Here is a 55,881-nt window from a genome sequence, read left to right as displayed (position 1 = left end):
CTCGGGCCGGGCGAGAGGTAGACGGCGCAGTCGGAGAGCATCGCGATCGGCAGCATCGCGTCCTCGCCGAGGACAAGGCTGCCGGAAGGTGCCGGGGCGCTCTGCGTGGCGAGCGCCGTGGCGAGCACCTTGCGGTGCATGTTGACCCGGGCGGCGGCGATGACGGCTGCCCGGATGTCCGGCCTCCACGTGGGGCGCTCCAGCGCCGGCCACCGTTCGCCGTACCGGTACCCGGCGCCCTGGGGGCGTTCCCTGAGCTTGCCGATTCCGCCCTTGACCGTGGACTTGATCGCCGACAGCACCGCGGCCGTGGCGGGGTCGGCCTCCTTGTGCTTCTCCATCGCGGCCAGGAAGTCGGGGGCGCTCATCCCGGTGACGACGCCGAGGTCGGCCATGGTGGCCTTGTACGCGTCTGCGAGGTGTTTGTACCAGGGGTCGAGGTAGGGCCCGGACTCAGTGCGGAGCCAGGCCTCGACGGGCGTGACCGGGCAGTCCAACCCGTACCGGTCGACGAGTTCCCGCGCGTAGGCGACGGTCGGCGTGGCGTACCAGGCGGGGCCGGTCGGCGGTTCGCCGTGGGGGGTGAAGGGGCTGGGCAGGCGGGGGTCCAGCGTGATCCCGGAGAGGTCCACCAGCCACGAGCCGGGAGTCTTCTTGTCGAACTCCGGCCGGCGGACGTGGGTGGGCGGGCCCAGGCCGACGACGAGCCGGTTGGCTGCGGCGAGGAAGGCGGTGTTGACGTCGATGCCGACCGCGTAGGAGCGCGCGCACTCGGCGTCGGTGAGCAGTTGCGGGTCCCGGATCCAGTCGTACGCCTCCTCGTCCAGCATCTCGGCCGGGGTCCGCTGGTGGCTGCGCGGGTAGCTCGCCACGACCAGCGGATGCTCGGCGGGTGCCTCCACAGGCGCGGGGTCCACCGCCTCGGTGAGCGAGCCGGGAACCGGTCCTGACACCCACCGGCCGGTCGCCGTGTCACGCACCGCCCTGGTCGGCGGGCGCAGCGCCGTCATCGCCTCCAGCCCGGAGACGGCGGTGGAACCTCGCGGGGTGAGCACGCGGCGCGCGTAGGTGCCGAGCACATGGGCGAGTTGGGCCGGGGGCAGGCGGTCGGCGGCACTCCACGAGCGGGCGTCGAGCGCGCCCCACGGCAGCACGGCGAACTGCACGCACTGGCGACGGCCGTGCTGCGCCGGACGGTGGACGCGGGCCCAGGGACCGAATCCGCGTCGGGTCAACTGCCACTCTCCCTCTACGAGTTGCTGGATGACCTGGTGGTCCGGTGGTAGGCGCAGCTCGCGGCGGTCCTCCAGGCGGTCAGGCAGCCCGAGCCGTTCGGCGGCCTCAGCGGTGAGTACGACCAACGGGTCGGCGTCCCAGCCGGACGGGTGCAGGCGGTGTGCGCCGAGTCGGGCTTCCGCAAGCGTCCACGCGGCCAGCGCGGCGACGGTGACGGCCGGGCATTCCAGGAGCAGACCGTCCACGCAGTGCAGCAGGCCCTCCCCGTCGAGCACGCCGAGCGGCCCGTGGGCGAACTCCGCGTCGGGGCTGTGGTCGGCGGTCGACTCGGCGCGCTGCGGTGTCGGCCGTGTGACTCGACGCTTCTTCGCCGCGCCATCGAAGGGGGCGGGTGGGGGCGGGGCCCCGTCGGTGGCGCCAGAGCCGTGACGTGTCGGGCCCACCGGCTCGGCTGCGAGGGGCGGGTCGACGGCTGGGGGGCGTTCGGCGCCCGAGACGGGCTCGGCGCTACGGGCGGGCTCGGTGGCAGCGGGAGGAGGGTGCACGGGGGCCGGGGCCGGAGCTGGAGTGGAGGCAAAGGCGCGGGCGGCGTCGGCGTCGTCCAGCGGGTAGCGCTTGGCCAGTTCCGTCAGTAGATGGGCGTAGGCGTCCCGTTGCGGAGGTCGGGGGTCGGTCCGTCCGGCCTCCCAGTTCACCAGCGTGGCTCGGCGTACTCCGAGGGCTTCGGCGACCTGGTCCTGGGTGAGCCCGTGCGCCCTGCGCAGCCGTTCCCGCTCCGCGGGCGGCGGCAGCACGGGCCGACTGGCGATCAGTGCGTTGATCGCCTCGATGCGCTCGGACATGATCCACCTCCGAGCGCATCTTAAGGGCTGTCCCGCACTCCCTGGTGGATGAGCGCACGGCGTCAGGTGCGGTGCATCGCGAGGCGGAGGGACATCCGCATACTGGTCGTACATGGATGTTCCGACAACACGGTGAGGTGCCGTAGCTGTCGTCGTGCGCCCGCCGGGGAGCGCGGGGCAGCCCTTCGCCACCGATCTGACATTTCCCGCACTTCCCGCGTGCCTCGCGTGGGTGCCGCCCCGGCGGGCGGCGGTCCGCGCGAGGCGGTGCGGACCGTGGGCTCAGCCCTGCCGGGCAGGCACGGGCAGGGCGTCCAAGGTGAGCCGGACGCGGCGCAGGTCGAGAGTCCGGTGGATCTCGGAACCGGGCGCGATGCACCGGCACAGGCCGCAGAGGACCTTGCCCGGGCCGACCTCCACGAACCGGCCGACGCCGTCCGCGGCCATCCGGCTCGCGCCGGACATCAGCTCGCCGCGCAGCCGGACCAGGCGGAGGGCGTCGACCAGTCGAGCACACCGGCGGCGACGAGCGCGGTGTACTCCCCCAGGCTGTGTCCGGCCACGACGTCCGGGCGGGCGCCGTGGCGGCGGAGCACGTCCCAGGTGGCGAGGCTGGTGAGTGAGACGGCGGGCTGGGTCACCGCGGTGTCCAGCAGGGCGGCCTTCGGTCGCTCCCAGCACAGCTGCGAGAGCGGCAGACCCAGCACCTCGTCGGCCGGCCGGTAGTAGGTGGTGAGCAGGTCCGGGTACTCCTGGACCAGGTCGTGTCCCATGCCCACCAGCTGTGAACCCTGTCCGGGGTCGAGACCCGGTCGAGGCGGTCGACCACCGACGGCGGAAGACCGGCACGCATGGAGACCGCTCAGGCGGCTGAGGCCGTCGGGCGGTCCCGGAGGGTCTGCGCGCTGCGGACGGGGCGGGCATCGAGCCTCAGGGGCGTGGCGGCGGCGCCACGGATCCGGACGATTGCCCCGTCCTTCTTCGGAAGCGGAGGCGGGCGCAGGGGCCGCCGTGCCCGTTCCGGACCGTGGAACGTCAAGTTCTCGCAGGCGGGTCAGCGGAAGGTCACGGCTGCGTCAGGGCGCGTCGAAGCGCCGTGACGACTCGGCCGGGATGCACGGGCGAGCCGGTGGCTCAGGCGTGTGCCTTCTCGCCCGGGAACGAGTGGCGGCGGAACACCTGGTCGAGCCCGACGATGCGCAGGACCCGGGCGGTGTTCGGCGGGACGCCGGCCAGAGCGACCTCGGCCCGGGCGGCCTCGGCCGCGTTGCGGGCGACGAGGAAGGCGGTGATGCCGCTGGAGTCGCAGAAGTCCAGCCCGGTCAGGTCCAGCACGAGCAGGTCCCCGGGTTGCAGCGTGAGGTCGTCCAGCAGCTCGCGGAACCGGGGCGCGGTGTGGAAGTCGAGATGGCCGACGACGTCCAGTACGGGTCCGGTGTCGGTGTGCCTGAGTTCGAGTCGCAGGGAGTTCATACGGTTCGGTTCGCAGTCGCGGTCTTCTTCGGGGACGGGGCGGGAACGCTCAGAGCGAGCAGCGCGGTGTCGTCGTCGAGGCCGTCGCCGAAACCCCCGAGCAGGTCGGCGAGCGCCTTGACCAGGTGCGGTGCGCTGGCGGGGGCGAGCTCCTCGGTGAGCGCGAGCAGCGCCTCGTCGCCGAACCGGCCGGCGGGGGTGCGGGCCTCGGTCAGGCCGTCGGTGTACAGCAGCAGGGTGTCGCCGGGGCCCAGGACCGTCCGCGCGGCCGTGAACCCCGCGTCGGGGAAGATGCCGACGAGCACACCGCCGGGAGTGGGCAGGTACTCGGCCGCGCCCGTTCCCCGGGTGACGATGGCCGGCGGGTGGCCGCCGCTGGCGACGGTCACCTCGAACCGGTCGCCGCCGGGTTCGAGTGCCTGGAGCACTCCGAACACGGTGGTGCAGTAGCGGGGGTCTCCTCCCGAGTAGCGCTCGCTCAGCACCGTGTTCAGAGTGCTGAGCACCACCACGGGGTCCCCGTCGTGCACCGCTGCGGCCCGCAGCGTGTAGCGGGCGAGCGAGGTGACGGCTGCCGCCTCGGGTCCCTTGCCGCACACGTCGCCGAGGAAGAACCCGAACCGGCCGTCGCCGAGGGAGAAGAGGTCGTAGAAGTCGCCGCCCAGGTGGTCGGCGGAGGCAATGTGGTACTGCGCGGCCACCTCCAGGCCGGGGACCTCCGGAAGGACGGGCGGCAGCAGGCTCTGCTGGAGCGTGGCAAGGACGCTCTTCAGGTGTGCGCGGTCCTGCTCGGCCCGTTGCTGCGCCTCCTCGGCCTTCCGGCGGCCCCGCAGCAGTTCCTCCTCGTAGGCCCGGCGTTCGCGCGCGTCGCTGATGGTCGTCCGGATCAGCATGGGTGCGCCGTCTTCGCTGCGCTTGACGGTGGAGGTGACCAGGACGGGGAGCCGGGAGCCGTCCGCGGTCCGCAGCTCCAGGGCGATGCCGCGCACCTCGCCCTGCATGCTGAGCAGAGGCGCGAAGTGCGTCTCGTGGTACAGCTTGCCGCCGACGGTGAGCAGGTCGGCGAACCTCATCCGGCCCACGACGTCCTCACGGCGGTATCCGAGCCAGGTGAGCAGAGTGGCGTTGACCTTGGCGATCGTGCCGTCCAGGAGCGTCGACAGATGGCCGCAGGGTGCGTTCTCGTAGAGGTCCACGACACTGTCCTCCAGCAGGGCGGTGAACACCGTGTCCGAGGTACGGCCGTCGTCACCGGCCTGCGGTGTGTGCGGTTCCCGGCCCGCGCCGCACATCACGCCGTCCCCCGCACGAAGGAGAGCACCGCGTCGGCCGTGGCCTCGGGCGCGCTCAGCTGCGGGCAGTGGCCGGTCGCGTCGAGGGTGACCATTCTGCTCCCCAGGATGGCAGCGTGCACGTGGGCGCCCACGCCCTGGGGGGCGATCGCGTCGCGGGCGCACTCCACGACGAGGGTGGGCACGCGCACTCCCGGCAGATCACCGCGGCTGTCAGTGAGGAACGTGGTCCGGGCGAAGACCCTCGCGATGTCGGGGTCGGTGCGGCAGAAGCTGTTGGTTAGCTCCTCGCCCAGTTCAGGGCGGTCGTCGTTGCCCATGATGACGGGTGCCATCGCCGTCGACCAGCCCAGGTAGTTCGCTTCCAGCGACCCGAGCAGCTCGTCGATGTCGGCGGCGCTGAACCCGCCCGGGTAGTCGCCGTCGTCGAGGTAGCAGGGCGAGGGGGTGAGCAGCACGAGCGAGGTGAAGCGCTCGGGTGCACGGGCGGCGGCGAGCACCGCGATCATGGCACTCACCGAGTGCCCGACGAGCACGACCTCCTTGAGGTCCAGTTCCTCGCAGACGTCCAGGACGTCCTGGGCGTAGCCCTCCAGTGAGGAGTAGCGCTGCTCGTCCCAGGCGGACAGGTCGGACTCGCCCGATCCGACGTAGTCGAACAGCACCGTGCGGTACTCGGCGGCGAAGGCGGGTGCGACGAGCCGCCACATGTTCTGGTCGCAGCCGAAGCCGTGCGCCAGGAGCAGCACCGGCCCGCTGCCGCTGCCGCACTCGGTGACGTTGTTCCTCCTGCGTACGTCCATGCCCGCCATCCTGCCACCGCGCCGGGCAGAGCCGGAACCGTCTCCTCAGAGCGGGCTCCGGCGGGCCCGGCCGAGCCGCGCCCGCCGGAGCCCGCAGAACCGGGATGTGTCAGGGCCGCTGCACTGCGGGTCCGCGGAAGGCCCGGCGGTAGGCGTGCGGGCTGGTACCCACGACCCGTCGGAAGCGTTCCCGGAACACCGTGGGCGAGCCGAATCCGGCTTGCGCGGCGATGCGCTCGACGGAGTAGGCGGTGGTTTCGAGTAGGTGCTGGGCGCGGCGCACGCGTGCCCGGTGCAGCCACTTCAGCGGGGTGGTGCCGGTCTGCTCCCGGAAGCGCCGGTTGAGCGTGCGGGGGCTCGTCCCGGCCCGGGCGGCCAGTTCCTCCAGCGGGAGTTCGCGGTGCGCGTTCTGCTCCATCCAGGCGAGCAGGGGCTCCAGTACCGCCCAGGCCGGGGCGGGAGGTGTCGGATGGACGATGAACTGCGCCTGGCCGCCCTCCCGTTCCAGTGGCATCACCGACAGGCGGGCGGCATCCGCCGCGACGGCGGAACCGTGATCAGTGCGGATCATGTGCAGGCACAGGTCGAGGGCGGCGACGGCTCCCGCGGAGGTGAGAACGCCACCGTTGTCGACGTACAGCACGTCGGCGTCGACGTCGACCGCCGGATACCGGGCGGCGAGCAGCGGCGCGGCAGCCCAGTGGGTGGTGGCACGGCCGCTGTCCAGGAGCCCGGTGGCGGCGAGCACGAACGCCCCGCTGCAGACGGACGCGATCCGGGTGCCGTTCGCAGCGGCGGAACGCAGGGCGGAGAGGACCTCGTCCGCCACCGGTACGTCCGGGTCCGAGGTGCCGGGCACCATGATCGTGTCGGCCCCGGCCGTCGTCGAGGCGGCGTCCCCGGGTCGGCATGGGACAGGCGGAGAACAGGTCGCGCCTGTCCTCCGCCTGTCCCATGCTCTGCGGGTCCCGGGTCCCGGGTCCCGGGTCAGCGCCTGCGGCCTCCCGGTGAGAAACCGCTGCCGATTCCGGCCACGTGCAGTGCGAGCAGCATCAGTCCGATCAACATGATGTTGACGGACGAGAAGATGTCGTTCGTCGCGATGTCCGCGGCGTTGATGAGAAACGCGATGAAGAACAGCACTGCCGCTGCGATGCCGAGCATGTGAATCTCCCCTCGTATAGGTGAGGCCCTTATGCCCAGCGTCCGCCGGAGGAGTCCTGTGCGACCGCATCCCGTGAACTCGGTTGCGCGGACCGGCTCAGAGACGGTGGATGCGGCGCAGCACGGCGGCGACCTCGGGCCGTTGGGCGGCGATCCGCGGCGAGTGGATGGTGGGCCGCTCGGTGCGCGGCGCGGGCACGGGCGTGGCCACCGGCTCCGAGGCGGAGAGGGAGGGGTCCTGGTGGGAGGTGTGGTTACTCACGGGAAGGGCCTTTCGGTCGGCGATGTGCGTGACGACGGTCTAACGGGCGGCGCAGACGCGGGAGTCGGGTTAGGCCTGGGCCAGTCGGAGCAGCGCGTGAGGCACGGCGTCCGGCCCTGCTGCGCGCCGGGGGCGGCGCGGGAGCGTGCCACGTTTGCGGCCGGTCGTACGGATCCACTGCGGGCGCCTCCCTCACCAACGGCGTCGGTCCCCGCGGGTACGGGGGCCATTCGATCAGAGGTGCTGGTCCGCTTACCCCGTACCGAGACCGAGTCGACACCGAATGTGTGAGCGCACTCGCCTGTGCGGGCGGCGCGAGGAAAGTCGTGCGCCGCCGGGAAGCTCCCGCACGCCCGCCGGGTGACGGGTGTCCGGGGCACCGCGGCATCGAGCGGCTGTCCGTCGGGGTGCGGACGGTGGCGGCCCTGGCGACGGGACGCAGCACGAAGCACACCCCCGCCGCGTCCGGTCGCCGGTCCGGAGCATGGCGGGGGTGTGCGATCGGGGAGGAGTACCGCCGGGAACGGTGGTCGGCCGGTCCCGGCGGCGAACGGGCGGAGCGGCACGGGCACCGGCGGGCAGAGCTGTCAGATCACCGCTCGTGCGTGGGGATCAGGCGGACTGCCGGGCCCGTCGCCGGACCCCGCCGCGTGGTGCTCCGGTGCTGCGGCGAGGCCTCGGCTCGTGCTTCGGTGCCCTCGGTTCAGCCCAGCGGGGGGTGGGCGTTCCGCATCAGCTCCTGGAACTGCGCGGAGAACCAGTGACCCGAGACCGGCGCGTTCGGCAGGGCGCCGGAGGGACTGCTCTGGTTGCGCGGGTTGCCCTGGTAGGTGGGATCGCACATCCGGTCGAAGCCCTTGCCCTCGTCGTTGGGGATCTCGCTGCTGGAACCGTCGGACTCACCCGGCGGCTTCATCCAGACGTAGGCGTCGATGCCCGGCTCGGGTGAGGCCTTGGGCCGCTCCCCCAACCCGGCGCCGGACTGGTTGCACCAGTTGCCGAGGTGGATGCGCCGGTCGAAGCGTCCGCCGTCGACGTACGCGTCCGCGCTCGTCGTCGGGCCGGGGCCGGCCGGCCGGGCGGCCCCACCCCAGCCGTTGCGGGACGTGTCGATCAGCATGCCGATGTCGCTCTTGAAGCCCGCGGTGACCGCCTGTCGGCGGAAGGCCTGGGCGAACGACAGCTCGTCGGCGTAGTTGTTCCAGTCGATCCACTTGGATGCCTCACGGACCGGGCGGCCCGCGACGACGTCGGTGATGCGGAAGTTCTCCTCCTTCAGCGCGCTGTAGTTGGCCGTGTTGGCGATGAAGCCGTGCACGTCCGCCACCGTGGCGCCTTCGGCGTTCGCAGCCTGGAACATCAGCTGCGCCGACGGGGCGAAGTTGTCCTCCCATCCGATCCAGCCGTGATGGCCGGCGTCGATGTAGTTGTAGACGTTGCCGACGTCCCCGAGCTTGCCCAGGGCGTACCCGACACCCTTGACGTAGTTCCCGTTGGCCTTCATCACGTCGCACTGCGGGGTGGCGGTCGGCCGCGGTGCCACGTTGGTGATGAGGTTGGGCAGGGAGTCGATCTCGATGGTCGTGACGATGCGCAGACTCGCGTACTTGGGGTCGGCGAAGATGGCGGCGATCGGGTCGATGTACTGGGTCTTGTACTTGTCGAGCTCCGTCGGGCCCAGTTCGCCGTTGGAGGCGAGAGCCGCGCAGTCGCGTCCGGGGAGGTTGTAGATGACGACCTGGACGACGAAGGGGTCTCCGCCGGTACCGGCCTGTCGCAGCGCCTCGTCGAGGTGGTCGCGCAGGCCCATGGTGCCGCCGACTCCGGCGATCGCCGCGGTCCGGTCCATCCACACGCCGGTCGGCTGACCGGCGACCCGCGAACCGCCGGGCTCGGCTGCGGCCTTGGCCGCCCACTCGGGGTTGACGTAGACCCGCGCCCCTGCGTACGGGTTGTCGACCCGCTCTCCGGGCGGCGGGTCCCCCGGATCACCGGGGTCACCGGGGCCGCCGTCGTTGCACAGCACGCCGTTGAGACGGAAGGCCGCCGGCTCGGGGTTGCTTCCGGTGTGGGTGCCGTTGAACCCGAAGGTGGCCGCGGCACCGGTGCCCAGGGAGCCGCCCCAGGACGGGTTGGCCGCGGTCACCGCGGTCCCGCTCTGACTGATGTCGGCGTTCCAGCCCTGGGTCACGCGCTGGCCGCCGGCGTAGACCCACTCGAGCTTCCAGGTGCTGAGCGGATCACCGGTGTTGGTGACCGTCACGCTTGAGGTGAACCCGGAGTTCCACTGGTTCGTCACGGTGTACTCGACGGTGCAGCCCGCCGCCGCGGCTGCGGCGGCGCCGGGCATCAGTCCGGCGGTCCCCATACCCGCGAGCAGCATCGCTCCGGTGGCGAGTAACGCGGTGCGGCTCCGATGCCGCGGTGCGGCGCTGGTGGTGGTCATTTCTGTCCCTTCGGATGGTTGCGAAGTCCCGTTCCGTAAGTGATCGACGTGCTCCCTGGCCCGGGCCGGTACTGCCCGGCGCGCGCGGTCATCGCGGCCCTTCCCCCGATGGGCGGCGCCCGGCTCGGCGCGGACCCGGCTAGCTGCGGCCGGTGCTCTCCGTCGAGCGGCACCCGTACGCTGCGGGTACTGGAGACGGCGACCGCGCCGTTGTCGGCAGGCCCGTCGAGGGTGCAGCCGCTCCGGGTGCGGCCGGGCTCGTTCCCCGCGCGGCTCACCTCGGGCAGCCGGTGCGCGGCGGCCCGGTCGCGGTCCCGGTCGGCCGCCACCGGCGCCATCCGCCACAGCACGGTGACGCCCGGTGCCGCCGGGCCAGACCCCGCGCCGGTGGGCTCTCGGGCGCCTGAGGGACCGCAGCGCTGCGGCGTTTCCCGACCGTCCCCGGAACACAGCCGGGACGGCGCCGAGGAGCTGCGTACTGCCGTCGGCAGCCGAAGTGGAATCCGTGGAACGGCTGGGTCCGGCTCTTGGGGAGCAACTGCCTGCTGCCGCCGCACGGCAAGCCCGGTACACCGGGCGGCACGGTCGGGCACGACTGGGTGAAGTGGGGTACGAGCGCGTGATGGGGGGTGCACGAAGCGGTCTCCTGTCGTCCGATGTGTGACTGCCATCGACGTACGACGCGTGGAACCGCTCCCACTGGTTGCCCCAAAAGTAGCGGCAACGTAGCGCCGGCGCCAGACCGGACACCGAATCCGACTGTCGAGATACTTCGACGGAACAGGATCTGCGCGCACCCTTGACGGCGAGCGCGTTCACCCCGAACCTTGGGAGCGCTCCCACTGGTTGCTCGATTTCACGCCGCACCTCTTCACCCGGCCGACCTGCGGTACTCATCGGAAAGCAGCTCTGCCGCCCTTCCCGCACCACCCGCTCGCAACCGGGTTCCCGACCCCGCCCGGCGCGCCCGACTCACTGACACATGGTCAGCTCCGGCGCTCCCCCGGCACACTCGGAAGCGACTCACACCTGAGAAGCGGAATGTGCCCGGACGTCGACGCTCCGGTCACTGGTGCCTCTGACGCTGGCCCACCCGGGCAAGCGACTGCGCCAGCCGCCGGACAGCCGACTCCTCCATGGCACAGCTCGGCAGCAGACCGGAATCGTCATGCGGAACTCTCGAAGGCCGCGCGGAATGCACGGAGTGCCACCGCCGACGCGGTGACGGCGACAACCTGCCCCGAGGCTCGCGGACCCGCAGCACCAGAGGCAGCCGCATCCGCCTCCCGCCCTGGGGACACCGAGCGGTTCCGCGGTGCCGATAGGAGTGTTCTCGCCTCCGCGGCCCTGGCCAGACGGATGGCCGCGGCAAGACGACGGCGTTGCCTCCGGGATCCCCGCACCCGGGGTGCCGCCTTCCGGCACCCCGGCCCTGCTACTCCCAGGACCTATGGTGAAAGGCCATTCCCCTTTCCCTCCGTATAACTGCGGCCTACCCCCTGGCACCTCCCCATTCACTTCCCCGGAAACCCCGGAGGGGGGGCAGGAACGCCTGCACTCCGCGTCAACAGGAGACGTGGTCATCGATATCGCACCACCGTACGGTGGCCGGCCACCCGCACCTCCGTGATCGAGGCCCGGCCGAGGTACGCGGAAACCACACCGGGAGTCCGTCGCTGCTCTCCGCGCACCTGCGCTCGTCGCACCCGTCGGCACTCGGCGGCTGAACACGAGGCAGCGCGGCGATACACACTCCGCTGAAGTCGAGCGAATGCCCCAGCCTTCGCCTCAGTCGCACCCCTGACGCAAGAGGCTGCTCGGAAGCTCAACTTTTGCCCAAGTACCCTGCCGCGAGACGAAACAACGTGAACACCACATGATTCCACCCTTGGGCCTTCCCACCGACTCAAGAGTTCTTTCACCAGGGCCGCGCGATCCGCAGTCGGTGATCGGTCGAAGTGCGCCCAGCATCGAGCCTCAGTTACTTGTGCCTGAAAAAGGAAGCAAGTATCCCGATGCCGTGGCCGGCCGCGGGCGGGCAATTCAATCGACCATTGCTTGGCTGAGGGGTCCGTACGGGCTCCACCTGTGAGGGAATGCTGCGTCATGTTGCTGAACCGAGAATTCGAGCTGGCGTCACTGGCGTCGGCTTTGCGCGCGGAGGACGACGGCTGCGGCTCGCTGGCCCTCGTCGCAGGCCCCCTCGGCGTGGGCAAGTCGGCTCTTCTGGACCAAGGCCGCCTCGCTGGGACAGGAGAGCGACGCTCTGGTGCTGCGTGCCAGTGCCACCCCCACTGAGCGGAACTACGCCTCCGGTGTGGTGCGGCAGCTGGGGGCGCTCGGCCTCGCACTGTCCCTGGTCGCCGAGACCGAGCCCCGGCCCGCCGTCCGACTGTGCACGTACGAGAAGGCGATGGCCTCACTGGACGGCTCCCAGTCCCGACCGGACCTCGTCCGGGTACTGCTGGAGCAGGGCGCCGCCCTGGCGCTGCACGGCGACACCCCGTTCGCCCAGCGGGTGCACCGGCGGGCCCGGAGACTGGCGGCGGAGTGCGTCGCCGAGGTGCTGCGGTCCCGCGCCGCGAGCGAGTTGCTGAACGGCGGGGGCACCCCGCCCGGTGCCGAGACCGAGTCGCCCACGCCCAGCGAGCACCAGGTCGCCCGGTTGGCCGCCTTGAGACACGGCAACAAGGCCACACCCCTTCGCTGTTCGTCACTCGGCGCACGGTGGAGCTGCATCTCACCTCGGTGTACCGGAAGTTGAGGGCGGCCCGGAGCGGGCTGAAGGATCTGGTCGGTGAGGCCGACAGCTGAGGGCCGTTGCCGCGAAACGGTCCTCGGCGCGAGGCCTCTCCTGGGGCCGGACACCTGGGGCGTCTACAGCAGCTCACCCGGGTCCGCCGTGTAGGCGCGGCGGAGGTCATCGACGACCTCGGTCCCGGCGGGCAGCACCACGTCGTCGACAGCGGCGACTGGACGCACCCCGATCGCCGTGTTGGTGGCGAACGCGGCCCGCATGCGCGGTAGTTCCGCGACGGTCAACACGGCGGTCGTGTGCTCCCCGCCGCTTCGCCGCAGCAGCTCCATGGTGACTCCGGGCAGGACGTCCGCTTCCGGCCAGACGTGGCGCGACCCGTCGTGGAAGCCGATGTTCCAGGTCGGGCCCTCGTGGACGACGCCGGACGCGTCGGTGAACAGCACGTCGTCGAAGCCCGCACGTTGCGCGGCTCTCCGGCGGTGCAGCGCGCCGAAGAGGGCCACGTGCTTCACCGCCGGCTGGTCGCGCAGGTAGACGGCTGTGCGCAGGCGCAGCGGCGGGAGCACCGGGTCGGCCGGGGCGGGCCGGGTGGTGACCAGCACACTCGGCTCGGCCGCGGCGGAGGGGCGGCCCAGGTCCAGATGCGGATCGAAGACGGTCACCCGCACGACGAAGACGCCCCCCAGGCCGCCCACGGCGTGCCTGACCAGATGCCGCACCCGTTCGGGGTCCAGCCCGGTGCCGAACACGGTCCGGCAGTCCCGGACAAGGCGGGCCAGGTGCAGAGCCAGCCCGCGGACCCGCCCGTGCTCCACCCGCATGGAGGTGAAGTGCCCGTAGTTGGTGAGCGCCAGGTTCTGCAGGGCCCCCACGGTGACCTCGCGGCCGTCCAGTTCCGCCATGTTCCGGATTCTGCCAGCCCGTGTCCCCAACCCCCTGTCGGACCGCGGTCGCCGGTCGCGCACGGGCGGGACGGAGCGATCCGCTCAGCTCACGGGTGCTTGTGCAGTTCCATGATGTGGCCGGTGGCGGCGAACCGCTCGTTGCCCTCCAGCTTGCCGGTCCGTGTCTCCACGACGGTGAAGCCCTCCCGCAGGTAGAGCTCCAGTGCGCGGTCGTTGCCGGCCAGCACGGTCGTCTCGATCCGCGGCCCGCCCTGCGCGACCGCGTGCCGCAGCAGTGCCGCTCCGGCGCCCTGCCCGTACCGGGCGGGGTCGACGTAGAGCCAGGTCACCTCGTCCTCCTCCAGGACGACGAAGCCCGCCACGGGTGCGCCCTCGCCTGCTGCGGCGTCCTGCGCGACCCACCCGCTGCCGTCGTGGAAGCCCTCGCTCTCGGCCGTCTCCGACAGCGGCAGGAACGCCTCCACGCCGACGGAGTCGCGCAGTTCGTCCAGGCGGGCGCTGTCGTGGATGCGGGCGGCGGCGTCCCAGTCCTCGTCCCGGTAGGGACGTATCCGCCAGGTCGGGCGCGTGGTGTCGGAGCTCATGTCGGCACAATGGCCGCCGGCGGCCGTGTCGGGCAACCGGTTTTTCGCCGGGCGGTCCGCACGGGCCACACCTCCCGCCGGTCCGCCGGCTCAGGACGGCGTGGCCGGCGGTTCGGACGCGGGCCGCCCGACGGCGGCGCGTCCCCCCGCACCGAGCGGACCTGTGTCCGGCAGGTCGAACCGCGGGGCGCGGCGGCGGAACTCGCGCGCCGCGCCCCGCGCCACCAGGCCCGGCACCACGACCCGGGCAGCGGCGACGGCCCGCAGCCAGGGCGGGGTGTGCACGGTCTCGGCCCGGCGCTCGATGCCGCCGACGAGCCGTGCCGCGGCCGGCCCGACGGGGTGGGTGCGCGAAGCAGGCCAGGGCATGGCGTCGCGCAGCTCGCGCAGCGCCGGACTGTGGTCCGCGGCGCGGATCATGGCCGTGTCCGTCCAGCTCAGGTAGCCGACGCCCACTCCGACGCCGAGATGGCGCACCTCGGCGCGCAGCGCGTGCGCGAACGCCTCCGCGCCCGACTTGGAGGCGCAGTAGGCCGTCATCATCGGCGCCGGGGCGAGCGCCGCGAGTGAGGCGACCTGGAGCAGGTAACCGCGGGTCCGCAGCAGGTCGGGCAGGAAGACCCGGGCGGTGACGGCGCTACCCACCAGGTTGACCTCGACGACCCGCCGCCACAGCGCGGGATCGGTGTGCAGCAGCGGGCCGCCGGCGGCGACACCGGCGTTGACCACCACCACCGAGACCGGTCCGAGGCGTTCCCGCACCAGGTCCGCGGTACGGGCCATGGCCTGCTGGTCGGTCACGTCGACGGTCCAGGCGGCGGCCCGTCCGCCCAGATCCCCGGCGAGGCGGTCCAGGCGGTCGCCCTCCAGGCCCAGCAGCGCGACCCGCGCGCCGCGCTCGGTGAGCCGCCGGGCCACCGCCTCGCCGACTCCCCGGGCAGCGCCGGTGACCACGGTTGTGCGACCCCGCAGCGGCGACCTGGTGCGCATGCGTGTTCCTCCGTCCGGTGCCCGGCGGTGCCGGGGGTTCTGCGGTCCCCGGCGGAGCCGGCCCTGGCGGCCGGGCCGCGCGGTTCTCGCGCAGCCCGTACCCCGGCGGACCGCCGGTACCAACCCGGCGGCCCCATGAGGCGCCCGAATGCCGCACCGCCGGGTCCGGTCCCGGCGGGCGAGCCGCGGAGGGAGGGGTGAACCCGGCAGGGCGGGGCACCCGGCACGACGATTCGCCGATCGACACGACGACCGACGGAACAACGGCCCGGCGCCCAGCCCGTCGGACAGCCCGTCGACAGGCTTGTCGATCAGCACCACGTCACGAGGCTGCGGAGGAACCATGGCGGTACGTCACCACTTGATCCACGCGTCACCGGACGCCGTCTGGGCGGTCCTGGCGGACGGCTCGCGCTACTGCGAATGGGTGGTGGGAACCTCGGGCTCCCGTCCGATGGACGGCGACTGGCCGCAGGTCGGCTCCGAGATCGAGTACACCGTCACACTGGGCCCCTGGACCGCCTCCAACCGCACCGTCGTGCGGCGGCACGAACCGCCGCACCACCTGGAGCTGGAGGCGGACAGCGGCTGGCTGGGCACGGCCCGGATCGCACTGGAGATCCGGCCGTGGGGCGAGGAGACCCTGGTCATCCTCGACGAGCACCCGCTGCGCGGGCCGGGCGGCCGGCTGCACAACACGGCCGTGGACGCCGTGGCGCAGGTACGGCACCGCACGATGCTCGCCCGGCTGGCGCAGGCGGTGGAGCGCGGCCCGAAACACACCCGAACGGCGGTCTGAGCGCGGCCGTCCCCGCACAGCGCATGCGCGCCCACGGCACGAAGCACCTGGAGGTAGCACGGACATGCCCGACGCGGTGGTCATCGGAGCCGGCCCCAACGGACTGGTGGCGGCGAACCTGCTGGTCGACGCCGGGTGGTCGGTGGAGGTGCTGGAGGCCCAGCCCGAACCGGGAGGCGCTGTCCGCAGCGACCGCGGGGTGCATCCCGACTTCGTCAGCGACATGTTCAGCGCCTTCTACCCGCTGGCAGCCGCCTCGCCGATCCTGGCCCGCCTGGACCTGGCAGCCGAGGGCCTGCGGTGGAGCCACGCCCCCCGGGTGCTGGCGCATCCGCTGCTCGACGGCCGGTGCGCGGTGCTGGAGCGCGACGCCGAGCGGACCGCGGCCGGTCTGGAGCAGTTCGCGCCGGGTGACGGCGACGCCTGGCGCGAGCTGAGCGACGTGTGGCGGCGGCTGGGGCCGGACATCGTGCGCGCGCTGTTCACGCCCTTCCCCCCGGTGCGGTCGGCGGTCCGGCTGGCGGCCGGGCTGCGCGCCGCGGGCGGTCTGCGACTCGCCCGGACCATGCTGCTGCCGGTGCGGCGCATGGGTGAGGAGGAGTTCGCCGGTGAGGGGGGCCGGCTGCTGCTCGCCGGCAACGCGCTGCACGCCGACCTGCCGCCGGAGGCCGCGGGCAGCGGCGGCCTCGGCTGGCTGATGTCGGCGCTCGGGCAGGCCTACGGCTTCCCCGTGCCGGTGGGCGGAGCCGGCGCGCTCACCGATGCCCTGGTGCGCAGGCTGGAGAAGCGCGGCGGCGCGGTGCGGTGCAACGAGCGGGTGGTCGGCGTCGTCACCCGCGGCGGTCGCGCGGTGGCGGTGCGGACCGCCGGCGGAGAGGAGGTGCCCGCCGCCCGGGCCGTGCTCGCGGACGTCTCCGCGCCGGCGCTGTACGGGGAGTTGCTGGACCCGGCGGACCTGCCCGACCGGGTCCTGTCCGACCTGAAGCGCTTCCAGTGGGACTTCGCCACCTTCAAGGTCGACTGGGCGCTCGACTCGCCGGTGCCGTGGACGGCCGCGCAGGCGTCCGGCGCGGGCACGGTGCACCTCGCGGACGGTGTGGACGGGCTGACCCGGTTCGCCGCGCAGATCGCGACCGGGCACGTTCCCGACGAGCCGTTCGCCCTGTTCGGCCAGATGACCACCGCCGACACGACCCGCTCCCCCGCCGGCACGGAGTCGGCCTGGGCCTACACCCACGTGCCGCACCACGTGCGCGGCGACGCGGGTGGGGACGGGCTGACCGGCAGCTGGGACCGCGGCGAGCAGGAGGCGATGGCGGACCGCGTGGAGCAGCAGGTCGAGCGGTACGCTCCCGGTTTCCGCTCCCGGATCCGCGCCCGCCGGGTGCTGGCCCCGCCGACGCTGGAGGCGCTGGACGCGAACCTGCACGGCGGTGCCATCAACGGCGGCACGACCGCCGTGCACCAACAGCTCGTCTTCCGCCCGGTGCCCGGCACCGGACGGCCCGAGACGCCGGTCGCCGGGCTGTACCTGGCGTCCGCCTCCGCGCATCCCGGCGGGGGTGTGCACGGCGCGCCCGGGGCGAACGCGGCCAGGGCGGCGCTGCGCCCCCGGCCGGGCAGGGCGGCGCTCGACCGTGCCCAGCGCGCCCTGACCACACGCGACCGCCGGGGCCGGCCCGCCTCCTGAGCCGGGTGGGAGCACCGGATGGCGGATGCGCGGGGTGGGGCCGCCGGATGGGCCGCGGCGCACCAGCGGTCAGTGGTCGGTGGCGAGGCGGGCCTGCGCCCGGCTGAGGGCGGCGGGGTGTCCGAAGAAGCCGGGCAGTCCGCCGGAGTGCAGGAAGACGGTGCGCTGCCCGCGGGTGAGGTGGCCGTCGCGCACCGCGGCTGCCAGGCCGGCCATCGCCCGGCCGGTGTAGACCGGGTCGAGCAGAAGCCCTTCGGTGCGGGCGGCGGCGGTGAGCGCGGTCATCACCGGTTCGGTCAGCGCCGCGTAGCCCTCGCCGACCTGGTCGAGTCGCAGCGTCAGCGTGTCCGCCTCGCAGGGCGTGCCGGTCAGGCCGGACACCAGGGCGGCGACGGTGCGGGCCGGGTCGGCGACCGCACCGCAGTGCACCCCGGTCACCCGGTGCGGACCCAACTCGGCGACCAGCCCGGCCATGGTACCGCCGGAGCCGACGGCGGCGAAGACCTGCGCCATGTCCGGCGCCTGGTCGAGGAGTTCGCGTCCGCACTCGGCGTAGCCGCGGGCACCGGCGACGCTGGAGCCGCCGAACGGGATCAGCACCGGCACGGCGCCCCGCCTTCGCAGCTGCTCGACCAACTGCCAGGCGGCGGAGTCCAGTTTCTCGCCGGTGACGTCGCCTGCCCACACCACGTCGGCGCCGAGCAGGCCGTCCAGCGCCAGGTTGCCGGAGGCCGAGCTGCCGGGGTGCCCGGCGAGCACCAGGACGACGTCCAGGCCGAGCCGGGCGCCGGCGGCTGCGGTCAGCCGGGCGTGGTTGCTCTGCGGGGCTCCGGTGGTGACCAGCGTGGTGGCCCCGGCGGCCAGCGCCGCGCCGCAGATCCACTCCAGTTTGCGCACCTTGTTGCCGCCGCCGCCGAGGCCGGTCAGGTCGTCGCGCTTGATCCACAGGTCGCCGGCGTCCAGGCCGAGGGCCTCGCCCAGCCGCGGTGCCGGTTCCAGCGGTGTCGGCCAGGTGCCGAGCTCGGCGCGGTGCGGTGCGCTGCCTCCGACGGTCATCGTGGTCACCTCTCGTCGGCCGCGGCTCCGCGGACAGTCGGATGATCATTTTGCCACGCCGAGCCCGGTTCCCGGGGTGCCGTGACGGGACGGATCACGCGACCGTCCCGGCCGGACGCGCTTAGCGCGGAGACGGCGGGGCCAGGTGCGCTTCGACGGCGAGCAGGCGGGCCTTGTGCATCAGCACCTGCCCGGCGTGCGGGTCGTGATGGTGCGCCTGCCAGAGGGCGTTCTCCACACAGCGGGCCACCGCCCAGGCGGCGACCCGCCGCGGTTCCTCTCCGACGGCCCGGGCGAGCAGCGTGAGACACCCGCCTGCCGGGGCGCGTCGTGGGACAGCAGCCGCACGGCGCCCGCTCCCTTCCACCTCCGCAGGGCGTCCGCTTCACCGGCGGCTTCCGGATGCGGAAGGCTGATCTTCAGCACCGCGCTGCCACCGTCCGGCAGACGTGCGGGCGCGGCCCAGGAGCAACTACCTTCCCGGAAGGGGGCGTCGAGACGAAGCGCCCACTGCTGCCGCAGTTCCGCCACGAGCTGCGGAAGCCGATCCCACCAGAGGTGGCCCTGCTCGGAGCGGTACGCGGCAGCGCGGACCGGCAGCGACTGCGGAAAGTGCTCCACCCGTCCACCGCCCTTCACCCGCGGGCTCTTCAGCCCGCCCGTCCGCGCCTGCCGTCGCACTGTGCCATGCGGGGTCGATCCGTCGCGCGGACCGGGTCGGTCAGCGGAGCGAGGGGCCCTGCCCGACGGTCTCGGGCCGTCCGGCAGGGCGGGGCCCGGCGGCGGCACGGCGGGCCCAGTGGACGGTCCACCACGTCAGCGCGTAGAAAGCCGTGGCGCAGGCGAGGGAGGCGGCACCGGCGGTGACGAGGTGGGTCAGGGCGTGTTCCAGGTCGAGGCGAGCACCGTCCTCCCCCGCCAGTCCGACGAACCTCCAGCCGACACCGGCGGCGACACACAGGGAGAGTCCGGTCAGCACGGCCCGCCGGGCGCCACGGGTGAGGCCGTGCGGGGTGGTCGGCACGGGCGCGGCGGGAGGCCGCTGCCGCCACCACCGCCTGAGCCACCAGGCCAGCACCAGGGCGCCACCGGCGGTGCTGAGGTGCTGGAGCAGGCGGAAGGCGGGCAGGCCGTCCGCTACCTGGAACCTCAGGATCGCCACATGGGTGACGATGTGGCCGTCGGCGTGCGTGAACGCGTCCCAGAGCAGGTGGCTCGCCACGCCGATCAGGGCGGAGACAAGCAGCCAGAACGCCCGTCGCGGCAGTTGCCTCCCAGTCGGCCGGGCTGTGCTGGGCCGGGGCGGGGTCGCCGGGGGTACCCGCCGGGTCGGCAGCAGCGCGAGCACCGGCCGCCGCACCAGGACGACAACGGCCAGCAGCACGCCCGTGATGACCAGGTCCAGGGTGAGGAGCCCGGTGAGGCTGTGGGTTTCGGTGGCGTTGAGGAACGGCCCGTACCAGTCCTGGGCCGACACCGGCACATCGAGGTAGTAGGGCAGGTCAGGGGCGAGCGAACCGGCGACCAGAGCGGCAGGGACGAACGGCTCGCGCAGCAGCGGCAGCACGGCGGCCGGGTGGGAGAAGGTCAGGGGCACGGTGGTCCTCACGGTGTGCGGGGCGTGGGCAGGGCGGGGCAGCCCGGCCGGCAGAGCGTCAGGCGGGCAGGCAGGCGGGCAGGCAGGCAGGACGGGAGTTCGGAGCGCGGGCAGGCGTACCGGTGGGCGGCAGCACGGCGGCCGGGAAAGGCGCCGCTCCGGCAGCCCGGGCGGGTCGGACGCCGGTGAGGGAGGTGCGAGGACGAGCGCGGTGGGGTGCAGGGGTGGGGTGGCGCCGGAGGCGTTGCGGCGGGCAGTCAGAGAGCGGGAGTTCGGCCTCCGCGCAGCAGGTGCAGCGCATAGGTCGGTACCGCCGCGAGCGGGATGAGGGCCCATCCGGCGAGCACCGGCAGGGCCGAGCCCCACACGGAGGCGCTGAGTGCGACAAAGGGCGCGGCGGCGAGTGCCATGGCCGCCAGGTGGAGCAGGCCGCTGCTGCGGGCGGCGAGGGCGGTGCCCGCGCCCGTGGCGGCCAGGACGAGGAACGGCCAGGCACCGTAGTCGGTGGTGATCGGCAGCAGGTGCGCGTACAGGGCCGCCAGCGGCAGCCAGGCCACCGCCGCCGCTGCCCCGGCGAGGGCACGGGTCGACGGCGCGGGGCGCAGGTCGGGCGGGCAGCCCAGCACGATCACCGCGGTGAGGGCGGCCATCACCGCGGTGAGGCCGACCGGGTCGGCGTGGACCGGCCCGACGGCCAGCGAGGTGCCGGTGAGGAGCGTCAGTCCGGCTGCGGTGAGCAGCACGCCGGGCAGCCAGCGGCTGGCCAGCGCGGTGACGGCTCCGACCAGCACGACGAGGTGGCAGGCCATGAGCGCGGTGAGTTGAGGATGCAGGTGGAAGACGGGCTGCTGGGCGCCCGCGCGGGCGCCGACGTACCAGCCGGTGATGTACGCGGCGGACCAGGCGGCGGAGGCGGCCAGGGCGAACGGGGCCGCCGTGGCGACCAGTTCCGCGGGCCGGCCGGCAGAGCCGAGACCGAGCCGCAGGCGCAGGGCGTGCCCCGCGATGTCGAGCGTCTCGCGGTACCGCACCGAGGCGGGCGCGTCCCGGACGGTCTCGCCGTACACCTCGGCGATCTCGTCTCCGTGGGTGCAGCGGTAGTCGGCCGGGTAGAGCCGCAGGACCGAGGGCCTCATGCCGTCGCCGGGCGCTCGGCGGCGAGGCGGAGCCGCCGGGTGGCCTCGCGCGCCGTTCCGGCGATTCGTTCCGCCTCGGCGGCGAGCCGCTGCCGGCCTTCGGGCGCCAGGGCGTAACTGCGGCGGAGCCGGCCGTCCACCACTTCCTCCTGGTGAACCTCGATCAGGCCCTGCTTGAGCAGGCGTTCCAGGGCGCCGTAGAGCGTTCCGGTCCGCATGACCACCTGCCCGCCGGACATCTTCTTGATCTCCTGCGTGATGGCGTACCCGTGGCGCGGCGTGTCGGCGAGGGCCGTGAGGAGCAGCAGGGTGGGCTCCTGCATCGTACGTTCACTCATGTCAGCAATATATGTCGTTGAACGACGCATAGGCAAGCCCGTTACAGCCACGCCCTCCGGGCCGCGGCCCAGTCGGCCACATCGGCGGAGAACGGCCCGGGTCAGCGGCACGCCCACCCCGGTCATCCGAGGCCGAGCAGCAGGCGCAGCCGGTTGTCCGCGGCGTTCAGCGGCACGAAGCCCGCGTCGCTGTCCATGTCGGCCACCAGGCCGTAGGCGAGCAGCACCGGGTACACCGCTCCCCCGCCGACCAGGTACAGGCGGGCCGTCTTCCAGCCCTGGACGTCGGTACCTGCCGATCGGGCGGGTGCCCGGCCTTGCGAAACCCAGCACGCCCGGTCGGCATCCCGCGTGGCGGGACACGACCGGGCGCGTCGCGGACAGAAGGGAGCCCCGGCTGGACGGGGGAGACCAGCCGGGGCGGCTCGGGGGTCGGAAGGGCGGTCGCCTCTCGGCGAGTCGCTCCACGGGGCTTCAGCCGAACGATCTTCCCCGTGGGCGTGGTGTGGGCCCGGGGACACTGTCCCCTCCGTACCCGCACTGGTAAGAACGGCCGACCGGAACGAAACGTTCCGCAGCCAGCGGGGCGGACACGTGTGAGAGGGGCCACAGGTACGTCCGGGGCCCTCAGCCCGTCTTCGGCGGGGCCGCCGACGGGAGCCCGGTTCTCACGGTCGGGCGCTCCGTTCTCGGTGGACCGGGTGCTCAGTTCTCGGTGAAGTCGTCCGGGCTGACGTCCGCCTCCTCCAGCGCCTCCCGCATCGTGCGCCCGCTGGCGCCCTGCGGCTCGGGCGGAGTGTGCTGCGCGTCTCCGAGAACGTCCTCCGTCTTCTGCGTCTTCGGGCGGTTCTCCTCGGGAACGGTCATGAGCCGGCTCCTTGCTTGTCGCTGTGTCGTCTTGCTGTTCGGGGCGGGTGCCCCGGTCAGGTACCGGAGTGCAACCGGGTACCCGACTGCCACCAGCGGAAACTGTCGCCGCGTCCGCCCCTGCCGAGGTGCCGCCCGCTCCACCGGAGCTCCCGACGGGCCGGACGCGGGACCGGCCCTCGGGCGGACGTGTGGGCGGGCGATGGCGGGGCACTCCGGTGGCGGTGAGAAGCGGAGGCGGCGACCGGGCTCCGGCACCGGTGCGAGAGGCGAGGACCCACGTGGAGAACACCACCGACCAGAACCCGAAGACCCGTGCCGCCGAGGCGCTGCGCCGCGTCCACCGGTCGTACTCGGCGGGCAGCGACCGGCCGCTCGGCGGCTACCTGAAGGCGATGGCCGGATTCAGCGCCTACGCGGCCGGCTGCGCGGTGGCGGTCCGGCTCCGCGGACGGCCGCTGCCCGAGCGTCCCGAGCCCTACGACGTGCTGCTGACGTCGGTCGCCACGTTCCGGCTGAGCCGGCTGCTCACCAAGAGCGCCGTGACAAGTCCGCTGCGCGCCCCGTTCACCCGATACGAAGGCCCGGAAGGGCCGTCGGAGCTGAGCGAGGAAGTGCGCGGCGACACGCCCAGCCACGCCGTCGGTGAACTGCTGACCTGCCCGTTCTGCCTGGGCACGTGGGTGGCGACCGGGCTGACGGCGGCCCAGCTGGTGTGGCCCCGCGGCGGGCGGACGGTGACCGGCGCGCTCACCGCACTGGCCGTCTCGGACCTGCTGCAGCTCGGCTACGCCGCCCTGACCCAGAAGGTGGAGGAGGACTGACCACCGGGGACCGGGGCAGCAGGCCGTCCTCCTCGTCCCTGACGCCCTGCCGGACGAGGGCGAAGATCCGGTCCACGTACTCGTCGCGTTCCATCTGTCCCGGCCGGTGGCGGTCGAGAACGGCGAACAGGTCGTTGCTCTGCTACAGGGTTTCGGACGATTCGCGCGAAAAAGCGGAACGGGACGTTTCATACCAACGACAGCGGCCACCAGAACCCACAGCGGACTTTTCCGAGCCGACCGCCGGCATCCGCCGCCGTCCGCGGCAGGCGACCACCGACTCGACCCGCCGCAGCACAGGCCCGTCCGTGCTCCTGCCGCCCTCCACCGCGCACGCACCAGCACCGGCTCAGCGAACGGCCCGACGGCCCTGCGGGGCGCCCTCCCCATCGAGACGGAGACCACCATGAACTGGCGCGAGTACGCCGTGTGCCGCAACGAGGACGCCGAACTGTTCTTCCCCGTCGGTTCCCGAGGTCCGGCCCTGCGGCAGGCCGAGGATGCCAAGCAGGTCTGCCGCACCTGCCCCGTCATCGAGCAGTGCGCCCGCTGGGCTCTGGACTCGCGCCAACAGCACGGCATATGGGGCGGCATGGACGAGGAGCAGCGCCGCGCCCTGCTGCGCCGCGAGGCACGCGTCAAGGCCCGCCTCGCCTCCTGACCTCCCTCCCAGGTGTGAGCCCAGCGAAAGCGGTTATCCGAGTCGTGGGTCCTCACCCTTCCGGGGAGTGACGGCGCGGGCGCTCCGGACGGAGGCGGCACGGCCGCTCCGCAGCTTCCCGGGAAGCCACTCCGCCGCTGCTGTCGGCGAACGAGCCGGCACCGGCCGGCCCGTCCGGTGGCGCGGGACTCCGCGGGCCGTCCACGCAGGCCCGTCGTGCGCACGCTCACGCGGTGCGCGGTACCGGCGGTCGCCGTCCCTCAGAGGCGGCACCGCCACATGTTCGTCCGGTGGAAGCTCCGTGGAAGGGCAGGGTCGATGTCGTTGCTGTCAGGTCTTGGGGGGCCGGTCTCGTCCCTGGTGGGACTGGTGCCGAACGGGGTGACGGCGGGTGCCCGCGGCGCGCTCGGCTTCGCCGGCCGGCTGGCGGGCGTTCCGCAGCGGGCCGTGTGGTCCCGGCCGGGGCGCTGCCACATCGCCGTCCACGGGCTGCACGGTTCGGACGGCACGCGTCTCGCGCGGCGGGTCGAACGGGCACTCGAGGCACACCCGCAGGTGGCGTGGGCCCGCGTGAACGCCCCGGCCGGGCGGGTGGTGGTGGGTCTGGAGTCGCCGCCGCCCTCCGAGCGGGAGCTGGTCGAGCTGGTGGCGCAGGCCGAGGACGACCGGCACGCAGAGAACTGCGACGCCCAGGGCGAGTGGTGCCGGGAGCCGCACCACCCCTGCGAGGGGCCGCGCACCCGCCAGTCGGTGTCGGCGCTCGCCGCGGACGTGGTGGGCCTCGGCCTGGCGACCGTCAACCGCCTGGCGCCGTGGACGCCGCTGCCCGCCGAGGTGCCGGCGCTCGCCGGGGCCCTGACCCACCACCCCACGCTGCGCGAGTGGGTGACCCGGGGCGTCAACGGCCCCGAGCAGGCCGAGTCGCTGCTGCCGGTGCTGACCGCGCTGGCACAGGGCGCGGCCGCCCGCGGCGGCGGGCTGGTGCTCGACGTGGCGCAGCGGGTCGCCCAGTGGCGGGAGGCCGAGGCGCACCGGCAGGCGTGGGAGAAGGCCGAACCGGTCCTGGTCACTGGTCCCGACGACGCGGGCGCCGACCCGGAGGACGACGAGCGCCCCGTGCCGGCCCCCGCTGACACCTCCGACGCGTACGCCTCGCGTGCCATGAAGGCCGGGCTGCTCGCGGGTGCGGTGGCGACGCCGTTCACCGGGCCGCGCCGGGGACTCGCCGTCGCGCTCTCCAGCGTTCCCAAGGCGCCGGAGGCGGGCCGTGAGGGTTTCGCCACGGCTGTCGGCAGGGTGCTTGCGCTGCGCGGCGCGACGGTGATGGACCGCGGGGTGTTGCGCCGGCTTGGCCAGATGGACACGGTGCTGCTTGACGAGGACGCCCTGAGCGGAAGCCACTGCGAGCTGTCGGAACTGGTTCCGCTGAGCGGCACGGACGAACGCGAGGCCGCTGAGCGCCTGTTCGCGCTGTTCGACCCGGACGCGCAGGAGGGCACGCACCGCGAGGACGGGTGGGTGCTCGGGCCCCTGGAGGAGCTGGACCTCACCGGTCGCACCGGTGTGCGGGCCGCCAGGCGGCTCCGCGCCGAGGGCAGCGAGCGGGTGCTCGGGCTGGCGAAGGGCAAACGGCTGCAGGCCGTCGCGGGCCTGGCGCGGACCACCGCGCCCGGGGCCGACGCGGTGGCCGCCGCAGCCCGCCGGGCGGGCGCCCGGGTGATGCTCGCCAGTGACCGTGCGGAACCGGCGTTCGGGTTCGCCGACGAGGTCGTCCCGGCAGGCGACCGGCTGGCGGCCTCCGTGCGGGAGGCGCAGCGCGCGGGCGCGATGGTGCTGGTGGTCTCCGGCAACCGCAGGGCGCTGGCCGCAGCGGACTGCGGCATCGGCGTGCACCGGCCCGACCAGGCGGCGCCCTGGGGTGCCCACGTCCTGGTGGGCACGGACCTGGAGTCGGCGGGCCTGGTCATCGACGCCGTGGGCGCGGCGGCCCAGGTGGACCGGGACTGCAAGGTGCTCGCCACAGGCGGCAGCGGCGTCGGCGCGGTCGCCGCCCTGCAGGGGCCGGTGTCGCAGGCCGCGTCACGCGGCGCTGCGGCCGGCACGACCGCCGGGACCGCGGCGTTCTGCCTGGGCCGCTGGCGGGCCCGGCAGTTGCTGTCCCGTCCGGTGACCCCGCCGGTGGAGAACACGCCGTGGCACCTGATGCCGGTGGAGCAGGTCATGGAGCGGCTGGGCACCGGCGAGGCCGGGCTGAGCGCGTCGGAGGCGGAGGAGCGCGCCGCCCGGCAGCCGGACACCGACAGGCCCGCCCGGACCGGCCTGGCCGCCGCCTTCGTCGAGGAGTTGGCCAACCCCCTGACACCGGTGCTGGCGGCCGGCGCCGCACTGTCCGCCGCCGTCGGCTCCCGTACCGACGCCGCGCTGGTCGTCGGCATCACCGGGGCCTCCGCGCTGCTGGGCGGGGTGCAGCGAGTGCGGACGGACCGGGCCCTGGAGGAGCTGTTCGCCCGGTCGGCGATCGGCGCCCGGGTGCGGCGCGGCGGCTCCGAGCGCCTGGTCGCCGCCGGTGACCTGGTGCCCGGTGACGTCGTCGTCCTGCGCGCACAGGAAGTGGTGCCCGCGGACTGCCGCCTGGTGGAGACCGAGGGTCTGGAGGTCGACGAGTCCTCACTGACCGGTGAGTCGCTGCCGGTGGCGAAGGACCCGGCGCCGACCGTCGCCGCGCAGATCGCCGACCGGCACTCCATGCTCTACGAGGGCACCACCGTCTCCTCCGGCTCGGCGGTGGCCGTGGTGGTGGCCACCGGTTCGGCCACGCAGGTCGGCCGGAGCATGGTCACCGCACGGCAGAAGGCCCCTACGACGGGCGTGGAGTCGCGGCTGACGTCGTTGACGAAGACAAGCGTGCCGGTCGCGATCGGTTCCGCGGTGGCGGTGGCCACGGCCGGCCTGGTGCACGGCCTGCCGCTGAACCGGACCCTCTCCTCCGCGGTGAACCTGGCGGTCGCCTCCGTGCCCGAGGGGCTGCCGTTCCTGGTCAACGCCGCCCAACTGGCCGCCGCGCGGCGGCTGGCCGACCACGGCGCGCTGGTCCGCAACCCGAAGACCATCGAGGCGCTGGGCCGGGCGGACGTGCTGTGCTTCGACAAGACCGGCACCCTCACCGAGGGCGATCTTCGCCTGGCCGCGGTGGGCGACGGCGACCGCGAGGTGTCCGCCGCACGGCTGGACGCCATGGGCAAGCGGGTCCTGGCCGCCGCGCTGCGGGCCACCCCCGCGGCCCGGGAGTCCGAACCGCTGGCCCACCAGACCGACCACGCGGTGGTGACCGGGGCACGCCGGGCGAAGGTCGGCGTGCGGCACGACGCGCCACGCTGGAAGCGCACCGACACCCTGCCGTTCGACCCGTCCCGGGCCTACCACGCGACGGCCGGGCACAGCGGTGACGGACTCCTGCTCAGCGTGAAGGGCGCCCCCGAGAACATGCTGGACCGCTGCGACCGCAGGCAGGTCGGCGACGCGCGGACCGAGCTGGACGACACCGCGCGCAAGCACCTCACGGAGGCCGCCGAGCGGCTGGCCGGGGCCGGGCGGCGGGTGCTGGCGGTCGCCGAGCGGCGCCTGGGCAAGGACGAGCAGCTGACCGACGACGCGGTGGGCGAGCTGGTGTTCCTGGGCTTCGTGGCCCTGGCCGATCCGGTGCGCGACGGCGCCGCACCGGCCACGGCCCGGCTGCGCGAGGCGGGCGTGCAGACGGTGATGCTCACCGGCGACCACCCGGCCACCGCGGACGCCATCGCCGCCACGGTCAACGACGACCCGGACCAGAAGGTGTGCACGGGAGCCGAGATCGACCGGCTCGACGACGACGCCCTGGACGAGCTGCTGCCGACGCTGGACGTGATCGCCCGCTGCAGCCCGCACCACAAGGTGCGCATCGTGCAGGCCTACCAGCGGATCGGCAAGGTCGTGGCGATGACCGGTGACGGCGCGAACGACGCTCCCGCCATCCGACTGGCCGACGTCGGCATCGCGCTGGGCCGCCGCGGCACGCCCGCCGCGACCGCGGCGGCGGACCTGGTGGTCAGCGACGACCGGCTGGAGACGATCATCGCCGCGCTGATGGAGGGCCGCGCCATGTGGGGTTCGGTGCGCGACGCGCTGGCCATCCTGGTCGGCGGCAACCTCGGCGAGGTCGCGTTCAGCGTCCTGGCGTCCGGGCTGACCGGCAGCGCCCCGCTGAACGCCCGTCAGATCATGCTGGTCAACCTGCTGACGGACCTCGCGCCCGCGCTGGCCATCGCCGTGCGCGAGCCGTCCACGGAACACGGCGAGCGCCTGCTGCGCGAGGGCCCGGACCGGTCCCTCGGCAGCAGCCTCAACCATGAGATGGTGCTGCGCGGCGGCACCACCACTCTCGGCGCGGGGCTGGCCTGGGGGGCCGCCCGACTCACGGGACGGCAGCGCCGCGCCGGAACGGTGGCGCTGGCGGCCGTCGTCGGCACCCAGCTGGCACAGACACTGCTCACCGGCGGCCTGGACCGCAACGTGCTGATCGCCGGACTCGGCTCGGCCGCCGCGTTGACGGCCGTCATCCAGACGCCGGGCGTCAGCCAGTTCTTCGGGTGCACCCCGCTCGGCCCGATCGCCTGGGGCATCACCCTCGGTTCGATCACCACGGCCACAGCGGCGGGTGTCGTCGCCGGGCCGCTGGTGCGCAGGCACCTGGCGTCCCAGGAGGCGGCGAGCGCGGCGGACGCGGCGGCTCCTGAGGACGGTGACACGCGGGGCGCCGGGACCACGTCCGGGGACTCCTCGGACAGGAGCGGGGAGCACGCCGCGGAGCCGGCGGCATCCAGCGCGAGGTGACCCCGTCCGGAGGGCCGGCACTCCGCGACGCGGTGCCGGCCCTCCGGCGCGCGCGGTGCGCGGAGTGTCGTGACGCGGCGACGTGAGGGGGCGTCGTGCCGCGGCGTCCGGTGCGCTGGAAGGTCGCGGGACATGCCGGCCCGGCGGAGGCTACGGTGGCCGTCTTCCGGGGGAGGTGGGCGTGGTGAGCAGGGGGAACGAGACGGGTGCGGCGGGTGGCCCTCCGCGCGAGGCCGTGATCTTCGACATGGACGGCACTCTGTGCGACGTGCGCGGGGTGCGTCATCTGCTCGACGGACCGGGCGGGTTCCACGCCTTTCACACCGCGTCCGTGGACTGCCCGCCGCACGGCGAGGTGGTCGCCGCGGCCCGCGCGGCGCACGAGCGCGGTCAGGCGGTGCTGATCGTCACCGCCCGCACGGTCCGGTACCGGCCGCACACCGCGATGTGGCTGGCCCTGCACGGCGTGCCCTCCGACACGATGTGGATGCGCGCCGCACACGACGGCCGCCCGGACTACGAGGTGAAGCGGGACGTCCTGGCGAGCATCCGGCGCCGCTTCCGCCCGGTGCACGCCTGGGACGACAACCCGAACGTGCTCCGCCTGTGGCGCAGCGAGGGCATTCCCGTCACGGTCGTCCCCGGATGGCACGAGCCGGAGTGAGGGCGCGGCCGTGACGACCGCGCGACCGTGCCCCGCGGGGGCCTGGCACCGACGGGTAGCCGGGACCGGGCGGCCCTGCGCGGGGCACGGGAGCGGGCGGACGGTCAGATGCCGCTGACGTTCTCCGCCTGCGGGCCCTTGGGGCCCTGGGTGACGTCGAACTCGACCTTCTGGCCCTCGTTCAGTTCCCGGTATCCGCTGCCGGAGATGGCCGAGTAGTGGACGAACACGTCCGGGCCTCCCCCGTCCTGCTCGATGAAGCCGAAGCCCTTCTCTGCGTTGAACCACTTCACTGTGCCGGTAGCCATACTGGATCTCCTTGGCCGGGACGGCGGGCGTCCCGTGTGGTGCGGGTAGCGAGGAGATCGTCGTGCGCCACCAGCGCGGAGGGAAGCCGACACGCCGCGCCGACACCGGGAGGGTGAGCCGCACCCCGCACGACACGCCGGGCACCGGCCGTCAGTCCCCTTCCGTGAGGGCTTCGAGGTCGCGCCGCGTGTCGTCGCCGTAGACCCCCGTCTCGTCGCCCCGGATGCCGTACCACTCCTGGAACCGGGCGACGGCAGAGGTCAGTTGGGCGTCGAACCGTCCGTTGACGCTGCCTCCCGCGTAGACGTCGGGCACCCGCAGCAGCCGCACCTGGAGGTCGGCGACCGCAGGGCCGGCGTCGCCCTCCCGGAGCAACCCGACCCCGCTCTCGACGTCTGGGGAGGCACGCGGCGCGGGCGTCGACGCGGCTGGGCCCGGGGGGACGGGTGGCGAGGCGGGGGTGTCGTCGGCGCGCGAGGGCGAGGCCGTCGAACCGGCGCCCACCGCCGAGTCGCCGCGCGGGAGGAGTTGCGCGACCCCGAAGCCCACCAGTCCGGCAGCCACCACGGCTCCGGCAATGCGCGCGTGCCACTGGCGCCGGTCGCGACCGGCCGCCGGCAGGCGCCGCCTGCCGCGCGCCCTGACGGTGGGAGGCGTCTCGTCGACCTGCTCGGCGCGGTCGGCCCGCCGCCGGCCGGCGCTCCGCCGCCGAGCCCGGGCGGGGGCCGCCGCCGGGGCCGCTGCGGAAGACGCCGCCGAGCCGGACGGCTTCGCCGCGGCGGCAGAACCGGCCGTGCCCGACGGGCCGTCCGGCTCGGGCGGGTTGCCGTCCGCGACGGGGACGGGCTCCCAGTCGTCGTCCTCGGGCTCCTCGTCCGGGTCGCTGCCGGATTCGGGCGCGGCCCGGCGCCCCTCCTGCGGGCCGCGGAACAGGTCGGCGAAGTCCGCCATCACCTGCGACCGGGGGCGCTGGATGACCCGGGTCGGTTCGAGGACCGGTTCGTGCTCCGGCTGTCCGGGGTCAGGTGGTGTCGCCACCGGCTCTCCTCTCGCCCTGCGCTCGTCTGCGCGCCCGTCCTGCACCGTCCGGCACGAAGGGCCCCGCCCTGCCGCGCGGCGGCCTTGGACACGACTTCACCGTGAGTACGTCAACGAGGCCCCATCGCCTCATTCCGCGCCGAAGTCGGTACCGGAACGGGCCGCGGGGCTAGACCTCGGAACCGGGTGCGGGGACGGCGGCGGGTGCGGGGACGGCGTGGTCACCACCGGCGTCAGCGGCGCACACCTCCCCCGCAGGCGCGGGCGGCGTGCCGCAGGCCCTCCGCAGGCGCGGGCGCCTGCGGCAGCCCCTCCGCCCGTCACACCGGCACCCCCGCTGACAGCGGCAGTCGGTCGGTCGAGACCGAGGACCGCTCCGGTTGCCCCGCCTGCTGCTCCCCGCCGTGCGACTCAACTTCCCTGGCACCGGGCCATACTGAGTCGGGACCGACCGCATACGGCGGGTCGGGTCGGCCCCTCGCGGGTCGCACCGACCGACACGGCGACGAACCGGAGGAATGGCATGGCGGAAGCGGCGAACCGTACGGCCGACGGCTCGCACCGGGGCTCCCCGTACCGGAGAGCCGACCGACCGGTGCGGCACGCCGTGGTGATCGGCGGGAGTCTCGCCGGTCTGCTGGCCGCACAGGTGCTCGCCGACCACTGCGACCGGGTCACCGTGATCGAACGCGACCGGCTGCCGGACGGCCCCGAGCCCCGCCCCGGTGTGCCGCAGAGCCGCCACACCCACGTCCTGCTCGAAGGCGGCCAGCGCACGCTGGAGACGCTGCTGCCGGGGCTGGTGGCCGAACTGCGGGAGCACGGCGCGCCCCGGATCGGCATGCCCAGCGACATGGTCCAGTGGCAGGACGGCCGCTGGTACCGGCGTACCCGGGCCACCGCCCACCTCCTCACCGGCTCCCGTCCGCTGCTCGAATGGCTGGTCCGCCGCAGGGTGCTGGCCAACCCCCGCATCGACGCGGTCACCGGCACCGAGGTGGTGGGACTGCTCGGCGACGCCGCCCGGGTCGAGGGCGTGCGGTTGCGGGCGCGCGGCACAGGACCGTCCCCCGGACCGGAGCAGTTGCCGGCCGACCTGGTGGTGGACGCCTCCGGTCGCGGCAGCAAAGCAGCGCAGTGGCTGGTCGCGCTCGGTGCCGAGGCACCGCACGAGGAGACGCTGGACACCGGTCTCGCCTACACCACCGGCGTGTTCCGCGGGATCCACGACGGCACCGACAGCTCCGGCTACTACATCGTGCCCAACCCCCGACAACCGTTCGGGGCCGTCGTCCTGCCGGTGGAGGGCGGGCGCACCCTGGTCACGCTGTCCGGCCTGCGCGGCAGCGAACCACCCACCGACAGCGCCGGTTTCACCGAGTTCGCCGCCCGGCTCCCGCACCCTCTTGTGCACGACTGGCTGCTCAAGGCCGAGCCGGAGTCGGCCCCGCACGGGTTCCGCAACACGGCCAACGTGCGCCGCCGGTACGACCTCCCGGGACGCCGCCCGGCCGGTTTCCTCGTCACCGGTGACGCGCTGTGCACCTTCAATCCCGTGTACGGGCAGGGCATGACCGTCGCCGCACTCAGCGCTGCGGCGCTGCGCGACACGCTGCGGGACCACCGCCGCACACCCACCACCCGCCGTGTGCAGCGTGCACTGCTGCGCGCCTCCCAGCAGGCGTGGGACATCTCCGCCGGCGCCGACAAGACGATGCCGGGCGCCGAGGGCAACGCCGTCGCGTCCCGGGCCGTCGACCGGCCCGCCACCTGGTACCTCGCCCGGGTGCAGCAGCGCTCCGCCGGGGACCCGGTCGTCGGCGCCGCCTTCCGCTCCGCCCTGTCGCTGTCGGCACCGCTCAGCGTGCTCTTCACCCCGCGGGTGGCCCGCGCAGTGCTGTTCGGCCCGGCGCCGTCCACGCCGTCCGCCCCTCCCATGTGGCGGGAGCCGGAAGACCACCCGGCAGCGGACTGACGCCTGCGGCGACCGGTGGCGACCGTCAGACGGGCAGACAGGCAGCGGCCCCCGCGCCGCCGCCCGCACCCGCACCCGCACCCGCACCCGCACCCGCACCCGCCTGACCGTGGATGACGCCCGTGTGCCGCCATCTCGACCACGCGGCCCGGTGGCGCGAAAATGTGGCGCACACCACTCCCCGGCGCGGTCATGAACCGGCCCGTACGGGTTACTCCGCTCCGGAACAGCTGCGGGCGCCCTTTCGGCCCACCACCCGGTACAGGGTGGTGGGCCGAAAGGGCGCCCGCAGCACCGGGTAGCGGCGCACCGCTGCTTCCCGGGTCACGGCGAAAGGGCCGCCATGTCGCTGCCGTCCGGTCTGCTCACGATTCGTACGCGGTCTGGACAAGGGCGGCTTGGCAGTATTCTTTCGCCGATCAGATGAATGGACGGCCACGGAAGGTGTGTGCGAGGTGACATGGGGTCCTGGCGCACCCGTGCCGGCTCGGGGGCTCCGCGAGGCGGCTCCGGCCGAGTCGACGGCCGCGTTCCGGCCGACGATCGGAACGGGCGCGTGGCGCCCGGCGATCCTCCTCGTGGAGGACGATCCGGGGGACGCGCTCCTTGTCGAGGAGATGGTGGCCGACAGCCCGACGGAGATGCGCTTCGTCTGGGCTCACTCGCTCGCCCAGGCGCTGGAGGAGCTGCGCGGCTGGCAGCCCGACTGCATCCTGCTGGACCTGCACCTGCCCGACGCGCAGGGCCTGGAGGCGCTGACCCGGCTCCAGGCCGGAGCCAAGGACGTCGCCGTGGTCGTCCTCACCGGCCTCGCCGAGGACGGCACCGGGCTTGAGGCGGTCGCCGCAGGCGCCCAGGACTACCTGGTCAAGGGACGGGTCGACCCGGAGCTGCTCAGCCGAGCCGTACGGTACGCGGTCCAGCGCAAGCAGGCCGAGGTGACCACGGCGGCGCTCCAGGCGGGGCAGCTGCGCGCCCAGGAGAACGCCCGCTTGGAACGAGGGCTGCTTCCCTCTCCCAGACTGCGCGACGCCGCGGCCTTCGGCGTCGTCGCCCGGTACCGGCCGGGCCGCGCCCAGGCGCTGCTGGGCGGCGACTTCTACGACCTCGTGCAGGTGCCCGACGGCACCGTGCACGCGGTGATCGGCGACGTATCCGGGCACGGACCCGACGAGGCGGCGCTCGGCGTCGCCCTGCGCATCGCCTGGCGCACGCTGGTCATCGGCGGCGCGACCGGCGTGGAGCAGATGTCGCTGCTGGAGGAGGTCATGACGGCCGAGCGCACCGGGCCGGAGATCTTCGCCACCCTCACCAGCATCGAACTGCCGCCGGACGGGAGCGTCGCCCGCATCGTGCGGGCCGGGCACCCGGGCCTGCTGGTGCACCGGCCCGGGAGCGTGAAGTGGATCGACCCGCCGGGCGGCCCGGCCCTGGGCATGGTGCCCGGCCTGTGCAACTGGCCGGTCAGCGAGCTGCCGTTGACCGGGAGTGACGCGCTTGTCGTCTTCACCGACGGCCTCTTCGAGGGCCGCACCGGTCCCGGTTCGGAACGCATGGGCGAATCGGGCCTGCTGAAGCTCGCCGAGGACGCCGCCGACCAGCCGGCGGAGGCGTTCGTCGACACGCTCATCGCCCGTGCCGCCGAGGCCGCAGCCGACCACGGCGGCCTCACGGACGACATCGCCGTCCTCCACCTCCACTGGCGCACCACGACAGGAAGCAGCACGTGAAGACCGAACGGCGGTTGACGGTTCAGCACTGGTTCCACCTGGTCCTCGCCTTCATGGCGATCCTCATCCTGGCCGGCGGCGCCCTCGGCGCGCATCTGCTGAACCGCACCGCGGAGATCCACCAGCAGCTCATCGACCGGACCATGCCCGCGCGCGCCGAGGCCCTGCGCATGCAGACGGCCCTGGTGGACCAGGAGACGGGGGTGCGGGGATTCGGGATCACCGAGGACCCGCAGTTCCTCGCCCCCTACACCGAGGGCCGGCAGCTCCAGCAGCGCTCGGCGGACCGCATGCGCACCCTGCTCGCGGACCGGCCGTCGCTGCTGGCGGACGTGGAGGCGATCCAGGAGGCCGCCGACACCTGGCGCACCGAGCACGCGGAGCCCGCGCTGGAGGCCGCCCGGGAGGGCGGGCCGCCCGACACGGCCGCCACCGAGCGGGGCCGACAGTCCTTCGAGCAGTTGAGGGAGCTGGTCAATCAGCAGAACACCCGCCTCGACCAGGCCAGGGCCGACGGCATGGCTGAGCTGGCCAAGGCCCGCGACCTGCGCAACATGGTCTTCCTGGCAGTCGCCGTAGCGCTGCTCGCGGCCCTCGTGCTCATCGCCGTGCTGCTGCGGGTCATCGTCTCCCGCCCGCTCCGGGAGCTGCGCAAGGCGTCCCGCCGCATCGCCGACGGCGACTTCAGCCACCGCATCGAGCCCAGCGGGCCTGCGGACCTGCGCGAGCTGGCCGCGGACGTGGAGGCGATGCGCGAGGGCATGGTGAAGGCGCTGGACAGCGCCGAGGGCAAGCGGGCCCTGCTGGCCCAGCAGACCGCCGACCTCGACGCGCAGGCGGTCGAGCTGCGCCGGTCCAACGCCGAGCTGGAGCAGTTCGCCTACGTGGCCTCGCACGACCTGCAGGAACCCCTGCGCAAGGTGGCCAGCTTCTGCCAGCTCCTGGAGAAGCGCTACGGCGACAAGCTCGACGAACGCGGCGTGCAGTACGTCAACTTCGCCGTGGACGGCGCCAAGCGCATGCAGGTCCTCATCAACGACCTGCTCACCTTCTCCCGGGTCGGCCGGCTCGACGACGCACGGCAGGAGGTCGCCCAGGACCGCGCCCTGGACAAGGCGCTGAGGAACCTCTCCACGGCGGTCGAGGAATCCGACGTGCAGATCGAGCGGCCGGACGAGCTGCCGGAGGTGACCGGCGACCCCACCCTCCTGATCATGCTGTGGCAGAACCTGATCGGCAACGCCATCAAGTTCCGCGCTCCGGAGCGCCCTCCGGTCGTGCGGATCAGCTGCACCGAGGTGGAGGAGGCCGGGGCTGCCGCCTGGCAGTTCTGCGTGGAGGACAATGGCATCGGCATCCCGGAGGAGTTCGCGGAGAAGGTCTTCGTCGTCTTCCAGCGGCTCCACAGCAGGGAGGCCTACAGCGGCACGGGCATCGGTCTCGCCCTCTGCCGGAAGATCGTCGAACACCACCAGGGGAGGATCTGGGTGGACTCCGGACAATCACCCGGCACCCGCATCTGCTTCACCCTGCCCGCGCTCCCCGCCCAGGACGACGCGCCACTTCCCGCCCCCGAAGGAGCAACGGCATGACCGAACAGCAGCCCATCGAGGTCCTGCTCGTCGAGGACGACCCGGGTGACGAGCTGATGACCCGGGAGGCGTTCGAGGACAACAAGATCGGCAACACGCTGCACGTGGTGCGGGACGGCGAGGAGGCGCTGGACTTCGTCTACCGCCGTGGCGCCCACACCGACGCCCCGCGTCCGGACCTGATCCTGCTCGACCTGAACCTGCCCAAGTACGACGGGCGCCAGGTCCTGGAACGCCTCAAGTCCGACCCGGAGCTCGCGCCGATCCCGGTGGTCGTGCTCACCACGTCCTCGGCGGAGGAGGACATCCTGCGCAGCTACCGGCTGCACGCCAACGCCTACGTGACCAAACCGGTCGACCTGGACCAGTTCATCGCGGCCGTGCGGCAGATCGACGACTTCTTCGTCAGCATCGTCCGCCTCCCCCGCCCGCACTTCTGACCGGTCGGGCTGCCGGGCGAACGCCGGGCAGGCCCGATGCGGGTCAGGGCACCGCCACCGCCACCGCCGCGAGGTAGCCGGGGTCCGTGTCGACGTCGGCCAGGTTCCAGCCCGGCAGCGACGGCGGCACCGCGCCGGTGCCCAGGTAGGTGCTCTCCAGACCGCCGGCCAGCCCCTCCCCCGTGCCCTTCAGGTACGCCTCCTTACGCACCCAGCAGCGCGCGAAGGCGGCCGGACGCTCTGGGGCCGGGAGTCCGGCGATCTCCTCGCGCTCCCGGCGGTGCAGCGAGGACGCGACCTCCCGGGCGACGGCGGCGGTCGGGACCGTCTCCACGTCCACGCCCACGGGCACCGGCGCGAACCCCAGCAGCACCAGGTCCCCGCTGTGCGACAGGGAGAAGTGCACACCGCCACCGCGGACCGCGGGCCGGCCGTGCGGGCCGCCGCACATCGGGCAGTCCTCACGAGTGAGGTCGACGTCGGCCGGCGGCACTCCGAGTCCGCTGCCGAGCAGGCCGCGCAGCGCCAGATGCGCGACGGCGTACCGGTCGCGGTCCTCCTGCCGCACGTAGGCCGACCACCGGCCGCGCTCCTGCTCGTCGAGCCCCTCCGGCGGCCCCTCCGTCACCACCCGGTGCTCGCTCACCCGCAGCAGGTACAGCCGCGGGCGGCGGGCGCTGTCAGGCGGCGCGAGGTCCCACGAGCCGATGCCTGCGGGCACCACGGTGAGTTCAGGCCGGACACCGGGGTCGGGCATCGGTTCCTCTTCTCTGACGTTTCTCTGGTCTGACGTTTCTCTGGCGTTGCTCTGGCGCTTCTCTGGCGATCTGATCCGACAGCCGGAAGGACACCGCGCGGACGAACCGACCGGCTGTCCACCCGGGAAGGCCCGGCCGACGGACCGCCCCTTCCCATGATCGCCGACGCCGCGCGCTGCGCGGTCCGCGGCCCGGTACACGCCCGGCCGCCGGCGCCCCTGACCGTGCGAGGGCGCCGGGCCGGGCGGTGTCCTGCCCGGACCCGCGCCCTCGCACGGTGGTTCAGCCGAGCTGGCGGACGCGATGCGACCCGAGCTCGTAGCGGGCGCCGACGACGGCCAGCCTCCCGGACCTGATCCGGGCGGCGAGGTCCGGTTCGGCGGCAAGACGTGAGCGGACCAGGCCGACCTGGGCGTCGATGGTGGCGTCGACGCGCTTGTCACCGTGCTGGCTGTGGTCGATGGCGGGACGTATCTGGTCGGCGAGGTACTGGATGTGGGCGGGAAGTCGCTCGCCCGTCTCCTCGGCGTGGACGGCGGCGGTCACGGCACCGCAGGACTGATGGCCGAGGACGAGTACCAGGGGGATGTCGAGCTCCAGCACGCCGAAGGCGATGCTGCCCAGGACTGCCTCGTCCAGGACCTCACCCGCCGAGCGGACGGTCATCAGGTCTCCGAGGCCCTGGTCGAAGACGAGTTCCGGCGGTACGCGCGAGTCGACGCAGCCCAGCACCAGCGCGAACGGCTGCTGGCCGGTCATGAGGGCACGCCGCACGGAGGCGGACTCGTGCGGGTGCTCCTGCCGGAAGGACCGCCAGCGGCGGTTGCCGGCGGCGAGTGCGCGCAGCGCCTCGGCGGGAGTGGCAGGCCGTGCCGCGGCGGGGCGGTCGGAGGTACGGGCCGAGGCGGACGCGATCGCCGACGGCATCGCGGCGGAGGCCAGTCCGCTGCCGGCCACAACGGTTCCGGCGAGGGCGGCGCGCAGCAGGGTGCGGCGGCCCGACGGGGTTGTTTCGGGGAGGTGTGGGGTGTTGTTCACGGACGGAACGTAGCCGCCGCGACGCCCGGAATCCCTTGCGCAGATGATCTGTTGGCACATTCTTTGAATGTGAATGACCGACTCTTGTTCAAAGTTGTACACATGGAGGGTGTCGGAGCGGCCCGCCCCATGCATCCGCGTACTTCGTGGGGCTTCCGAGGTCAGGTGCCTACGCGCCCGGGTCCGGCGGGGAGGCCCCGTGGGGCGGCCGCGGCGGAGGCGGACAGGTGCCCGGCGGGGGCGTCCCCGGCGGGTACGGGTTCGGGTTCGGGTTCGGGTTCGGCGGATACGTGCCCTGTGCGTGTGGCAGGTGCGGGTACGGCGGGTACATGCCCGGCGGGTACGGCGGGTACGGCGGGTAGCCGACGGGCACGAGGGCGGGGGGCGGGACGAGGTCCGTGGCCACCGCTTCCGTGGCCGGCTTGCGGCGGCGGGCCCACCACGTCACCGCGAGCGCGTAGAGCGAGATCGACACCACGTCCAGTGCCACCAGCTGCCACGGTGCGTCGGCCGCGGTCTCCTCCGACCGGAGCCCGTCCACCACGGCTGCGCTCAGCCCGAACGCGACCAGGTTGTTCACGACGTGCAGACCGATCGCGGCCTCCAGACCACCGGTGCGGATCGTCAGCCAGCCGACGACCAGGCCGAAGAAGACCAGGTCGGCGAAACCCCAGACGGTGCCCCACCCGTGCGCGGCGGCGAAGAGCACGGCCTGCGGCACGACGGCGATCCACGGCGAGCGGAAGAGCCCGCCGACGGCCTGCAGCAGCCAGCCGCGGAACACGTACTCCTCGGCCGCGGCCTGGAAGGGCACCAGGAGTACCAGCATCAGCAGCGCGGGCAGCAGCACACCGAGCCCGGCCCACTCGACGGGCTCGGCCCCCGGCTCCTCCGGGAGCAGCAGGGCCAGTCCCGTCATCACCGTCACGACCGGTGCCGCGATCAGCAGGCAGGCGAGCAGCCACCGCCACCGCAGCCGCCCGGTCACCGAGGACAGGGTCCCGGCGGGGCGGCGCTCGACCCACCGCACGACGAGCAGCGCCGCCGGGATCGCGACGGCGAGCGCCATCAGGTCCAGCGCCGTGTCGCCGACGGCTCCGAAGTCCATGACGCCGTCGGAGACCTCCGGCCGGCCCGCGACGGTGCCTGTGACGTAGGCGGCGATGTCGAGGACCACGAAGAGCACGAGCCACACGCCGACCAGGACGACACCGCCCAGCAGCGGTTTCCACCAGGGGTAGCGGCCGGGCAGGCGGGCCAGCCGGTGGTAGGCGAGGGAGCCGTCGGGGGCGGGGGTCGTCATGTGGTCCATCCTTCCCCGGCGCCGAGGCTGCTTCGTCCACCCCCGGTAGGAGCGGTCCGTGCTTCCGGGGGTGGAGACGTCCCGTCCGCGGCGTCCGCGCCTGCGGTGGTGACGGCCGCTCGTGCCGCGGGCGGGCCGGGAGGCGGGAACCCGTGCGGGCCGGGCATGGGCAGCGGCCACCTCGGACGCCCCGGCCCGGAGCCCGACTCGCCCTGAGCAGGGCTCGGCCGCGGCACGGAAAGCGGCGGACCCCGCCCGCACGGTGTGAGGAACCGGCAGGGCGGGTACGCGCGGCGGCATGGAAGCCCACCGCCGTATGATCACGGCAGAACGGCTAGCGGAGGTGCACAGGTGGAAGCCGGTCACTCCGAGGACGGGGACGACACACCACGTCGACGCGGCCCTCGGGCCCCCAAGGACATGGACGACTTCCCGCAGGCCCTCGCAGACGCCATCCAGGGCCCCGGCATCGAGCAGGTGCCGGAGCAGCTGTGCCGAGCCTGCGTGGACCTGCTGGACGTCAGCGGCGCCTCGGTGTCCCTGCACGGCCGGGACGACGCCCGCACCCTTTGGTGGTCGAGCAGCCCGCAGGCCGGCCAGCTGGCCGAGGCCCAGTACACGTTGGGCGACGGCCCGTGCCAGAGCGCGATGACGTTGGCCGCTCCCGTACTCGCGGCGGATCTCACCAAGGGGCCTGACGCCCGTCAGTGGCCGGTCTTCGCCCAACGGGCGGTCGAGTTGGGCGTCGAGGCCGTCTTCTCCCTGCCGCTGGGCAGCGAGGCCAACGCCATCGGCACGCTCGACCTGTACCGCGGGGAGCCGGGTCCGCTCAGCAAGCGGGACCTGTCCTACGCCTTCCCTGCCGCCGACGCCATCGCCTACGCCCTCCTGGTCCTCCAGGCAGGCGCGAGAGCCGTGGATCCCACCCAGGTGTACTCATGGCTGGAGTCGGCGGAGACCAACCACGACGAGGTGCACCAGGCGACGGGCATGGTCATGATCCGGCTCAACCTCGGGGCGGAGCAGGCCCTGGCCCGGCTGAGGGCCCACGCCTTCTCCCACGACCAGACGCTCACCCAGACAGCGCGGGACGTCATCCGCGGAAGCGTGACCCTGTATGAGGACTAGAACCTGCCCGGTGGAGGCACCGGGACGAGGATCGGCCCCCTCACGTGACCCCCGCTCCCCCAGCCCGGTCTCCAGCATTTCGACTCCAGAGACGGTGAGCCGACAATGAGCCGCGAACAGAGCATCGCCGAGGCGTTCGTCGGTCTGTCCGACGTCTTCGAGGAGGAGGTCGACCCGGTCGTCCTGCTGGACCGGCTGGTCCGGGAGTGCGTCCGGCTCACCAGTGTGGAGACGGCCGGCGTCTTGATGATCACCGCCCGCGGCGAACTGCGCACCATGGCGGTGTCGGACGAACGGGCCGAGCTGCTGGAGCTGTTCCAGCTGACGCTCCGGCAGGGTCCGTGCGTGGACTGCTGGCGCACCAAGGAGCCGGTGGAGGCTCCGGACCTGTCGGCGCAGACGGAGCGGTGGCCGGATTTCGTGGCGCTGGCCGCCGCGGAAGGCCTGCACGGCGCGTACGCACTGCCGCTGCGGTTCCGGCGGCAGCACGTCGGCGCGCTCAACCTGCTCACGGACGGGCGGACGGCCCTGACCGCCGAGGAACTGCGGTTGATGCAGGCGCTCGCGGATGTGGCCACCGCTGCCGTCGTCCGGTGGAACGCCGAGCCGCTGCGCGCACAGGACGTCCTCACCCGCACCCAGGCCGCCGTCTCGGCCAAGGCGGCGGTGGAGATGGCCAGCGGCATGCTCGCTGCGCACGCCGAATCCGGCATACGGGAGGGTGCCAGGGCCCTCTACGCGTACAGCGCTCGGCAGGGGCAGCGCCCCACGCAGGTCGCCCGGGCCCTGGTCAGCCGGGTCCTCCACCCGGGCGCGGTCGCCGAGTCGGGCCCGGACCGCACCGGGCGGGCCGACGCCGGACAGACCTGACCGTCACCCCTGGGACCGCTTCGGCGGCTTCGCGAAGGCCGGGCGGTCCGTGCGCTGCCGGGTCGGCCGGCGAGTCACTGCGGCGGGGTGCGCAGGGCCTGGCGGGCCCCGTGGGCCCGGTGCTGCAGGGAGCGAAGCTCCAGGTGGGTTCGCAACTGCCGACGTCCCTCGTCCACGGCGGGAGAGGTCTCTCCGGCCCGGGAGCCCTGCAGGTGTGCTGCCAGGTCGTACAGCTGCCCCGGCTGCGCCTGCCAGCCCCGGGAGTGCAGGTCGAACCGGCGGCGGGCGGCAAGGCGCTGCAGCCGCAGCAGGAAGCGCATCCCGGTGGCGTCCATGAACGGGACGTCGCACGCCTCCACCACCAGAGAGGAGAGCCGTTCCGGCAGCCCGCCGATCAGGGCGTCCAGGGCCGGGCCCGCCCGGTGGTCGATGCCGCCGTGCAGCGTGACCAGCACGGAGTCGTCGAGATGGAGGGTGGTGAAGGTGAAGTTCTTCGAAGTCATGCGGGCGCCCCAGAAGAAACGGTGGCAGCCCTCGGCGGTCAAGACACCGCCAGGTGCCCGGCCGGGATGGCCGCGCAAGGCCCGAAGGGACGGGGATCTGACAGCGGCGAGCGTCCGCGGCATGCCGCCGCATCTTGGGACGCCGCCCTGACCCGAGCCGACGGAACCAGACTGGTTCTACACCATCCACGGTCGCACACCCCGCGGCCTGTGGACAACCCGACCCACGCGGCAGGTGCTGCCGGCCCCCGCCGGATCAGCCGGATGCCGGGCTCCGGGCCTGGTCAACGCGCCTTGGGCGGCTCCTCGGCGCAGTGCACTTGTACGCGCTGCACGGCGTTGTTGCCGAATCCTCCTCGGTTCCACGGCTGCTCGACGGGCTGGGCGGTGCCGTCGGCCTCCGTGGCCCGTGCGGTGAGCACGTGACTGCCGGGCTCGGCCGTCCAGGTCGCCTGCCAGCGCCGCCAGGCCCACGGATGGGCGGACACCCTCGCCAGTCGGGCCTCCTGCCAGGTCGCTCCCCCGTCGGCGCTGAACTCGACCCGAGCCACCGGCGAGCGACCCGACCACGCCCGGCCCTCCAGCTCGACCGGGCCGGGGCGCACCACACGGGTACGGGACATGAAGTCCGGGAAGCCCGGCGGCACGACGAGGGCCCGGGGCCGTATCCGGGTGACGGCCTCGCCCACCTCGTCGGCGGACTGCCGGTAGCGGTAGGCCACGTCCTGCTGGAAGCCGGTGAAGGGCCGGTCGGTGAGGGTGATGCGGCGCAGCCACTTGACGCTGGCCATGCCGTACCAGCCGGGGACGACCAGCCGGACGGGGAATCCGTGCTGCGGCGGCAGCGGCCGGCCGTTCATCTCGTAGGCGACCAGCACCTCCGGGTCGGGACCGCTCGCGGTGGCGGCGGACAGCGGCAGGCTCCGCTGGTAGTCCTGCTCGACGCCGCGCTCCACTCCGTGGTCGGCGCCGGTGAGGACCGCCTCGACCGCGTCCGGCTCCGGCTGCGCCTCGGCGAGCAGGGTGCGCAGCGGTACGCCGGTCCACTCGGCCGTGCCGACGGCTTCCACCAGCCATGGCTGGCTGACCGGCCGAGGTGTGAGGTGGGCGCGTCCGTTGCCGGCGCACTCCATGGTCACCCGGTGGGTGACGGCGGGGAACGCGCGCAGCGCCGCGAGGTCCAGCGTCAGCGGGCGGCGCACCCGGCCGTCGATCGCCAGCCGCCAGGCCCCGGCGTCGGCCAGGGGGATGTCGTAGTGCACCAGCACGTAGTGCAGGCCGGGTGGCGTCACGTCGTAGCGCAGTGCCTCCAGCGGCAGGCCGTGGTTGCGGGCCGCGAGGCCGAGCTCCTCCATGCTGACGGCTTCGCCGTCGTCCGCGAGGCGTCCCGGCCGGCTGATGTCGCTCAGGTCCCGGTGCATGGGTCCATCGTGCCCCCGCCGGCCGCCCCGCACCACGGGCCAGCGGAGACGGAGACGGGCGGTCAGGCCTGGAACTCGGTGAGGTCGATGGCGTGCACGCTGAGGGCGTAGCCGTGCTCCGGATGCGTCGCGGACCTCTCCGCGTCCATGCCGAGCTTGCGCAGCACGTTCTCCGAGGCCTCGTCCCCCGTGCGTACCAGAGCCACGACCCGCTCCAGCCCCCGGTCCTGGAGGGCGAACTCCAGCGTCGCGTGGGCGGCCTCGGAGGCATAGCCCTGCCCGATGAAGGGGGTGCCCAGGCGCCAGCGCAGCGACACCTCGTGGGCGGCCTCCGGCAGGAACTGCGGCACGGTCAGGCCGACGAAACCGGCCAGTTCGCCGGAGGCGAGGAGTTCGACGGCGAAGAGGCCGAAGCCCTCCTCGTCCCACTCCTCCTCCCACCGCTCGACGGCATCCGCCGTGTCGTCGAGGTCGCGGACCGACCCGTCGCCGGTCCAGCGCATGGCGCGGCTGTCCGCGTTGATCTCCGCCATGGGGACGAGGTCGTCGTCCCGCCAGCGGCGCAGGAGCAGTCGGGGCGTGCGGATCTCGGTCATTCCGGCATTCTCCCGGACGGGCTCCGTCCACCCCGAGCCGCCCCCCGCAGGCGTCCGGGTGCAGGCGGGAATGCGGAGGGCCGCCGGACGGCGCGTTGCGGCGCTGTCCGGCGGCCCTCCTCGGCTGCACCGGCGGGCATTCGGATCCGCGCCGTCGGTGAGCGCGTGCGGCTACGGGGTCTTCGGCGCTACCCGCAGGGCGCTGAAGTCCAGCGCCTCGGTGATCTCGCGCTGGGTCTGCTCGGCGACCTCCCTGGTCTCGGTGAGCACGTCACCGTGCTCGGCCACGAGACTGTGGTAGATCGGCGCGTCTGCTCTGTCCGCGGAGCTCACGTGGAGAACGTCCCTTCGAAAGGCGGTCGGCGTTCGGCCCCCGACCCGCTGTCGGAAGCGGTGGACGAGTGTACGGGGCACCGGTCAGGCGGTGAGCAGCGAGTCGTCCTCCGGACGCGCTCCGGGAAGCTGGTGTCGGGCGGCGATGAGCGCCGCGTCCACGTCCGCCGTGCCGGTGGAGACGCACAGCGTGTACGCGATGTCGTCCATGCGCTGACGCACCTCCGCATCGCCTTCTTCGGCGTGCAGGAACAGCAGTGCCTCGTACTGCTGGACAAGGTTGCGCAGCACCGCCGGGTGGGCCATCAGCATGCGGGTCTCCCCTCCAGGACGCGGGCGGCCCCTCGGCCGCCGCTCACAGCCGCCTGCTACCCGGCCTCTGAGTACTCATGCAGGGTGAAACAAGTCGGTTCACGCGGCGGCTCGGGCGCCGCGTCCGACGGATGACGCACCCGCGGGTCCGCCCGGAGAGGGAGGTGCCGGCATGAAGCCGGCCCGTCCGGGCACTCCGGGCGTCGGGCTGCTTCGCCGCATGTGCGCCGATATGCGGGAAGGGCCCGCATATCGACGACCACCGCCGTTCCGCGCAGAGAGGTTCCCCATGACGAGCAGCCCCGCCCCCTACGACGGCTTCACCTCGCTCCCCCTGGCGGGGACGTGGCGCACCGGCAAGGGTGAACCGCGCCAGGACGTGGACCCGTGGACCGGTGACGTCCTCCTGGAGATCCCGCAGGCCGACCTCGCGGACGCGGAGGAGGCGATGGACGCGGCCCGCTCGGCCCAGCGCGCCTGGGCCGAGCGGCTGCCCCGGGAGCGGGCCGCAGTGATGGCCGCCGCGGCCGACGTGCTGCGACGCCGCAAGGACGAGGTGACCCGCTGGCTGATCCGCGAGGGCGGCAGCACCGTCGCGAAGGCCGAGGCCGAGTGGGCCGCCACGGTCGCCGACTTCACCGAGGCCGCCTCGCTGCCGCACCGCGCGTCCGGGCGCATCATGCCGTCCGACGTCCCGGGCAAGGAGAGCCGGGTCTACCGCACGCCGCTGGGCGTCGCCTTGGTCATCAGTCCCTGGAACTGGCCGCTGCACCTGTCCTGCCGCTCCGTCGCGCCCGCCCTGGCGCTGGGCAACGCCGTCGTTCTCAAGCCCGCAGGCGACACGCCCGTCACCGGAGGCCTGCTGATCGCGAAGATCCTCCAGGAGGCCGGCCTGCCCGCGGAACTGCTCAGCGTGCTGGTGGCGCCCGGTGGCGAGGTCGGCGACACGCTCGTGGAGCACCCCGTTCCGCGCCTGGTGTCGTTCACCGGCTCCACTCCCGTCGGCAAGGGCATCAGCGCCAAGGCCGGCATCAAGAAGCTCGCACTGGAACTCGGCGGCAACGCACCGCTCGTCGTCCTGGACGACGCGGACGTCGACCGGGCCGTGGACGCGGCCGTCTTCGGCTCCTTCTTCCACCAGGGCCAGATCTGCATCCGGACCAACCGGGTCATCGTCGACGACACGCTGCACGACCACTTCGTCGAGCGCTTCACCGCCCGCGTCGGTGAGCTGACCGCCGGCGACCCCTCCGACCCAGCCACCGACATCGGCCCGGTCGTCAACCGCAAGCAGCTGGACGGCATCACCGACCTGGTCCAGCGTTCGGTCGACTCCGGCGCCGAACTGCTCACCGGTGGCGACGCCCGCGGGCCGTCGGGACTGCTGCTCCCGCCGCACGTGCTGCTCGGCACCGCGGGATGCCCCACCGCGGCGGAGGAGGTCTTCGGCCCGGTCGCCACCGTGCTGCGCGCCGCGGACGAGGAACACGCGCTGGCCCTCGCCAACGACACCGAGTACGGCCTGTCCAGCGCGGTCTTCACCGGCGACGCCGAACGCGGCGTCCGGTTCGCGCTGCGCGTCGACGCGGGCATGACCCACGTCAACGACCAGACGGTCAACGACCAGGCCAACACGGCCTTCGGCGGCGAGAAGGACTCCGGGCTGGGCCGCTTCGGCGGGGACTGGGCGCTGGAGGAGTTCACCACCGACCACTGGGTCAGCGTCCAGCACACACCCCGCACCTACGCCTTCTGAGCGTGCGCCGGGAAGCACCGCATCCACCACTGCGGCCGTACGGGAAACGCCGACAGGCGCTGACATACGCAGGCAGACGCCGACGCCGTTCCGTCCCGAGGGAGTCCGCATGACCGCAGCGACCTCGTCCCCCCGCCGGGCCCCCGGGGGCAGCAACTGGCTCTCCCTCGTGGTGCTGGTCGGCGTCTGCTACCTGGTGGCCGCGCTGGGCGCCCTGGCCAGCTCGAACGCCGGTGAGGTCTACGCCTCACTCGACCGCCCCGCCTGGGCGCCGCCCTCGTGGCTGTTCGGACCGGTGTGGACGGTCCTGTACGGGCTGATCGGCGTGTCGGCCTGGCTGGTGTGGCGCCGGCACGGCCCCGCGGCCCGCACGGCGCTGGTGTGGTGGGGCGTGCAGCTCGCACTCAACCTGGCGTGGACCCCGCTGTTCTTCGGCGCCGGCCAGTACGGGCCGGCCTTCGTCGACATCGCGGCGCTGCTCGCCGCCGTGGTGGTGACCCTCGTGCTGTTCCTGCGGCTTCGGCGGGCCGCCGCGCTCCTGCTGGTGCCGTACCTGCTGTGGGTCGCCTTCGCCGCCGCGCTCAACCTGTCGATCTGGCTGGCGAACACCTGACCGCGCCCCCGCCCGCCCGCCCGGCCGCGCCCGACCGGCGCCGGGCGACGGGGCGCGTCACGATGAGAGCACCGGCTGCCCGGGGGCGGCCGGTCCCGTCGAACACGGCGGGTTCCGGTACGTGGCTCCGGTACCTGACTCCGGGAGGTCGGCTTGACGAGCAGCGGTACGCGGCCGGGCCGGGTACGGCCCTGGGCGGTCGGGCTCGGTGCGCTCTGCGGTCTGTCCGCCGCCTACGCCCTGCTGCCGCTGGACTTCTTCGGACCCGAGCGGCCGGTCCACGGCTGGCTGGTGCTGCTGGCGCTGCTGGCCCTCGTCGCCGTCCTGCTCCTGCGGCAGATCACCCAGGTGCTGCTCGACCGGCACGACACCCGGCCCGGCCTGGTCATCCCGGTCCTCATGTGGTTCACGGTGCTCGTGTTCGCCGCGGCCTACCTGTCGCTCGCCAAGCAGCCCGGTCAGTTCGCCGGACTGCACACCCGGGTGGACGCGCTCTACTTCACCGTGGTCAGCCTGGCGACGATCGGCTACGGCGACATCGTGCCCACGGGCCAGTCGGCCCGCCTGGTCGTGATAGCCCAGGTCGGGTACGCGCTGGTCTTCCTCACCGCCGCGGCCACCGCCCTGAGCCGCCGGATACGCGGCCGACTCACCGGTCGGCCGGAGCACACCGACGGCGGTTGACGGCCCCTCGTCCCTCGCCGGCTGCCCGCGCCGTCCAGGGGAACGGCGTTCCCCTGGACGGCGGACAGGCCGCCCCCGGACAGGGGACACCGGCGGCGACCCCGCGCGTGCCGCCCGCACCCCGGCGCCGCGTTCCGCTACGAACGCCCCATGACCGCACAGCGAAGGATCCCCGCTTCCCTTGCCACCGCCGCACTCACCGGCGCCCTCGTCCTGGGGGCGGTGCCCGCCGCGGCAGCCGCCACCCCGCCGGCCTCCTCCACCCTGGTCTCCGAGAGCGGCTACGGCGACGTGACCGTGCGCTGCCCCGGGGGCCATGTGGCCACCGGCGGCGGCGTGGACGTCGACCACGACGACGAGGTCACCGCGTTCCGCTCCCGGCCGACCGCGGACGGCCGGGGCTGGGAGGGCGGCGCCTGGGGCGAGGTGGAGGTCAAGAAGCCCAAGAAGGGCAAGAAGGAGTCCAAGAAGGGCAGCAAGGACACCGACGAGGAGATCCAGGGGCTGCCGGTGACGGTCTACGCCGTCTGCTTCCCCGGCTGACCCGCCACGGCGGTCGGTTCCGCCGCGGTCGGGCTCAGACCCCGGCCGCGGCGAAACCGCCCTCGATCAGCTCGACGGGATTGCACGACGGCAGGTCGTCGAAAGGCTGGTCGGTGCAGAACAGCGCGACGAGTTCGGAGAACTCGGCCATGCGCTCCACGGGCGCGAGATGGTCCGACTCCTTGAGCGTGGTGAACCGGGCCGCGGGCAGGCACCGGGCGACGTCCCGCCCCATGCACGGTGTGGTGAGCGTGTCGTGCTCCCCGGTGACGACCAGAGCCGGCAGCCTGGGCAGCGGCTCGGGGCGGTACCACTCGTGTGCCGCCAGTCGGGTGTTGTGCTCCACCCACATCTCCAGCTCTCGCGGCCCCTGCTCGACGAACTGGCGGTGCAGGAAGCGCGCCATCGCCGCCTGCCTGCGGACCGGGCCGGCGGCGGGCGAGGAGACGAAACGCTGGACCAGTTCGTCGGCGATGTCGGCGGTCCTGCCCTCGGCGACCATGCCGCGCCATCGTGCGGCACTCTCCGCGTAGTCGTCGGGGACCCGCGTCGTCATGCCGACCAGCATCAGGCGTTCCAGCATCTGCGGGTAGTGCTGGGCGAACCGCACCGCGATGGCGCCGCCGAAGCAGGCGCCCACCAGGTTGACGCGGGTGATGCCCAGTTCGGTCAGCATGTGCCGGGTGGCGGCGGCCAGGAAGTCGATCCCGTAGCGGGCCGGGAGGAAGTCCGAGGTGCCGTAGCCGGGCAGGTCGACGGTGATCACCGACGACAGCCGGCCGAGCCAACGCTCGTGCCGCACCCAGGAGTACCGGTCCTGCGAGGACCCGCCGAGCAGCAGCAGCGGCGGCGCCACCGGCTGCTCCTGCGTGAGCACGCGGCACGTGAAGGCGAAGTCCGCGAAGCGCAGGTGGTGTTCCTCGACGCGGCCCGCAGCGACCGGCTCGGGCCGTGCCACGCCTGCGGTGATCGCCGCGGACTGATGAGGAATGGGGGTGTGTGACACCGAAGGGCTCCCAGGAACGCGGTTGTCGAACTGCGATCTCTACCACCCGAAGCACCTCGAAAGCACGCGAGCCACCCCTTCGAGGGCATGCCGCGCACACCAGTCCGACCGGTCGCCGTCAACCGGCGGCCGGGACGTCCTCCCGCATCGCCCAGGGAGAGCCGTACTCCCCCAGCAGGTCGAGGAACGGAATCGGTGGGAACGCCTCGGGCCCCAGCACGCCCGAGCCCGACCAGACGCCGTGGGCGAGCAGTTCCAGGGCGACGACCGGGTTGATCGCGGTCTGCCACAGCACCGCCTGGCTGCCGTACTCCCGCATCGACCAGGCGTTGTCCACCACGTGGTACAGGTACACCTCGCGCCGGCGGCCGTCGCGCAGGCCCGTCACCCTCGTCCCGGCACAGGTCCGGCCGCGCATCCGGTCGCCCAGCAGCGCCGGGTCCGGCAGGCAGGCCGCGACGACGTCCCGCGGTGAGACGCGGGCGGTTCCACCGCCTGCCGCAGTGACCTCGACCGGGTCCGTTCGGTCCAGCCCCAAGGTGTGCAGGGTGCGCAGCACGTCGGTGAACTCGGCGCCGAGCCCGTACTTGAACGTCACCCGCCGCGCGTCGAGCCGGCGGGGCACGAGCAGAACCTCCTCGTGCTCGACGTTGACGCACTCCACCGGGCCGATGCCCTCGGGGAAGTCGAAGACCTCCGGCTCACTGAAGGGCTCGGTGGTGAACCAGCCGCGGTCCCGCTCCCAGACCACCGGCGGGTTCAGGCACTCCTCGATGGTGGTCCAGATGCTGAACGTGGGCGCGAACGTGTACCCGTCGATGCGCAGGTCGGCGCCGTCGCGTACGGCGATCTCGTCGACGGTGTCGAACAGCTCGTCGCTGGCGTAGCGGGCGAAGACGTCCGACAGCCCGGGTTCGACGCCCATGCCCACCAGCGCCAGGAGGCCGGCCTGCCGCCAGTCGGCGTGCCGCGCGAACTGCGCGTCGCCCAGCTTCACCCCGCACTCGGACCAGGGGCTGGTGGGGTGCGGCGAGGACAGGGACATGGCCATGTCCAGGTAGTGGGCCCGACCGTCGAGCGCCGCCTCGAACAGCGGCATCACGAACCGCGGGTCGGTGGCGTTGAGCAGCACATCGCAGCGGTGGGCGCGCAGCAGTTCGCCGACCGCGCGCCGGTCCGTCGCGTCGACCGTGGCGGCGGTGAACCGCGGATCGCCGCCGCCGGTGCCGGCGACCGCCCGGTCGGCCCTGGCCGGATCCCGGTCGGCCACCACGAGGTGCTCGAAGAAGTCGCGACGCGCGGCGACACGAGTGATCGCCGTGCCCACCCCACCGGCACCCACCAGGAGAATCCGCATCCGGCCACCTCTTCCCGGTCCGGTGCCGGCGCTCGCCCGGCACCGCGCCGCCCGACACGGACAGCCCGGACGGGTGTCCGACACACCGACACACCGACACACAGCACTCTCTGTATAGGGCGCGCCGCTGACGACGGCAATCCCACCGCGTCCACTGCGGCCCCGAGTCGCGCACAGCCGCACCCGGACACGGGCAGCGCACGACCGTTCGACACTGCCGATCGGAAGCGACCGGCTTCGACCGCTTGCGCCCGCCGCGCTCACCCGTTGAGCCCATGTCATTCGTGGGCTTGTCGTACGAGTCCGCCGTTTCTGCACCGACATGCAATGATCCGGCTGCTTCGGCCCCGTGGTGGGGGCCGGCGGAAGGAGAGCGTGCAGATGGCAGCAGGACAGCGGCTCCGCGTCCGAGGACGGGCCGGGGCGGTGGCGTCGTGTGTCGCGGTGGCCCTGCTGGTTCCGGCCGGCGCGGCCCAGGCCGCCCCCGGCGGCCCCTCCGGGGTGCGGGCCCAGGGCGCCTACCTGCTGGACGGCCAGCGGAACAAGGCCCTGTGGAACCGCACCGCCGACACCCAGCGGCCGATGGCCAGCGTCACCAAGGTCATGACGGCCGTCGTGGTACTGGAGACGCCCGGGATGGACCTGTCGAGGCGGGTCACCGTGAAGCAGGCGTACCGGGACCATGTCGCCGAGCACGGCGCCAGCACGGCCGACCTGAAGAAGGGCGACCGGCTGACGGTGGGCCAGTTGCTGTACGGACTGATGCTGCCCTCCGGCTGCGACGCCGCCTACGCCCTGGCGGACACGTTCGGCACCGGCACCACAGCCCAGGCCCGCACCAGGTCGTTCGTCGCCCGGATGAACAAGAAGGCCGAGTCGCTCGGCATGACCAGGACCCGCTTCGACTCGTTCGACGGCGTGTCCACCGGAGGCCGCAACCACTCCACCCCCAGGGACCTGGCCAGACTCGGGCGCCGCGCGCTCGGCAACACGACGTTCACCACCGTCGTGAAGTCCCCCAGCACCCGGCAGAAGGCGGCCAACGGCCGCGTCTACACCTGGTACAACACCAACAAGCTGCTCGGCACCTACTCCGGCACCGTCGGAGTCAAGACGGGGTCCGGCACGACCGCGGGCCCCTGCCTGCTGTTCGCCGCGAAGCGCAACGGCCGCACGGTGGTGGGAGTGGCACTGAACAGTGCGGACCGCTTCCGTGACGCCCAGCGCATGCTGGACTGGGCATACGGGCCGGGCTCACCGAAGTGACCGCACCGCCGCGCCCCTCCCTCGCCGTGCCGGCCCGCCGTCGCGGGTGCCGCCGCCTGCGGCGGGCCGGTGCCCGGCGGCGTCAGCTGCTCGACGCCCAGGTGTGGGCGACGTCCACCACGACCCGTCCGCCGGTCTGGAACGCGCGGAACGGCAGCCGGGCCCGCACCCCGAGGCCTACCTGCGTGTCGCCCTCGAAGCTGCCGCCGAACCGGGCGTCACGGAAGGTGCGGTAGCCCGTCAGGTCGACGTTCGGCAGGGCCCGTCCGGCCCGTCCCGGATAGGTCGGGCTGCCGGTCTCCGGGTCGTAGCTCGGGGCCGCGACCCGCACCTCGATGACCGCGCCTCCGGAGACCGGGATGCGCTTGCCGCTGCCGTCCTGCCGCAGCTCGCTCACGTACTGCACGCGGTAGCCGACGGGCGTCGACGAGGTGGCGCCCCGCACGTCGAACACCATCCGGTCGAAGCAGTCGTGGCGGCCGGTCCTGATGTTCTCCAGCGGCCGGTGGGTCGAGGCGGCCGACGACTTGGGCAGGCTGCCCCAGGTGGTCGAGCAGCTCGCCGACGTGGCCGCCGGCGCCGAGGCCAGTGTGAGTCCGGCCCCCAGCAGGGCCATGATGCTGAGCACCGATGCCGATCTGCGCATTTCCCTCACCCCTCTGGTTGTCACCGCATCTCGGTGACAACCACGAGCAGACGCCGGAAATCACCCGGCGGCAAGAGGGCGATCCTCACTTGGGACACGGACCGGACATTTGAGTTCTGTCCGTTATGTACTACTGATCACCTTGCGGGTCACGGACGCCCGCCACCGCCCCACGGACGGGAGGGCGGCAAGCAGAGCCACGATCCGGCCGACCGCGCTCGGGGCAGTCGGAGGTGGCCGAATCCGGTCGGTGGGATCGGCCGGTTCCCGACCCTGCTGCCCCTTGCTACCCGGCCCGCGCGATTGTCAGACGGTGTGCAGCGCCAGGCCGTACCGGGCCAGGATCTCGTTGACCGGCTGGTGCCATGTCTCACCGCCCGTGGAGCGGTTGCCCCAGCCACCGGAGGTCACGCCCTGCGCCTGGTCGCCGCCGATGTAGGCGCCTCCGAAGTCGTCCGGCTGCGCACACACGCTGGTCTTGGTCATCTCGCGGACCTGCGTGCCGTCGCTGTGGTTGACGGTCTCGTTCTTCGCCGGCGCCGTGCCAGTGCCAGCCGGTGGTGGACCCGGAGCGGCAGACCGACGCCCCGACGGGCGCCTCCGCCGAGCCGCGCACCAGCCGGTCGGAGGTCGCGCCCCAGCCGAGGACCACCGGTTCCGTCCACCAGCCGTGCCCGATGCTGGCGTAGGCGTAGTCGTCGCCGGGGAACGAGGAGCCCCGGAAGGTGCCCATCTGGGAGCCGCCCCAGCCGCGCACGGTGTCCCCGGCGCGACCGCAGTGCCCGGCCGTCACGAAGCCGCCCCGGACGGAGAAGCCGATGGAGCAGCGCACTCGTTGCCGGTGTAGTAGGGGTCGCCGCCGACGGTTCCGGCGCGAAGGTGGTGGGGGCCGACCGCACGTCCGACCACGAAGGTGAGATCGATCTCAGCCTTTCGGGGTAGCGTAGGAACTCAGAAGCGCCATGTCCATACCAAATGACGCCATGCGCCGGGGAACCCGGAGGCACGCCGAAACTCCGCGTGCATGGCATGCGGTTGAAGGGGTAACTGCTGCCGAGGCAGCGCATACTCTGACCGGGGAGCCGCTCGTGCGCACATTCAGGACCCGCAGTCAGCCCAAGGCCGTCCCCGCCGGCGCACCACCGGCGGACCGGCCGCCCAGCCCGGAGGAAGCAGGCACGTCCGAGCGTCCCCGCGCCCCCGTACCGGCCGAACCGGCGCCCCGCGGCGGGCTGAGGCCGGCGCTGCGTGCGGTGCTGGTGGTGGTGGCCTTCGCGGGCATGGTGGTGTTCGCCGCGGTGCTCTCGCGGCTGACGCTGGAGCCCTCGGCGGCGTCGGAGTCCCTGACGTACAGCAACCTGGAGCCGGGCGCCTCCATCACCAACTACCTCGCGCAGCCCGCGTTCCAGGACGCCGTCAAACAGGTGGGCGGCAACATCGCGCTCGGCGTACCGTTCGGCATCCTGCTGCCCGTGCTGGCCCCGCAGACCCGCGGGCTGCTCCGGGTCGTGTTCACCACGGCGGCCGTGATGATGCTGGTGGAGCTGGTGCAGGGTGCGCTGATCACGGGCCGCACCTTCGACATCGACGACGTCATCCTCAACACCTCCGGCGCCCTGCTCGGGTACCTGCTGATCGGCCGCCGCCTGGGACGTGCGGTGCATCCGCACCGCCGGCACTGGTGGCAGCGCCGCAGGAAGCCGGCGGAGCCGCAACCCGAGCCGGATCCCGCGCCCTGATCCGCCGTGTGCCGTACCCGGGCCCGGGGCCACAGCGCGTACGGCACACGGCGGGTCAGGCTCGGGCGCGTACCTGGGCGGTGGCCTTGCGAGCGGCGACCAGCACCGGGTCCCACACCGGGGCGAACGGCGGCGCGTACCCGAGGTCGAGCGCCGTCATCTGCTCGACCGTCATGCCCGCGGTGAGCGCCACCGCCGCGACGTCCACCCGCTTGGCTGCGCCCTCGCGGCCGACGATCTGCACGCCCAGCAGCCGCCCGGTGCGGTGCTCGGCGAGCATCTTCACCCGCATCGGGGCGGCCCCGGGGAAGTAGCCGGCCCGACTGGTGGACTCGACGGTCGCCGTGACGAAGCGGAACCCGGCGTCCGCCGCCTGCTGTTCGAGCAGGCCGGTACGGGCGATCTCCAGGTCGCACACCTTGCTCACCGCGGTGCCCACCACACCGGGGAAGGTCGCGTAGCCGCCCCCGATGTTGGTGCCGATCACCTGGCCCTGCTTGTTGGCGTGCGTGCCGAGCGCCACGTGCCGGGTGCCGCCGGTGAGCAGGTCGGTCACCTCCACGCAGTCGCCGCCCGCCCAGACGCCCTCGTGGCCCCGGACCCGCTGGGCGAGGTCGGTCAGCAGGCCGCCCGCCTCCCCCAGGGGAAGTCCCGCCTCACGGGCCAGCGCGGTCTCCGGACGGACCCCGAGGCCGAGCACCACCAGCTCCGCCGGATAGCGCTCCTCCTCGGTGAGCACCGCGACCGCCCGGCCGTCCTCACCGGTCTCCACCTCGGTGACGGCGGCGCCCATGGCGGTGGTGATGCCCATACCGCGCATCGCCTCAGCGACCAGTTCACCCATGTCGGGGTCGAGGGTGGCCATCGGCTGCTCGGCGCGGTCCAGGACCGTCACCCGGTAGCCGCGGCGCACCAGCGCCTCCGCCATCTCGACGCCGATGTAGCCGGCGCCCACCACCACCGCCCGGGGCGCCTCGGCGGCGTCGCGCAGCCGGTCCACCTCGGCCAGCAGCGCCTCGCCGTCGGAGAGGGACTGCACGCCGTGCACCCCGGGCGCGTCGACGCCGGGCAGGGGCGGGCGCAGCGGCCGGGCGCCGGTGGCGATCACCAGTTCGTCGAAGGGCGTCCAGCTCTCCTCGCCGGAGTCCGCCGAACGGGCCAGCACCCGGCGGCGGTCCAGGTCGATCCGGGTCACCTCGGTACGGGTGCGCACGTCGATGCCGCGGGCCCGGTGCTCCTCGGGGCTGCGCGCGATCAGGTCGTCGCGCGACTCGACGTCGCCACCGACCCAGTAGGGAATGCCGCAGGCGGAGTACGAGGTGAAGGCGCCCCGCTCGAAGGCGACGATCTCCAGTTCCCCGGGCCTCCTGAGCCGGCGGGCCGCTGACGCGGCCGACATGCCCGCCGCGTCACCGCCGACGACCACCATGCGCTGACCGGCTCCCATGACCCGCACCCGCTTCCGCTGCGTTGACGTCGGTTCGTGTGGACGCGCCGACGGCAGGCGTCCGCCGCCGACTCTGCCACATCACACCTGGAGGGCGGATCGGCCCACCGGCCCCGTGGGGGAAGGCCGGTGGGCTGCCCTGCGGTGCCCCGGCGCCGCGGCCGAGGGCCGACGGCCGGAGAGCCGACGCGGCTCGCGGGGGCGGGGGCGGGGGCGGGGCAG

The 55,881-nt window shown here is 73.5% G+C and carries 52 protein-coding genes and 1 pseudogene (1 of these 53 only partly in view); 19 read left to right on the top strand and 34 right to left on the bottom strand.

Going from position 1 to position 55,881, the window contains the following annotated elements; all coding sequences use genetic code 11:
• The 10 genes from tap to QNO07_RS20890 form a co-directional block, all read right to left on the bottom strand.
• Positions 1 to 2,078: the 5' portion of a telomere-associated protein Tap gene (tap, locus tag QNO07_RS20935; RefSeq protein ID WP_283993752.1), read on the bottom strand. 190 nt of this gene lie to the left of the window's left edge; 2,078 of the gene's 2,268 nt are visible here — the first part of the coding sequence; its start codon is at positions 2,076 to 2,078; its stop codon lies beyond the left edge, outside the window.
• Positions 2,079 to 2,360: 282 nt separating this feature from the next.
• Positions 2,361 to 2,543: a hypothetical protein gene (locus tag QNO07_RS20930; RefSeq protein ID WP_283993751.1), complete on the bottom strand. Its 183-nt coding sequence runs from the start codon at positions 2,541 to 2,543 to the stop codon at positions 2,361 to 2,363.
• Complete coding sequence (locus QNO07_RS20925) at positions 2,543 to 2,851, bottom strand: ACP S-malonyltransferase (protein WP_283993750.1); 309 nt, start codon at positions 2,849 to 2,851, stop codon at positions 2,543 to 2,545. The genes QNO07_RS20930 and QNO07_RS20925 overlap by 1 nt, the downstream gene beginning before the upstream one ends.
• A gap of 361 nt (positions 2,852 to 3,212) precedes the next feature.
• Positions 3,213 to 3,551 carry an STAS domain-containing protein gene (locus tag QNO07_RS20920; protein WP_283993749.1) on the bottom strand — a complete coding sequence of 113 codons (339 nt, stop codon included), beginning with the start codon at positions 3,549 to 3,551 and terminating at the stop codon, positions 3,213 to 3,215.
• Positions 3,548 to 4,843, bottom strand: coding sequence for a PP2C family protein-serine/threonine phosphatase (locus QNO07_RS20915; RefSeq protein WP_283993748.1), 1,296 nt, complete (start codon positions 4,841 to 4,843; stop codon positions 3,548 to 3,550). Before QNO07_RS20915 ends, QNO07_RS20920 begins: the two co-directional genes overlap by 4 nt.
• Positions 4,843 to 5,646 carry an alpha/beta fold hydrolase gene (locus QNO07_RS20910; protein ID WP_283993747.1) on the bottom strand — a complete coding sequence of 268 codons (804 nt, stop codon included), beginning with the start codon at positions 5,644 to 5,646 and terminating at the stop codon, positions 4,843 to 4,845. Before QNO07_RS20910 ends, QNO07_RS20915 begins: the two co-directional genes overlap by 1 nt.
• 109 nt (positions 5,647 to 5,755) lie before the next feature.
• Positions 5,756 to 6,637 carry a GlxA family transcriptional regulator gene (locus QNO07_RS20905; RefSeq protein WP_502961900.1) on the bottom strand — a complete coding sequence of 294 codons (882 nt, stop codon included), beginning with the start codon at positions 6,635 to 6,637 and terminating at the stop codon, positions 5,756 to 5,758.
• On the bottom strand, positions 6,634 to 6,810 hold the full coding sequence (locus tag QNO07_RS20900) for a hypothetical protein (RefSeq protein ID WP_283993746.1): 177 nt from the start codon (positions 6,808 to 6,810) through the stop codon (positions 6,634 to 6,636). Before QNO07_RS20900 ends, QNO07_RS20905 begins: the two co-directional genes overlap by 4 nt.
• A 97-nt stretch (positions 6,811 to 6,907) precedes the next feature.
• Positions 6,908 to 7,072: a hypothetical protein gene (locus tag QNO07_RS20895; protein WP_283993745.1), complete on the bottom strand. Its 165-nt coding sequence runs from the start codon at positions 7,070 to 7,072 to the stop codon at positions 6,908 to 6,910.
• Between the two features lie 703 nt (positions 7,073 to 7,775).
• Complete coding sequence (locus QNO07_RS20890; protein ID WP_283993744.1) at positions 7,776 to 9,518, bottom strand: glycoside hydrolase family 6 protein; 1,743 nt, start codon at positions 9,516 to 9,518, stop codon at positions 7,776 to 7,778.
• Positions 9,519 to 11,787: 2,269 nt separating this feature from the next.
• Here QNO07_RS20890 and QNO07_RS20885 point away from each other — a divergent pair.
• Complete coding sequence (locus QNO07_RS20885) at positions 11,788 to 12,282, top strand: hypothetical protein (RefSeq protein WP_283993743.1); 495 nt, start codon at positions 11,788 to 11,790, stop codon at positions 12,280 to 12,282.
• Between the two features lie 113 nt (positions 12,283 to 12,395).
• Here QNO07_RS20885 and QNO07_RS20880 read toward each other — a convergent pair whose 3' ends face one another.
• The 3 genes from QNO07_RS20880 to QNO07_RS20870 form a co-directional block, all read right to left on the bottom strand.
• Positions 12,396 to 13,178, bottom strand: coding sequence for an aminotransferase class IV family protein (locus tag QNO07_RS20880; protein WP_283993742.1), 783 nt, complete (start codon positions 13,176 to 13,178; stop codon positions 12,396 to 12,398).
• Positions 13,179 to 13,267: 89 nt separating this feature from the next.
• Positions 13,268 to 13,765 (bottom strand): GNAT family N-acetyltransferase, encoded by a 498-nt coding sequence (locus tag QNO07_RS20875; RefSeq protein ID WP_283993741.1) that lies wholly within the window; start codon positions 13,763 to 13,765, stop codon positions 13,268 to 13,270.
• A gap of 90 nt (positions 13,766 to 13,855) precedes the next feature.
• Positions 13,856 to 14,755 carry a short-chain dehydrogenase/reductase gene (locus QNO07_RS20870; RefSeq protein ID WP_283993740.1) on the bottom strand — a complete coding sequence of 300 codons (900 nt, stop codon included), beginning with the start codon at positions 14,753 to 14,755 and terminating at the stop codon, positions 13,856 to 13,858.
• Positions 14,756 to 15,098: 343 nt separating this feature from the next.
• Here QNO07_RS20870 and QNO07_RS20865 point away from each other — a divergent pair, with 343 nt between their 5' ends.
• Positions 15,099 to 15,554, top strand: a complete 456-nt coding sequence (locus tag QNO07_RS20865; RefSeq protein WP_283993739.1) for an SRPBCC family protein — start codon at positions 15,099 to 15,101, stop codon at positions 15,552 to 15,554.
• A 64-nt stretch (positions 15,555 to 15,618) separates the two neighbouring features.
• Entirely contained in the window at positions 15,619 to 17,244 is a 1,626-nt protein-coding gene (locus QNO07_RS20860) for a phytoene desaturase family protein (RefSeq protein ID WP_283993738.1), read from the top strand.
• Between the two features lie 69 nt (positions 17,245 to 17,313).
• On the opposite strand, the gene QNO07_RS20855 is transcribed toward QNO07_RS20860, so the two are convergent.
• The 6 genes from QNO07_RS20855 to QNO07_RS20825 form a co-directional block, all read right to left on the bottom strand.
• On the bottom strand, positions 17,314 to 18,300 hold the full coding sequence (locus tag QNO07_RS20855) for a pyridoxal-phosphate dependent enzyme (protein WP_283993737.1): 987 nt from the start codon (positions 18,298 to 18,300) through the stop codon (positions 17,314 to 17,316).
• Positions 18,301 to 19,021: 721 nt separating this feature from the next.
• Positions 19,022 to 19,897, bottom strand: coding sequence for a DUF4184 family protein (locus QNO07_RS20845; RefSeq protein ID WP_283993736.1), 876 nt, complete (start codon positions 19,895 to 19,897; stop codon positions 19,022 to 19,024).
• A gap of 257 nt (positions 19,898 to 20,154) precedes the next feature.
• Positions 20,155 to 21,033 carry a hypothetical protein gene (locus QNO07_RS20840; protein ID WP_283993735.1) on the bottom strand — a complete coding sequence of 293 codons (879 nt, stop codon included), beginning with the start codon at positions 21,031 to 21,033 and terminating at the stop codon, positions 20,155 to 20,157.
• Positions 21,030 to 21,371, bottom strand: coding sequence for a PadR family transcriptional regulator (locus QNO07_RS20835; protein ID WP_283993734.1), 342 nt, complete (start codon positions 21,369 to 21,371; stop codon positions 21,030 to 21,032). The genes QNO07_RS20840 and QNO07_RS20835 overlap by 4 nt, the downstream gene beginning before the upstream one ends.
• A 122-nt stretch (positions 21,372 to 21,493) precedes the next feature.
• Positions 21,494 to 21,892, bottom strand: coding sequence for a DUF4383 domain-containing protein (locus QNO07_RS20830; protein WP_283993733.1), 399 nt, complete (start codon positions 21,890 to 21,892; stop codon positions 21,494 to 21,496).
• Between the two features lie 184 nt (positions 21,893 to 22,076).
• Positions 22,077 to 22,238, bottom strand: coding sequence for a hypothetical protein (locus QNO07_RS20825; protein WP_283993732.1), 162 nt, complete (start codon positions 22,236 to 22,238; stop codon positions 22,077 to 22,079).
• 281 nt (positions 22,239 to 22,519) lie between these two features.
• Between QNO07_RS20825 and QNO07_RS20820 the strand changes: the two genes are divergently transcribed.
• The 4 genes from QNO07_RS20820 to QNO07_RS20805 all read left to right on the top strand — a co-directional run bounded on the left by QNO07_RS20820 (position 22,520) and on the right by QNO07_RS20805 (position 29,256).
• A complete protein-coding gene (locus QNO07_RS20820; RefSeq protein WP_283993731.1) occupies positions 22,520 to 23,062 on the top strand; it encodes a DUF1360 domain-containing protein in 543 nt (180 codons plus the stop codon).
• A 406-nt stretch (positions 23,063 to 23,468) separates the two neighbouring features.
• Positions 23,469 to 23,723: a WhiB family transcriptional regulator gene (locus QNO07_RS20815; protein WP_283993730.1), complete on the top strand. Its 255-nt coding sequence runs from the start codon at positions 23,469 to 23,471 to the stop codon at positions 23,721 to 23,723.
• A gap of 318 nt (positions 23,724 to 24,041) precedes the next feature.
• Positions 24,042 to 28,592, top strand: coding sequence for an HAD-IC family P-type ATPase (locus tag QNO07_RS20810; protein WP_283993729.1), 4,551 nt, complete (start codon positions 24,042 to 24,044; stop codon positions 28,590 to 28,592).
• 184 nt (positions 28,593 to 28,776) lie between these two features.
• On the top strand, positions 28,777 to 29,256 hold the full coding sequence (locus tag QNO07_RS20805) for a phosphatase domain-containing protein (protein WP_283993728.1): 480 nt from the start codon (positions 28,777 to 28,779) through the stop codon (positions 29,254 to 29,256).
• A gap of 104 nt (positions 29,257 to 29,360) precedes the next feature.
• Here the strand turns inward: QNO07_RS20805 and QNO07_RS20800 are convergent, their stop codons facing one another.
• Together QNO07_RS20800 and QNO07_RS20795 are read right to left on the bottom strand one after the other, a co-directional pair.
• Positions 29,361 to 29,564, bottom strand: coding sequence for a cold-shock protein (locus tag QNO07_RS20800; protein WP_283993727.1), 204 nt, complete (start codon positions 29,562 to 29,564; stop codon positions 29,361 to 29,363).
• 151 nt (positions 29,565 to 29,715) lie between these two features.
• A complete protein-coding gene (locus QNO07_RS20795) occupies positions 29,716 to 30,603 on the bottom strand; it encodes a peptidoglycan-binding domain-containing protein (protein WP_283993726.1) in 888 nt (295 codons plus the stop codon).
• A 523-nt stretch (positions 30,604 to 31,126) separates the two neighbouring features.
• Here QNO07_RS20795 and QNO07_RS20790 point away from each other — a divergent pair.
• The 4 genes from QNO07_RS20790 to QNO07_RS20775 all read left to right on the top strand — a co-directional run bounded on the left by QNO07_RS20790 (position 31,127) and on the right by QNO07_RS20775 (position 36,340).
• Entirely contained in the window at positions 31,127 to 32,578 is a 1,452-nt protein-coding gene (locus QNO07_RS20790) for an FAD-dependent oxidoreductase (RefSeq protein WP_283993725.1), read from the top strand.
• A 455-nt stretch (positions 32,579 to 33,033) separates the two neighbouring features.
• Complete coding sequence (locus tag QNO07_RS20785) at positions 33,034 to 34,308, top strand: PP2C family protein-serine/threonine phosphatase (RefSeq protein WP_502961898.1); 1,275 nt, start codon at positions 33,034 to 33,036, stop codon at positions 34,306 to 34,308.
• Positions 34,305 to 35,900, top strand: coding sequence for a sensor histidine kinase (locus tag QNO07_RS20780; protein ID WP_349636859.1), 1,596 nt, complete (start codon positions 34,305 to 34,307; stop codon positions 35,898 to 35,900). The genes QNO07_RS20785 and QNO07_RS20780 overlap by 4 nt, the downstream gene beginning before the upstream one ends.
• Positions 35,897 to 36,340 carry a response regulator gene (locus QNO07_RS20775; RefSeq protein ID WP_283993724.1) on the top strand — a complete coding sequence of 148 codons (444 nt, stop codon included), beginning with the start codon at positions 35,897 to 35,899 and terminating at the stop codon, positions 36,338 to 36,340. Before QNO07_RS20780 ends, QNO07_RS20775 begins: the two co-directional genes overlap by 4 nt.
• A gap of 43 nt (positions 36,341 to 36,383) precedes the next feature.
• Here the strand turns inward: QNO07_RS20775 and QNO07_RS20770 are convergent, their stop codons facing one another.
• From QNO07_RS20770 to QNO07_RS20760, 3 genes are all read right to left on the bottom strand, one after another.
• The gene (locus tag QNO07_RS20770) at positions 36,384 to 37,097 is read right to left on the bottom strand and encodes a 4'-phosphopantetheinyl transferase family protein (RefSeq protein ID WP_283993723.1); all 714 of its coding nucleotides are present in this window, start codon (positions 37,095 to 37,097) and stop codon (positions 36,384 to 36,386) included.
• A gap of 283 nt (positions 37,098 to 37,380) precedes the next feature.
• Positions 37,381 to 38,136 carry a carbonic anhydrase gene (locus tag QNO07_RS20765; RefSeq protein WP_283993722.1) on the bottom strand — a complete coding sequence of 252 codons (756 nt, stop codon included), beginning with the start codon at positions 38,134 to 38,136 and terminating at the stop codon, positions 37,381 to 37,383.
• A 169-nt stretch (positions 38,137 to 38,305) separates the two neighbouring features.
• The gene (locus tag QNO07_RS20760; RefSeq protein WP_283993721.1) at positions 38,306 to 39,439 is read right to left on the bottom strand and encodes a CPBP family intramembrane glutamic endopeptidase; all 1,134 of its coding nucleotides are present in this window, start codon (positions 39,437 to 39,439) and stop codon (positions 38,306 to 38,308) included.
• A 420-nt stretch (positions 39,440 to 39,859) separates the two neighbouring features.
• Between QNO07_RS20760 and QNO07_RS20755 the strand changes: the two genes are divergently transcribed.
• Both QNO07_RS20755 and QNO07_RS20750 read left to right on the top strand, forming a co-directional pair.
• On the top strand, positions 39,860 to 40,567 hold the full coding sequence (locus QNO07_RS20755; protein WP_283993720.1) for a GAF and ANTAR domain-containing protein: 708 nt from the start codon (positions 39,860 to 39,862) through the stop codon (positions 40,565 to 40,567).
• Between the two features lie 105 nt (positions 40,568 to 40,672).
• Positions 40,673 to 41,437, top strand: coding sequence for a GAF domain-containing protein (locus QNO07_RS20750; RefSeq protein ID WP_283993719.1), 765 nt, complete (start codon positions 40,673 to 40,675; stop codon positions 41,435 to 41,437).
• A gap of 74 nt (positions 41,438 to 41,511) precedes the next feature.
• Here the strand turns inward: QNO07_RS20750 and QNO07_RS20745 are convergent, their stop codons facing one another.
• The 5 genes from QNO07_RS20745 to QNO07_RS20725 all read right to left on the bottom strand — a co-directional run bounded on the left by QNO07_RS20745 (position 41,512) and on the right by QNO07_RS20725 (position 44,602).
• Positions 41,512 to 41,940, bottom strand: coding sequence for an STAS domain-containing protein (locus tag QNO07_RS20745; RefSeq protein ID WP_283993718.1), 429 nt, complete (start codon positions 41,938 to 41,940; stop codon positions 41,512 to 41,514).
• Between the two features lie 284 nt (positions 41,941 to 42,224).
• Positions 42,225 to 43,361: a sulfite oxidase gene (locus QNO07_RS20740; protein ID WP_283993717.1), complete on the bottom strand. Its 1,137-nt coding sequence runs from the start codon at positions 43,359 to 43,361 to the stop codon at positions 42,225 to 42,227.
• Positions 43,362 to 43,423: 62 nt separating this feature from the next.
• Positions 43,424 to 43,957, bottom strand: a complete 534-nt coding sequence (locus tag QNO07_RS20735; RefSeq protein WP_283993716.1) for a GNAT family N-acetyltransferase — start codon at positions 43,955 to 43,957, stop codon at positions 43,424 to 43,426.
• A gap of 171 nt (positions 43,958 to 44,128) precedes the next feature.
• Positions 44,129 to 44,290, bottom strand: coding sequence for a hypothetical protein (locus tag QNO07_RS20730; RefSeq protein WP_283993715.1), 162 nt, complete (start codon positions 44,288 to 44,290; stop codon positions 44,129 to 44,131).
• Between the two features lie 84 nt (positions 44,291 to 44,374).
• Entirely contained in the window at positions 44,375 to 44,602 is a 228-nt protein-coding gene (locus tag QNO07_RS20725; RefSeq protein ID WP_283993714.1) for a DUF5133 domain-containing protein, read from the bottom strand.
• 289 nt (positions 44,603 to 44,891) lie between these two features.
• Here QNO07_RS20725 and QNO07_RS20720 point away from each other — a divergent pair, with 289 nt between their 5' ends.
• From QNO07_RS20720 to QNO07_RS20705, 4 genes are all read left to right on the top strand, one after another.
• Positions 44,892 to 46,358 (top strand): aldehyde dehydrogenase family protein, encoded by a 1,467-nt coding sequence (locus tag QNO07_RS20720; RefSeq protein WP_283993713.1) that lies wholly within the window; start codon positions 44,892 to 44,894, stop codon positions 46,356 to 46,358.
• A gap of 109 nt (positions 46,359 to 46,467) precedes the next feature.
• Entirely contained in the window at positions 46,468 to 46,971 is a 504-nt protein-coding gene (locus QNO07_RS20715; RefSeq protein WP_283993712.1) for a TspO/MBR family protein, read from the top strand.
• A gap of 153 nt (positions 46,972 to 47,124) precedes the next feature.
• Entirely contained in the window at positions 47,125 to 47,655 is a 531-nt protein-coding gene (locus tag QNO07_RS20710) for a potassium channel family protein (protein WP_502961897.1), read from the top strand.
• A 150-nt stretch (positions 47,656 to 47,805) separates the two neighbouring features.
• A complete protein-coding gene (locus QNO07_RS20705; protein ID WP_283993711.1) occupies positions 47,806 to 48,198 on the top strand; it encodes a hypothetical protein in 393 nt (130 codons plus the stop codon).
• 34 nt (positions 48,199 to 48,232) lie between these two features.
• On the opposite strand, the gene QNO07_RS20700 is transcribed toward QNO07_RS20705, so the two are convergent.
• Together QNO07_RS20700 and QNO07_RS20695 are read right to left on the bottom strand one after the other, a co-directional pair.
• Positions 48,233 to 49,204 (bottom strand): alpha/beta fold hydrolase, encoded by a 972-nt coding sequence (locus QNO07_RS20700; protein WP_283993710.1) that lies wholly within the window; start codon positions 49,202 to 49,204, stop codon positions 48,233 to 48,235.
• 118 nt (positions 49,205 to 49,322) lie between these two features.
• Positions 49,323 to 50,561, bottom strand: a complete 1,239-nt coding sequence (locus tag QNO07_RS20695; RefSeq protein WP_283993709.1) for a saccharopine dehydrogenase family protein — start codon at positions 50,559 to 50,561, stop codon at positions 49,323 to 49,325.
• Positions 50,562 to 50,942: 381 nt separating this feature from the next.
• On the opposite strand from QNO07_RS20695, the gene QNO07_RS20690 reads away from it, so the two are divergent.
• Positions 50,943 to 51,827 (top strand): D-alanyl-D-alanine carboxypeptidase family protein, encoded by an 885-nt coding sequence (locus QNO07_RS20690; protein WP_283993708.1) that lies wholly within the window; start codon positions 50,943 to 50,945, stop codon positions 51,825 to 51,827.
• A gap of 82 nt (positions 51,828 to 51,909) precedes the next feature.
• Here the strand turns inward: QNO07_RS20690 and QNO07_RS20685 are convergent, their stop codons facing one another.
• Entirely contained in the window at positions 51,910 to 52,473 is a 564-nt protein-coding gene (locus tag QNO07_RS20685) for an AMIN-like domain-containing (lipo)protein (RefSeq protein WP_283993707.1), read from the bottom strand.
• A 306-nt stretch (positions 52,474 to 52,779) separates the two neighbouring features.
• Positions 52,780 to 53,352: pseudogene (locus QNO07_RS20680) on the bottom strand (S1 family peptidase); the annotation flags it as partial.
• A gap of 209 nt (positions 53,353 to 53,561) precedes the next feature.
• Here QNO07_RS20680 and QNO07_RS20675 point away from each other — a divergent pair.
• On the top strand, positions 53,562 to 54,212 hold the full coding sequence (locus QNO07_RS20675; RefSeq protein WP_283993706.1) for a VanZ family protein: 651 nt from the start codon (positions 53,562 to 53,564) through the stop codon (positions 54,210 to 54,212).
• Positions 54,213 to 54,267: 55 nt separating this feature from the next.
• On the opposite strand, the gene QNO07_RS20670 is transcribed toward QNO07_RS20675, so the two are convergent.
• Positions 54,268 to 55,659 (bottom strand): FAD-dependent oxidoreductase, encoded by a 1,392-nt coding sequence (locus QNO07_RS20670; protein ID WP_283993705.1) that lies wholly within the window; start codon positions 55,657 to 55,659, stop codon positions 54,268 to 54,270.
• Positions 55,660 to 55,881 lie beyond the last annotated feature (222 nt).

It is taken from the genome of Streptomyces sp. 549, assembly GCF_030124175.1.
Lineage (GTDB): Bacteria > Actinomycetota > Actinomycetes > Streptomycetales > Streptomycetaceae > Streptomyces.
Note: the sequence above shows the minus strand (reverse complement) of the source record. Positions and strands in the feature narration are given on the sequence as shown.

Excerpts from the sequence above, each read along its gene's own strand:
- QNO07_RS20810 (WP_283993729.1), top strand. The coding sequence starts at position 24,042 with ATGTCGTTGCTGTCAGGTCTTGGGGGGCCGGTCTCGTCCCTGGTGGGA.
- QNO07_RS20870 (WP_283993740.1), bottom strand. The coding sequence starts at position 14,755 with ATGCGCACCAGGTCGCCGCTGCGGGGTCGCACAACCGTGGTCACCGGC.
- QNO07_RS20930 (WP_283993751.1), bottom strand. The coding sequence starts at position 2,543 with ATGTCCGGCGCGAGCCGGATGGCCGCGGACGGCGTCGGCCGGTTCGTG.
- QNO07_RS20705 (WP_283993711.1), top strand. The coding sequence starts at position 47,806 with ATGACCGCACAGCGAAGGATCCCCGCTTCCCTTGCCACCGCCGCACTC.
- QNO07_RS20760 (WP_283993721.1), bottom strand. The coding sequence starts at position 39,439 with ATGACGACCCCCGCCCCCGACGGCTCCCTCGCCTACCACCGGCTGGCC.
- QNO07_RS20865 (WP_283993739.1), top strand. The coding sequence starts at position 15,099 with ATGGCGGTACGTCACCACTTGATCCACGCGTCACCGGACGCCGTCTGG.
- QNO07_RS20685 (WP_283993707.1), bottom strand. The coding sequence starts at position 52,473 with ATGCGCAGATCGGCATCGGTGCTCAGCATCATGGCCCTGCTGGGGGCC.
- QNO07_RS20800 (WP_283993727.1), bottom strand. The coding sequence starts at position 29,564 with ATGGCTACCGGCACAGTGAAGTGGTTCAACGCAGAGAAGGGCTTCGGC.
- QNO07_RS20745 (WP_283993718.1), bottom strand. The coding sequence starts at position 41,940 with ATGACTTCGAAGAACTTCACCTTCACCACCCTCCATCTCGACGACTCC.
- QNO07_RS20775 (WP_283993724.1), top strand. The coding sequence starts at position 35,897 with ATGACCGAACAGCAGCCCATCGAGGTCCTGCTCGTCGAGGACGACCCG.
- QNO07_RS20755 (WP_283993720.1), top strand. The coding sequence starts at position 39,860 with ATGGACGACTTCCCGCAGGCCCTCGCAGACGCCATCCAGGGCCCCGGC.
- QNO07_RS20750 (WP_283993719.1), top strand. The coding sequence starts at position 40,673 with ATGAGCCGCGAACAGAGCATCGCCGAGGCGTTCGTCGGTCTGTCCGAC.
- QNO07_RS20855 (WP_283993737.1), bottom strand. The coding sequence starts at position 18,300 with ATGACCGTCGGAGGCAGCGCACCGCACCGCGCCGAGCTCGGCACCTGG.
- QNO07_RS20720 (WP_283993713.1), top strand. The coding sequence starts at position 44,892 with ATGACGAGCAGCCCCGCCCCCTACGACGGCTTCACCTCGCTCCCCCTG.
- QNO07_RS20875 (WP_283993741.1), bottom strand. The coding sequence starts at position 13,765 with ATGAGCTCCGACACCACGCGCCCGACCTGGCGGATACGTCCCTACCGG.
- QNO07_RS20835 (WP_283993734.1), bottom strand. The coding sequence starts at position 21,371 with ATGAGTGAACGTACGATGCAGGAGCCCACCCTGCTGCTCCTCACGGCC.
- QNO07_RS20715 (WP_283993712.1), top strand. The coding sequence starts at position 46,468 with ATGACCGCAGCGACCTCGTCCCCCCGCCGGGCCCCCGGGGGCAGCAAC.
- QNO07_RS20910 (WP_283993747.1), bottom strand. The coding sequence starts at position 5,646 with ATGGACGTACGCAGGAGGAACAACGTCACCGAGTGCGGCAGCGGCAGC.
- QNO07_RS20815 (WP_283993730.1), top strand. The coding sequence starts at position 23,469 with ATGAACTGGCGCGAGTACGCCGTGTGCCGCAACGAGGACGCCGAACTG.
- QNO07_RS20920 (WP_283993749.1), bottom strand. The coding sequence starts at position 3,551 with ATGAACTCCCTGCGACTCGAACTCAGGCACACCGACACCGGACCCGTA.
- QNO07_RS20770 (WP_283993723.1), bottom strand. The coding sequence starts at position 37,097 with ATGCCCGACCCCGGTGTCCGGCCTGAACTCACCGTGGTGCCCGCAGGC.
- QNO07_RS20725 (WP_283993714.1), bottom strand. The coding sequence starts at position 44,602 with ATGCTGATGGCCCACCCGGCGGTGCTGCGCAACCTTGTCCAGCAGTAC.
- QNO07_RS20915 (WP_283993748.1), bottom strand. The coding sequence starts at position 4,843 with ATGTGCGGCGCGGGCCGGGAACCGCACACACCGCAGGCCGGTGACGAC.
- QNO07_RS20735 (WP_283993716.1), bottom strand. The coding sequence starts at position 43,957 with ATGACCGAGATCCGCACGCCCCGACTGCTCCTGCGCCGCTGGCGGGAC.
- QNO07_RS20925 (WP_283993750.1), bottom strand. The coding sequence starts at position 2,851 with ATGGGACACGACCTGGTCCAGGAGTACCCGGACCTGCTCACCACCTAC.
- QNO07_RS20690 (WP_283993708.1), top strand. The coding sequence starts at position 50,943 with ATGGCAGCAGGACAGCGGCTCCGCGTCCGAGGACGGGCCGGGGCGGTG.
- QNO07_RS20840 (WP_283993735.1), bottom strand. The coding sequence starts at position 21,033 with ATGAGGCCCTCGGTCCTGCGGCTCTACCCGGCCGACTACCGCTGCACC.
- QNO07_RS20825 (WP_283993732.1), bottom strand. The coding sequence starts at position 22,238 with ATGACCGTTCCCGAGGAGAACCGCCCGAAGACGCAGAAGACGGAGGAC.
- QNO07_RS20790 (WP_283993725.1), top strand. The coding sequence starts at position 31,127 with ATGGCGGAAGCGGCGAACCGTACGGCCGACGGCTCGCACCGGGGCTCC.
- QNO07_RS20900 (WP_283993746.1), bottom strand. The coding sequence starts at position 6,810 with ATGCTCGGCATCGCAGCGGCAGTGCTGTTCTTCATCGCGTTTCTCATC.
- QNO07_RS20860 (WP_283993738.1), top strand. The coding sequence starts at position 15,619 with ATGCCCGACGCGGTGGTCATCGGAGCCGGCCCCAACGGACTGGTGGCG.
- QNO07_RS20670 (WP_283993705.1), bottom strand. The coding sequence starts at position 55,659 with ATGGGAGCCGGTCAGCGCATGGTGGTCGTCGGCGGTGACGCGGCGGGC.
- QNO07_RS20695 (WP_283993709.1), bottom strand. The coding sequence starts at position 50,561 with ATGCGGATTCTCCTGGTGGGTGCCGGTGGGGTGGGCACGGCGATCACT.
- QNO07_RS20740 (WP_283993717.1), bottom strand. The coding sequence starts at position 43,361 with ATGCACCGGGACCTGAGCGACATCAGCCGGCCGGGACGCCTCGCGGAC.
- QNO07_RS20880 (WP_283993742.1), bottom strand. The coding sequence starts at position 13,178 with ATGGCGGAACTGGACGGCCGCGAGGTCACCGTGGGGGCCCTGCAGAAC.
- QNO07_RS20890 (WP_283993744.1), bottom strand. The coding sequence starts at position 9,518 with ATGACCACCACCAGCGCCGCACCGCGGCATCGGAGCCGCACCGCGTTA.